At 74.6% G+C, this 54,850-nt stretch carries 45 protein-coding genes; 22 read left to right on the top strand and 23 right to left on the bottom strand.

Annotated elements, in window-relative coordinates; translation table 11 throughout:
• The 3 genes from ACFW01_RS32670 to ACFW01_RS32660 form a co-directional block, all read left to right on the top strand.
• Positions 1-2,082 (top strand): ALF repeat-containing protein (locus ACFW01_RS32670; RefSeq protein WP_384509706.1); only part of this gene is annotated, 2,082 nt, incomplete at its 5' end.
• Positions 2,083-2,149: 67 nt separating this feature from the next.
• Positions 2,150-4,093: a DNA/RNA non-specific endonuclease gene (locus ACFW01_RS32665; protein WP_384509704.1), complete on the top strand. Its 1,944-nt coding sequence runs from the start codon at positions 2,150-2,152 to the stop codon at positions 4,091-4,093.
• A gap of 30 nt (positions 4,094-4,123) precedes the next feature.
• A complete protein-coding gene (locus ACFW01_RS32660) occupies positions 4,124-5,140 on the top strand; it encodes a hypothetical protein (RefSeq protein ID WP_384509701.1) in 1,017 nt (338 codons plus the stop codon).
• A gap of 6 nt (positions 5,141-5,146) precedes the next feature.
• Here ACFW01_RS32660 and lbuL read toward each other — a convergent pair whose 3' ends face one another.
• Both lbuL and ACFW01_RS32650 read right to left on the bottom strand, forming a co-directional pair.
• The gene (gene lbuL, locus ACFW01_RS32655; protein ID WP_384509698.1) at positions 5,147-6,763 is read right to left on the bottom strand and encodes a linear/branched/unsaturated fatty acid:CoA ligase LbuL; all 1,617 of its coding nucleotides are present in this window, start codon (positions 6,761-6,763) and stop codon (positions 5,147-5,149) included.
• Positions 6,760-8,430, bottom strand: coding sequence for an AMP-binding protein (locus ACFW01_RS32650; RefSeq protein WP_384509695.1), 1,671 nt, complete (start codon positions 8,428-8,430; stop codon positions 6,760-6,762). Before ACFW01_RS32650 ends, lbuL begins: the two co-directional genes overlap by 4 nt.
• A 124-nt stretch (positions 8,431-8,554) precedes the next feature.
• On the opposite strand from ACFW01_RS32650, the gene ACFW01_RS32645 reads away from it, so the two are divergent.
• The 3 genes from ACFW01_RS32645 (at position 8,555) to ACFW01_RS32635 (ending at position 13,352) form a co-directional block, all read left to right on the top strand.
• On the top strand, positions 8,555-9,391 hold the full coding sequence (locus ACFW01_RS32645; protein WP_234960983.1) for a helix-turn-helix transcriptional regulator: 837 nt from the start codon (positions 8,555-8,557) through the stop codon (positions 9,389-9,391).
• A gap of 93 nt (positions 9,392-9,484) precedes the next feature.
• Positions 9,485-12,370, top strand: a complete 2,886-nt coding sequence (locus ACFW01_RS32640) for a LuxR family transcriptional regulator (RefSeq protein ID WP_234960982.1) — start codon at positions 9,485-9,487, stop codon at positions 12,368-12,370.
• Between the two features lie 199 nt (positions 12,371-12,569).
• Positions 12,570-13,352, top strand: coding sequence for a serine protease (locus ACFW01_RS32635; protein ID WP_234960981.1), 783 nt, complete (start codon positions 12,570-12,572; stop codon positions 13,350-13,352).
• Between the two features lie 104 nt (positions 13,353-13,456).
• On the opposite strand, the gene ACFW01_RS32630 is transcribed toward ACFW01_RS32635, so the two are convergent.
• Genes ACFW01_RS32630 through ACFW01_RS32605 form a run of 6 tightly spaced genes read right to left on the bottom strand, consistent with a single transcriptional unit; the run spans position 13,457 to position 17,868 of the window.
• The gene (locus tag ACFW01_RS32630; RefSeq protein WP_384509690.1) at positions 13,457-14,563 is read right to left on the bottom strand and encodes a winged helix DNA-binding domain-containing protein; all 1,107 of its coding nucleotides are present in this window, start codon (positions 14,561-14,563) and stop codon (positions 13,457-13,459) included.
• The gene (locus tag ACFW01_RS32625; protein ID WP_384509687.1) at positions 14,560-15,477 is read right to left on the bottom strand and encodes a YihY/virulence factor BrkB family protein; all 918 of its coding nucleotides are present in this window, start codon (positions 15,475-15,477) and stop codon (positions 14,560-14,562) included. Before ACFW01_RS32625 ends, ACFW01_RS32630 begins: the two co-directional genes overlap by 4 nt.
• Positions 15,474-16,058, bottom strand: a complete 585-nt coding sequence (locus ACFW01_RS32620) for a hypothetical protein (protein WP_384509684.1) — start codon at positions 16,056-16,058, stop codon at positions 15,474-15,476. The genes ACFW01_RS32625 and ACFW01_RS32620 overlap by 4 nt, the downstream gene beginning before the upstream one ends.
• Complete coding sequence (locus ACFW01_RS32615; protein WP_384509681.1) at positions 16,055-17,134, bottom strand: DUF6286 domain-containing Asp23/Gls24 family envelope stress response protein; 1,080 nt, start codon at positions 17,132-17,134, stop codon at positions 16,055-16,057. The genes ACFW01_RS32620 and ACFW01_RS32615 overlap by 4 nt, the downstream gene beginning before the upstream one ends.
• Positions 17,131-17,316 (bottom strand): hypothetical protein, encoded by a 186-nt coding sequence (locus ACFW01_RS32610; protein ID WP_234960976.1) that lies wholly within the window; start codon positions 17,314-17,316, stop codon positions 17,131-17,133. The genes ACFW01_RS32615 and ACFW01_RS32610 overlap by 4 nt, the downstream gene beginning before the upstream one ends.
• 45 nt (positions 17,317-17,361) lie before the next feature.
• Positions 17,362-17,868 (bottom strand): Asp23/Gls24 family envelope stress response protein, encoded by a 507-nt coding sequence (locus tag ACFW01_RS32605; RefSeq protein WP_161330275.1) that lies wholly within the window; start codon positions 17,866-17,868, stop codon positions 17,362-17,364.
• Between the two features lie 192 nt (positions 17,869-18,060).
• Here ACFW01_RS32605 and ACFW01_RS32600 point away from each other — a divergent pair, with 192 nt between their 5' ends.
• Genes ACFW01_RS32600 through ACFW01_RS32590 form a run of 3 tightly spaced genes read left to right on the top strand, consistent with a single transcriptional unit; the run spans position 18,061 to position 19,594 of the window.
• The gene (locus ACFW01_RS32600) at positions 18,061-18,603 is read left to right on the top strand and encodes an RNA polymerase sigma factor (protein WP_234960975.1); all 543 of its coding nucleotides are present in this window, start codon (positions 18,061-18,063) and stop codon (positions 18,601-18,603) included.
• On the top strand, positions 18,594-19,259 hold the full coding sequence (locus ACFW01_RS32595; RefSeq protein ID WP_234960974.1) for an Asp23/Gls24 family envelope stress response protein: 666 nt from the start codon (positions 18,594-18,596) through the stop codon (positions 19,257-19,259). Before ACFW01_RS32600 ends, ACFW01_RS32595 begins: the two co-directional genes overlap by 10 nt.
• Positions 19,256-19,594 (top strand): Asp23/Gls24 family envelope stress response protein, encoded by a 339-nt coding sequence (locus tag ACFW01_RS32590; protein WP_384509676.1) that lies wholly within the window; start codon positions 19,256-19,258, stop codon positions 19,592-19,594. Before ACFW01_RS32595 ends, ACFW01_RS32590 begins: the two co-directional genes overlap by 4 nt.
• Positions 19,595-19,610: 16 nt before the next feature.
• Here the strand turns inward: ACFW01_RS32590 and ACFW01_RS32585 are convergent, their stop codons facing one another.
• Complete coding sequence (locus ACFW01_RS32585; RefSeq protein ID WP_234960972.1) at positions 19,611-23,405, bottom strand: WD40 repeat domain-containing protein; 3,795 nt, start codon at positions 23,403-23,405, stop codon at positions 19,611-19,613.
• 372 nt (positions 23,406-23,777) lie between these two features.
• Between ACFW01_RS32585 and ACFW01_RS32580 the strand changes: the two genes are divergently transcribed.
• Both ACFW01_RS32580 and ACFW01_RS32575 read left to right on the top strand, forming a co-directional pair.
• Entirely contained in the window at positions 23,778-24,167 is a 390-nt protein-coding gene (locus tag ACFW01_RS32580) for a hypothetical protein (RefSeq protein ID WP_234960971.1), read from the top strand.
• The gene (locus ACFW01_RS32575; RefSeq protein ID WP_234960970.1) at positions 24,164-25,645 is read left to right on the top strand and encodes a tol-pal system YbgF family protein; all 1,482 of its coding nucleotides are present in this window, start codon (positions 24,164-24,166) and stop codon (positions 25,643-25,645) included. The genes ACFW01_RS32580 and ACFW01_RS32575 overlap by 4 nt, the downstream gene beginning before the upstream one ends.
• Here ACFW01_RS32575 and ACFW01_RS32570 read toward each other — a convergent pair.
• From ACFW01_RS32570 to ACFW01_RS32560, 3 genes are read right to left on the bottom strand one after another with little or no spacing between them, the layout of a single operon-like run.
• The gene (locus ACFW01_RS32570; protein WP_234960969.1) at positions 25,577-26,830 is read right to left on the bottom strand and encodes a glycosyltransferase; all 1,254 of its coding nucleotides are present in this window, start codon (positions 26,828-26,830) and stop codon (positions 25,577-25,579) included. The two genes, ACFW01_RS32575 and ACFW01_RS32570, sit on opposite strands and share 69 nt — an antisense overlap.
• Positions 26,827-27,069, bottom strand: coding sequence for a hypothetical protein (locus tag ACFW01_RS32565; RefSeq protein WP_234960968.1), 243 nt, complete (start codon positions 27,067-27,069; stop codon positions 26,827-26,829). The genes ACFW01_RS32570 and ACFW01_RS32565 overlap by 4 nt, the downstream gene beginning before the upstream one ends.
• Positions 27,066-28,100 (bottom strand): glycosyltransferase, encoded by a 1,035-nt coding sequence (locus ACFW01_RS32560; protein WP_234960967.1) that lies wholly within the window; start codon positions 28,098-28,100, stop codon positions 27,066-27,068. Before ACFW01_RS32560 ends, ACFW01_RS32565 begins: the two co-directional genes overlap by 4 nt.
• Before the next feature lie 306 nt (positions 28,101-28,406).
• On the opposite strand from ACFW01_RS32560, the gene ACFW01_RS32555 reads away from it, so the two are divergent.
• On the top strand, positions 28,407-28,847 hold the full coding sequence (locus ACFW01_RS32555; protein WP_122618773.1) for an SRPBCC family protein: 441 nt from the start codon (positions 28,407-28,409) through the stop codon (positions 28,845-28,847).
• Between the two features lie 85 nt (positions 28,848-28,932).
• The gene (locus tag ACFW01_RS32550) at positions 28,933-29,796 is read left to right on the top strand and encodes an endonuclease/exonuclease/phosphatase family protein (protein ID WP_384509669.1); all 864 of its coding nucleotides are present in this window, start codon (positions 28,933-28,935) and stop codon (positions 29,794-29,796) included.
• Between the two features lie 169 nt (positions 29,797-29,965).
• On the opposite strand, the gene ACFW01_RS32545 is transcribed toward ACFW01_RS32550, so the two are convergent.
• The 5 genes from ACFW01_RS32545 to ACFW01_RS32525 all read right to left on the bottom strand — a co-directional run bounded on the left by ACFW01_RS32545 (position 29,966) and on the right by ACFW01_RS32525 (position 36,706).
• On the bottom strand, positions 29,966-31,117 hold the full coding sequence (locus tag ACFW01_RS32545) for an XdhC/CoxI family protein (RefSeq protein WP_234960965.1): 1,152 nt from the start codon (positions 31,115-31,117) through the stop codon (positions 29,966-29,968).
• Positions 31,118-31,169: 52 nt separating this feature from the next.
• Complete coding sequence (locus ACFW01_RS32540) at positions 31,170-32,627, bottom strand: NCS2 family permease (protein ID WP_234960964.1); 1,458 nt, start codon at positions 32,625-32,627, stop codon at positions 31,170-31,172.
• 205 nt (positions 32,628-32,832) lie between these two features.
• Positions 32,833-35,217, bottom strand: a complete 2,385-nt coding sequence (locus tag ACFW01_RS32535; RefSeq protein WP_234960963.1) for a molybdopterin cofactor-binding domain-containing protein — start codon at positions 35,215-35,217, stop codon at positions 32,833-32,835.
• A gap of 2 nt (positions 35,218-35,219) precedes the next feature.
• A complete protein-coding gene (locus ACFW01_RS32530) occupies positions 35,220-35,816 on the bottom strand; it encodes a (2Fe-2S)-binding protein (protein ID WP_234960962.1) in 597 nt (198 codons plus the stop codon).
• Positions 35,816-36,706, bottom strand: coding sequence for a xanthine dehydrogenase family protein subunit M (locus tag ACFW01_RS32525; protein WP_234960961.1), 891 nt, complete (start codon positions 36,704-36,706; stop codon positions 35,816-35,818). Before ACFW01_RS32525 ends, ACFW01_RS32530 begins: the two co-directional genes overlap by 1 nt.
• A 287-nt stretch (positions 36,707-36,993) precedes the next feature.
• Here ACFW01_RS32525 and ACFW01_RS32520 point away from each other — a divergent pair, with 287 nt between their 5' ends.
• Complete coding sequence (locus ACFW01_RS32520; RefSeq protein WP_234960960.1) at positions 36,994-38,676, top strand: PucR family transcriptional regulator ligand-binding domain-containing protein; 1,683 nt, start codon at positions 36,994-36,996, stop codon at positions 38,674-38,676.
• Positions 38,677-38,838: 162 nt separating this feature from the next.
• Positions 38,839-39,627 carry a hypothetical protein gene (locus tag ACFW01_RS32515; RefSeq protein ID WP_384509662.1) on the top strand — a complete coding sequence of 263 codons (789 nt, stop codon included), beginning with the start codon at positions 38,839-38,841 and terminating at the stop codon, positions 39,625-39,627.
• A 693-nt stretch (positions 39,628-40,320) separates the two neighbouring features.
• Here the strand turns inward: ACFW01_RS32515 and ACFW01_RS32510 are convergent.
• Entirely contained in the window at positions 40,321-40,698 is a 378-nt protein-coding gene (locus ACFW01_RS32510) for an ArsR/SmtB family transcription factor (RefSeq protein ID WP_384509659.1), read from the bottom strand.
• A 112-nt stretch (positions 40,699-40,810) separates the two neighbouring features.
• Between ACFW01_RS32510 and ACFW01_RS32505 the strand changes: the two genes are divergently transcribed.
• Positions 40,811-42,073 carry an MFS transporter gene (locus ACFW01_RS32505; protein ID WP_384509656.1) on the top strand — a complete coding sequence of 421 codons (1,263 nt, stop codon included), beginning with the start codon at positions 40,811-40,813 and terminating at the stop codon, positions 42,071-42,073.
• 469 nt (positions 42,074-42,542) lie between these two features.
• Here ACFW01_RS32505 and ACFW01_RS32500 read toward each other — a convergent pair whose 3' ends face one another.
• Positions 42,543-42,875, bottom strand: coding sequence for a TraR/DksA C4-type zinc finger protein (locus ACFW01_RS32500; RefSeq protein ID WP_384509653.1), 333 nt, complete (start codon positions 42,873-42,875; stop codon positions 42,543-42,545).
• Positions 42,876-43,205: 330 nt separating this feature from the next.
• On the opposite strand from ACFW01_RS32500, the gene ACFW01_RS32495 reads away from it, so the two are divergent.
• The 4 genes from ACFW01_RS32495 to secD all read left to right on the top strand — a co-directional run bounded on the left by ACFW01_RS32495 (position 43,206) and on the right by secD (position 47,686).
• On the top strand, positions 43,206-44,159 hold the full coding sequence (locus ACFW01_RS32495; RefSeq protein WP_234960956.1) for a sensor histidine kinase: 954 nt from the start codon (positions 43,206-43,208) through the stop codon (positions 44,157-44,159).
• A gap of 2 nt (positions 44,160-44,161) precedes the next feature.
• Positions 44,162-44,818: a response regulator gene (locus ACFW01_RS32490; RefSeq protein ID WP_384509649.1), complete on the top strand. Its 657-nt coding sequence runs from the start codon at positions 44,162-44,164 to the stop codon at positions 44,816-44,818.
• A 58-nt stretch (positions 44,819-44,876) separates the two neighbouring features.
• Positions 44,877-45,263: a hypothetical protein gene (locus ACFW01_RS32485; protein WP_384509645.1), complete on the top strand. Its 387-nt coding sequence runs from the start codon at positions 44,877-44,879 to the stop codon at positions 45,261-45,263.
• A gap of 83 nt (positions 45,264-45,346) precedes the next feature.
• Positions 45,347-47,686 (top strand): protein translocase subunit SecD, encoded by a 2,340-nt coding sequence (secD, locus tag ACFW01_RS32480; protein ID WP_384509642.1) that lies wholly within the window; start codon positions 45,347-45,349, stop codon positions 47,684-47,686.
• Positions 47,687-47,719: 33 nt separating this feature from the next.
• Here the strand turns inward: secD and ACFW01_RS32475 are convergent, their stop codons facing one another.
• Complete coding sequence (locus ACFW01_RS32475; RefSeq protein WP_234960953.1) at positions 47,720-48,538, bottom strand: GntR family transcriptional regulator; 819 nt, start codon at positions 48,536-48,538, stop codon at positions 47,720-47,722.
• A 168-nt stretch (positions 48,539-48,706) separates the two neighbouring features.
• Between ACFW01_RS32475 and ACFW01_RS32470 the strand changes: the two genes are divergently transcribed.
• Positions 48,707-49,552 (top strand): (2Fe-2S)-binding protein, encoded by an 846-nt coding sequence (locus tag ACFW01_RS32470; protein ID WP_384509639.1) that lies wholly within the window; start codon positions 48,707-48,709, stop codon positions 49,550-49,552.
• A 280-nt stretch (positions 49,553-49,832) separates the two neighbouring features.
• Entirely contained in the window at positions 49,833-50,882 is a 1,050-nt protein-coding gene (locus tag ACFW01_RS32465) for a DUF2637 domain-containing protein (protein WP_234960951.1), read from the top strand.
• A 50-nt stretch (positions 50,883-50,932) separates the two neighbouring features.
• Here the strand turns inward: ACFW01_RS32465 and ACFW01_RS32460 are convergent, their stop codons facing one another.
• The 3 genes from ACFW01_RS32460 to ACFW01_RS32450 form a co-directional block, all read right to left on the bottom strand.
• Positions 50,933-51,331 carry an ATP-binding protein gene (locus ACFW01_RS32460; RefSeq protein ID WP_234960950.1) on the bottom strand — a complete coding sequence of 133 codons (399 nt, stop codon included), beginning with the start codon at positions 51,329-51,331 and terminating at the stop codon, positions 50,933-50,935.
• Positions 51,332-51,465: 134 nt separating this feature from the next.
• Positions 51,466-53,208 (bottom strand): pyruvate dehydrogenase, encoded by a 1,743-nt coding sequence (locus ACFW01_RS32455; RefSeq protein ID WP_384509635.1) that lies wholly within the window; start codon positions 53,206-53,208, stop codon positions 51,466-51,468.
• A gap of 28 nt (positions 53,209-53,236) precedes the next feature.
• Positions 53,237-54,268, bottom strand: coding sequence for a protein phosphatase 2C domain-containing protein (locus tag ACFW01_RS32450; RefSeq protein WP_384509632.1), 1,032 nt, complete (start codon positions 54,266-54,268; stop codon positions 53,237-53,239).
• Positions 54,269-54,850 lie beyond the last annotated feature (582 nt).

The following is a 54,850-nucleotide window of genomic DNA, read 5'->3' as shown; positions in this document are numbered from 1 at the left end:
GGCGCCGCCCAGTCCGAGGCGGCCGAGGCCAAGCGCCAGGCCGCCATCGCGACGACCGCCGCCAACCGCGCCACCAACGCCGCCTCCACGGCCCAGGCCCTCGCCAACACCGCGGCCGGCGCGGCCCGCAAGGCCCGGGACGCCGCCAACTCCGCCGCCGACCACGCCGAGAAGGCGGCGGCCGCCGCCGAGGAGGCGGTGAAGTTCGCCGGTCAGGCCATCGACTACGCGAACAGGTCCACCGCGCACGCGGCGGCGGCCGTGAAGGCGGCCGACACCGCCACCAAGACCGTCGAGGAAGCCATGGCGGTGGAGACGGCGGCACGGGAGGCGGAACTGGCCCGACTGGAGCAGGACCGGCTCCAGGGCATGGACGAGGCCCGTCTGCTCGCCGAGATCGAGGCGGAGGAACAGGCCGAGTACGAGGACAGGCGCAGCCAGGAGGCCCAGACCGCCGCGGCCCTCAAGGAGCTGATCGCCGCGGCCGAGAAGGCGCTGTGGGAGACCGGTGACCTGGTGCTCGCGGCCACGCTCGGACGCAAGGCGGCCACCGGGCTGCTGGAGGCGAAGGGCGCGTGGACGCGGGAGGCGGCCCAGCACGCGCTGGCCGGGACCGACGACGACCTCCTGTCCTGGGTCGACCTCGACCGGAATCTCGCCCAGAACCAGGACGACCGCGAGACCGTCCTCTACGTCGCCCAGATATCCAGTCCCGCCATCGCGGAGGCGGCGCAGGCCGCACTGGCGAGCGGCGAGGCCGCGGCGGTGGGCGACTTCCTGACCTCCGGGATGATCCGGGCCTCGCAGGACGACAACAGCGTCCAGATCGCCCGGATCATCAACGAGAAGCCGGGCAAGGCGGTCATCAAGGCCGCCAACGACGCGCTGGACAAGAACACCCCCGAGGCGCTCCAGGACTTCTTCGAGCGGACCTACCCCGAGGCGATCCGCGAGGACGACGCGGTGGAGACCGCCACCTCGGTGGCGAACGGGGGCGAGTACGTCAAGTCGTACGGCGAGGTCGCCCTCGAGGGTCCCACCTGGATGCGCCGCAACTTCGTCCAGGTCGTGCGGCACCAGGCGGCCCAGCTCGACCACGACTCGGCCACCCACGTCGCGGCGGTGCGCGGGGCGATCGCGGCCGCGGCGAAGATCGCCTACACGGCGCAGCAGAACGCCGCGCTGGCCTCCAAGGCCGCCGCCGAAGCCCGGCAGGCCGCGGCCGAGGCGAAGGAGTGGGCCGACAAGGCCCTGGACGCCGCGAGCAAGGCGGACGGCTACGCCGATCAGGCCCGGGAGAACGCCGACGCCGCGGACCGCTCGGCGGCGGACGCGCGGGCCTCCGCGAACCAGGCCAAGTCGGCGGCGTCGACCGCGCGGGGTGCCGCCAGGTCGGCGAACTACTCCGCCAACAAGGCCGTGGACGCGGCCCGTTCGGCGCTCCAGTCCTCCTACAGTGCCCAGGCGTCGGCGGCCAGTGCCCGCCAGTCCGCCCTGGAGGCCGGCCGGGACAAGGCCACGGCGGCCGCGGCGGCCAGCGAGGCCCGCAGCATCGCCGTCCAGAAGCGCCGGGCCGAGATCGCCCAGAAGGCCAAGGAGGCCGCCGAGAAGGCGGAGCGGGAGCGCGAGGAGGGCAGGGACCCGGCCGACAACGGCACCAACGACGAGGTCCACCCCAACGGCACCGGCTCCGGCTCCGGTTCCGAGGAGGACTGGTGGTCGGACGCCGGCTGGTGGGCCGACGCCGCCAACAAGGTCAGTATCGCGTCCGGATTCATCGCCGCCGGTCTGGGGCTGGCCAGCCTGGCCTTTCCGCCGCTGGCGGCCGGAGCGGCCTTCTTCGGCTACGTGTCCCTCGGGGCCGGAGCGCTCGGCGCCCTGTTCACCGGCATCGAACACGGCTTCACCAGCGGCGAGTTCGTCGGAGCCCTGGGCGGCACCGCACTGAACCTGGCCACCTTCGGCCGGGGCAAGCTCGTGACCACCGGCATCAAGAAGGTGGCCCCCGTGGTCAACAAGGTCGCCGAAGAGGGCAAGGAGCTCGTCTCCTCCATCACCAGCGGACTGTCGTCCATCTTCTGACCGCCCGCGGGCCGGGCACGCCGGCCCGCACCGGGCAGTACGTCACACTCGAAAGGGCAGTCCCACCATGAGACTCTCGTCTCGAATACCGCGCTCCCGGCGCGTGATCCTCTCCCTGCTGGCCGTCCTGGCCATGGGTGCCACCACCACGGCGATGGCCCCGGCGCAGGAGACGCCCGGGGCAGCACCGCAGGCGTCCCGCCAGGCCGACCGGGCCAACCCGGCCGACGTGTCCGTGCCCACGAAGACCAGGCCGGTCGAGGTGATCCCCGGGGAGCGCTGCGAGCCCACCGCCGCCGGCTCCCGCGAGCGCCGGGCCGGCGCCGTGCAGGCCTGCGTCAGCACGACCGCCGCACCGGTGAAGGCGGCGGGGCGGCAGAGCCTCGCCGCGCAGCCCCGGGCCTCGGCCCCCGCGGACCCGGCCACGTGCACGATCACCTCCCTCGGGACGTGGAAGTTCAACCGCTTCGGCTACTGCGTGAACGGCCTGACCGTGCTGTACGTGCTCAAGGACAGCAACGGGAAGCAGATCGGCACCGGCACGCTGAGCGTGACGACCAGTGCCCTCCTGCCCGCCGAGGGCACGTCGTGGGAAGAGCACGTGACCGTGACCATGACCGGCGCGACCGGGGCCGTCACGTCGCTGGAGGCGAGGTTCAGGTCCGCCTGCTCGGCCGGCTGCAAGGCCACCAAGACGGCCCCCTGGTACAAGGGCACCCTGATCAAGGGAGACTCCCGCACCGGCCGTGTGGCCTACTCCTCCACCCCGGCCGCCGGTACCGCGGTCGAGTTCACGACGTCGTACCAGCTGTTCGTGACCTCTCCCGGCGCCCAGATCACGGACCCGAGCGCCTCCTGGAGCAACCCGGAGCAGATCCGCTGCGACGACGACGTCCGGGACACCGCGTCCGCCGGCACGCCCGGCCCCGGCTGTGTGGTGCCGAGCATCATGCCCGTGGTCGGCATCGACGCCACCGCGGGCGCCGCGGCGGTCGGATACCAGTGGGCCCAGCAGAACGCGGGCGGATGGGGGCGCGACAAGCCACTGACCCGTGCGAAGAACGGCATCGCCGACCGCACCGGTCGCACCTGCGGGGGGTCCGAGCCCTTCCAGGCCATGCCGGACGTCGTCGCGAACGACAGCTGCGGCATGTTCCCCTTCGCGGCCACCCATGAAGGCGGAACCGACGGCGCCCTGTGTACCGAGATCGTCCTCAAGGACACCGGCGGGGGCTGGGCCGTCCAGCAAGTGGGGGACGCCGGCTCCGGCAAGTCCTGCGTGCGCGCCCACGTCCCCGCCGCGGACAAGCAGTCCGCCGAGAACCAGCTCTCCGACGGCTTCGTGAGCCAGCGGGTCGTGGAGGCGGAGCCGTTCAAGGTGGAGATCACCGGCTCGACCGCCCAGCCGCAGGGAGCCTGCCTGCGGACGCAGCCGAACGGGACGCTGCGGGCCGGCGACGGCTGGATCAGGAACACCACCGAAGCGGTCCCCCAGGTGAACAAGACCACCACCCCGAACGGGCCCGGTACCCGCGCCGCCGTGGCGCAGGCCTGCCTGGGCAAGAACCTCGACGAGGGCAGCGACGCGTCCGGTGACATCACCGGCTGGCAGGACGCGCAGCTGTACCGCGACACCCACTCGCCGAACACCGGGCTCGCCCGGTGCCACCTGATCCCCAACATCCTCGGCGGCAAGGGCCAGGTGCTGGACGGCGGACAGGACAACCTCGTGCCCTGCTGGCAGTACGGCATGAACACCGGCACACCCAGCATGCGGACCTTCGAACAGGCGGCGCAGAAGCTGGTGAAGGAGGACCCCAACTTCAAGGCGACGGACGCGCTCTTCTACCAGGTGACGCCCGAGTACAAGGACGCCACGAGCACGATCCCCGTGGGGGTCACGATGACGGCTACAGTGCAGCGGGCGGACGGAACGTCCCAGCCGCTGTTCCCCGAGGTGTACGTCACGAACACCAAGGGCAACACGGGGACGCTGAACCTCGGGAACTGAACCCGGCCGACCATGCCATCGGGAGCCAGTATGAGTCGTACCACCCCACCGCGGCCGTTCGACGTGACCGCGCTCTTCCCTCAACTGGCCCCGCTGGCCCGCACGGCGACCCGGCTGCATCCTCGGGCCGGGTCCCCGTCGCGGCACGACAGTTCGGTCGGCGGGCCGCTGCTGTGGCCCGCCGGCGAGCCGTGGCCGTACTGCGACGGCCCGCACGAGTGGGACGGGGTGAACGAGCCCACGTCACCGGAGGACGTGCGGGTGCAGCGGCGCATCAGCGAGGCCGCGGCGTCCGGGTACACGCCGGAGGAGCGGGCGGTCCTCGACCGGATCAGCGCCGGCCGCCCGTGGCCCGAGGGACCGGTCGCCATGCTGCCGGTGGCGCAGCTGTACGTGCGCGACGTCCCCCTGCTGCGCCCGCCCGGACGGGCCGACGCCGATCTGCTCCAGGTCCTGTGGTGTCCCTTCGACCACCCGTCCCACCCCAGGACCGCGCTGTACTGGCGGTCCGCGGCCGAGGTCACCGATGTCCTCGGCTCGCCTCCGGAGCCGCCCGCGGTCCAGTCCTCCGACTACGTGCCCCAGCCGTGCCTGCTCGCACCCGAGGAGGTCACCGAGTACCCCCATTTCCTGGAGCTGGACAAGGAGTCGCAGGGGCGGCTGGCAGACTGGAGCAGGTGGGAGGCGGCCACAGACGCCGTGGACAGCGCCTACTCCGTGGCGCCGCAGGAGTTCTACATCAACCAGCTGTCCGTCTCCCCCGGCTGGAAGGCCGGCGGCTGGTCCCGCTGGGGCGTCACCGAACCCGTGCCCCGGACCTGCTCCGCCTGCGGCACCGGCATGGACCCGCTGCTGACCATCGCCTCGACCGAATGGAACAAGGGCACCCGGAGCTGGGCCCCCAAGGGGGACCGGGCCCGCGACCCGCTTCCCCCCGGTGTTCCTCCGGCGAACTACACCCGGGTCGTCGTCGCCGGCGGCTACGCCCTGCAACTCCACGTCTGCCCGGTGTCCGCGGACCACCCGCACCTGGAGCTGGTCCAGTAGTCCCGCTCAGGCGGGCTTCCCGTACCGCTCCCGCAGCTCCACCTTGCGCACCTTCCCCGACACGGTCATGGGGAAGGAGTCCAGGAGCTGGAGGCGGCTGGGCACCTTGTAGTGGGCCAACTGCCCGTCGCAGTACGCGCGCAGTTCCTCCAGGGTGAGCGGGTCGGCGGCGTCGCGCGGGACGACACAGGCGAGGACCTCCTCGCCGTAGCGCTCGTGGGGTACGCCGACCACCTGGACGTCCGCGATCTTCGGGTGGGCGTAGAGGAACTCCTCGACCTCGCGCGGGTAGATGTTCTCGCCACCCCGGATGATCATGTCCTTGATGCGGCCGACGATCTCCACGTACCCGTCCTCGCGCATCACGGCGAGGTCCCCGGTGTGCATCCAGCGGCCCGCGTCGATGGCCTCGGCGGTCTTCTCGGGCTCGTCCCAGTAGCCGAGCATCACGCTGTAGCCGCGGGTGCGCAGTTCTCCGGCGTCGCCGCGCGGCACGGTCACTCCGGTCACCGGGTCGACGACCTTCACCTCGATGTGCGGAAGGACCCGGCCGACGGTGCCGGTGCGGTGTTCGAGGTCGTCGTCCATGCGGGTCTGGAGGGAGACCGGGGAGGTCTCGGTCATGCCGTAGCAGATGGAGACCTGCTCCATGTGCATCTCGGCGACCACCCGTTTCATCACCTCGACCGGGCAGGGCGAGCCCGCCATGATGCCGGTGCGCAGGGAGGTGAGGTCGTAGGAGGCGAAGTCGGGGAGGTTCAGCTCCGCGATGAACATCGTCGGGACGCCGTACAGGGACGTGCACCTCTCCCGCTGCACCGCCTCCAGCGTGGCGGCCGGTTCGAAGGACGGGCCGGGGATGACGATGCACGCGCCGTGCGAGGTGGCGCCCAGATTCCCCATTACCATGCCGAAACAGTGATAAAAGGGCACCGGCAGACAGACCCGGTCCTGCTCCGTGTAGCCGACCGTGCGGCCCACCCAGTAGCCGTTGTTGAGGATGTTGTGGTGGGAGAGGGTGGCGCCCTTGGGGAAGCCGGTGGTGCCGGAGGTGTACTGGATGTTGACCGGGTCGTCGCAGCTCAGCCCCGCGGCGATCGCGTCGAGGCGGTCCCGCGGCACCCGCGCGGCGCCCTCGCTCAGCGCGTCCCAGGAGGGGTCGCCGATGTAGACGGTCTCGCGCAGCGCGGGGCACCGGCCGCGGACCTGCTCCACGATCGCCCGGTAGTCGCTGCCCTTGTGGGCGAGGGACGCGACGAGGACGGTGATGCCCGACTGCTGGAGGACGTACTCCAGCTCGTGTGCCCGGTAGGCCGGGTTGACGTTCACCATGACGGCGCCGATGCGGGCGGTGGCGTACTGGACGAGGACCCACTCCGGGCAGTTGACCGCCCAGATGCCGACCCGGTCGCCCTGGGTGACACCCTTCGCCAGCAGTCCGCGCGCCACCTCGTCGACGGCGGCGCCGAACTCGGCGTAGGTCCACCGGCGTCCGGACGGTACGTCGACCAGGGCGTCACGGTCCGGGTGGGCGGCGACCGCCCGGTCGAGGCTGGCGCCGATGGTGTCGCCGAGCAGGGGGGTGGTGCTGGTGCCGTGGGCGTACGACAGGGGTGGGGTCACCGGAAGTCCTCCTCGCGGTACTCGTTCGCGGAACCGGCCGCGGTGGCCTCGCGCAGCTCGATGCGGCGGATCTTGCCGGAGACGGTCTTGGGCAGCTCGCCGAACTCCAGGCGGCGCAGGCGCTTGTAGGGGGCGAGGACTTCGCGGGAGTGCTCGAACAGCACCTTCGCGGTGTCCGGTCCCGGCTCCCAGCCCGCCGCCAGGACGACGTACGCCTTCGGTACGGCGAGGCGCAGCGCGTCCGGGGCGGGCACGACCGCCGCCTCGGCGACCGCCTCGTGCTCCAGCAGGGCGCTCTCCAGCTCGAACGGGGAGATCTTGTAGTCGGAGGCCTTGAAGACGTCGTCGCTGCGTCCGACGTAGGTCAGGTAACCGTCGGCGTCCCGGGAGCCGATGTCGCCGGTGCGGTAGTAGCCGCCGGCCATCGCCTCCGCCGTGCGGTCGGGGTCGCCGTGGTAGCCGGTCATCAGGCCGACGGGGTGCGCGGACAGGTCCAGGGCGATCTCGCCCTCGTCGGCGCCGGGGGCACCGGTCACCGGGTCGAGGAGTTCGACGCGGTAGCCGGGGCTGGGGCGGCCCATGGAACCCGTCTTCAGCACCTGTCCGGGGCTGTTGGAGACCTGGACGGCGGTCTCGGTCTGGCCGAAGCCGTCCCGGACGGTCACGCCCCAGGCCTCGCGGACCTGTTCGATCACCTCGGGATTGAGCGGCTCACCGGCGGCGACGACCTCGCGCGGGCGGTGGGCGAGCTGGGTGAGGTCGGCCTGGATGAGCATGCGCCACACGGTCGGCGGGGCGCAGAAGGTGGTCACCCCGGCCCGGTCCATCTCGGCCATCAGGCGGGCCGCGTCGAACCGCGTGTAGTTGTACAGGAAGACGGTCGCCTCGGCGTTCCAGGGCGCGAACAGGTTCGACCAGGCGTGCTTGGCCCAGCCGGGCGAGGAGATGTTCAGGTGGACGTCGCCGCGCCGCAGCCCGATCCAGTACATGGTCGCCAGGTGGCCGACCGGGTACGACACGTGGGTGTGCTCGACCAGCTTGGGGCGGGCGGTGGTGCCCGAGGTGAAGTACAGCATCAGCGGGTCGTCGGCGGCGGTGGGGCCGTCCGGGGTGAAACCGGCGCCGGCGGTGTGCACGTCCGCGTAGGGCAGCCAGCCGGGTGCCGTGCCGCCGACGGCGACGCGTGTGTAGTCGCCGGGCACGTCGTCGAACTTGCCGGCGTCCCCGGCGCGGACGATCACGTGCCGCACCTTGCCGCGGTCGACGCGGTCGCGCAGGTCGGCGGGGCCGAGCAGCGGGGTGGCCGGGATGACGACGGCGCGGAGCTTCATCGCGGCGAGCGCGGTCTCCCAGAGTTCGGTCTGGTTGCCGAGCATGACGAGGATGCGGTCCTCGGCACGCACCCCCCACTCCCGCAGCCGGTTGGCGACCCGGTCGGAGCGGGCGGACATCTCGGCGAAGGAGACCCGGACCTCGGAGCCGTCCTCCTCGACGATGTGCAGCGCGGTGCGCTCGTTGCCGTCGGCGATGACGTCGAACCAGTCCAGCGCCCAGTTGAAGTCCCGGGGGCGGGGCCAGGTGAAGCCCTCGTAGGCGGCGGTGTAGTCCTCGCGGTGCTCCAGCAGGAAGTCCCGCGCGCTGCGGAACAGCTCCGTGGCCGTCGTCATCTGTCCTCCTTCGTGCCGGACCTTGCCGGGCGGCTCTCTGCCATCGTGTAATCCGTGATGCAGGTCTCACTACCCCCGAACGGGGGTGGGCGCCCCGGGACGGGTGTGAGGGAGGGCGGAACGGGTGGCGGTGGAGCCGGGGGACGGAGGAGAGATCCGGGGTGCGCTGGTGCGGCTGCGGCGGGCGACCGGGCTGCCGGTCGCCTTCGGCGGGCTGGTGGAGGCGGGCCGGCGGCAGGTGCGCATCAGCGAGCTGAGCGGCACGGCGACGGCCGCGCTCAGCGCCCTCGCGGTGACCTCGGGCAACGGTCTCGGCGGCCGGGCGGTGGCGCTGTCGCGGCCCTGCGCGGTGACGGACTACTCCGTCTCCGCGCAGATCAGCCACGAGTACGACCGGCCCGTCGCGGCCGAGGGGCTGCGCTCGGTGCTGGCGGTCCCGGTGGTGGTACGGCGCCGGGTGCGCGGTGTGCTGTACGGCGCCCTGCGCACCGCTCAGCCGCTGGGCGACCGCACCCTGGGAGCGGCCGTGGCGGCGGCCCGGGACGTGGAGCAGGCGCTGGTGCTGCGGGACGAGACGGACGAGCTGCTGGCGGCGGCCCGGCCCGGCCCGGGGCACGACCCGGCGGACGCGGCGGGCTGGGAGCAGGTACGGGAGGCGCACGCGGCGCTGCGGGCGCTGGCGCCCCGGATCGCGGACCCCGCGCTGCGCGAGGAGCTGCTGCGCGCCTGCGGCCTGCTGGCGCCCGGGGGCGAGCCTGGACCGGGACCCCGGCCCGCCCCGCGCGAGGTGGACGTGCTGGCCTGCGTGGCCGCGGGCGCGACGAACGTCGAGGCCGCGGAGCGGCTCGGGCTGGGCGCGGAGACCGTGAAGAGCTACCTGCGCTCGGCGATGCGCAAGCTGGGCGCCCGCACCCGCACCGAGGCGGTCGCCCGGGCCCGCCGGACGGGATGGCTGCCGTAGGGTGCGGGGCGGCCCGGGGATGTCCCGCCGTTCTTCGATTTCCGTGCCCGCCGGTTTGTTGTCCGCCTCACCTCCTCGTCCCTCCTTCATCCGATGGCCCGTTGCCTAACATTGGCCCGGACACGACACTCGGAGGGAGCGGTCACCGTGCCACGGGACTTCGCGGAGTCTGCCGGATGCCGCTCCGACCTGGTCATCGGGCGGGAGGAGTCATTCGGCGCGGCACGTGAGCAACTGGCCCGGGGCGGCAGTGTGCTGCTGCACGGGCCCGCCGGAATCGGAAAGTCGACCGTCCTGCGCACCCTGGCCGCGGAATACGCCCGCTCCTCGCACACCGTGTTGCGCTGCTCGGCCACGGAGTCCGAATCGCATCTCCCCTTCCTCGCCCTGGCCGACCTCCTGGGTCTGGTCCTGGACGACGTGTCCCGGACGCTGCCCGCCGCGCAGCGCACCGCGCTGGAGTCGGCGCTCACCGGCCGCGGCGAATCGACGCTCCAGCGCGACGGCCTGGCGCTGCGGCTGGCGGTGCTGTCCGCCCTGCGCGCCCTCGCCGCCGCGGGCCCCGTCCTCGTCGTCGCCGACGACCTCCAGTGGCTGGATCCGGCCAGCGCGGAACTCCTCGGTTTCGCCGCCCGGCGCCTGGGCGAGACCCCGGTGCGGCTGCTGTGCGCGGTGCGGACCGAGGGGCCCGAGACGGAGGACGCCGAGTACGACCGCCATCTGCGCGCCTCCCCGCCGGACACCCGCGCGGTCCGCCTCGGCCCGCTGACCCGCGCCCAGGTCGCGACGCTGCTCGGCGAACGCGGCTACGCGGGCCTGCACCGGGCCACGGTCCGCGACATCCACCGCACCAGCGGCGGCAATCCGCTCTTCGCCCTGGAACTGGGCCGGGCGCTGGCCGAGAGCCCCGCGGCACCCCGGCCCGGCGAACCGCTGCCGGTGCCGACCTCGCTGCGCGCCCTGGTCCTCTCCCGCCTGGAGATGCTGTCGGACGAGGCCCGCCGCACCCTGCTGGTGGCCAGCGCCGGCGCCCGCCCGACGCCGGCCCTGCTGCGCGCGGCCGGCCGGGAGAACGCCGAGGCCGAGACGGCCCAGGCGGCGGCGCTGGGACTGCTGGCGACCGACCCGGAGGGTCCGACCGTACGGTTCGCGCATCCGCTGATCTCGGCCGCGCTGTACGCCGAGGCCCCGGCGCCCGAGCGGCGGGCCGCGCACGCCGCGCTGTCCACGGCCGCCTCCGACCCGATCGAGCGCGCCCGGCACCTCGCCCTGGCCACCACCGGCACCGACCCGGAGGTGGCGGCGCGGCTGGCGGAGGCGGCCTCGCTGGCCCGGGACCGCGGGGCTCCGTCGGTGGCCGCCTCGCTCGGCCTGCTCGCCGCCCGGCACACCCCGGCGGACAGCGCACCGGGACCGGACGAACGCCGGGTGGCGGCCGCCGAGGACGCGATCACGGCGGGCGAGCAGGATCTCGCCCGGGACATCGCCCGCGAGGTGCTGACCCGGGCCACCGCCCCCGCCGACCGGGTCCGCGCCTGGATGGTGGTGATCGAGGCCGCCGGGCAGGCCATCGGCGAGGTCGACGCCGTCTTCCCGCAGGCCCTGGCCGACGCGGGCGACGACCCGCGGCTGCTCGCCCAGGTCCACTACCAGCTGGCCTGGCGCTCCCTGGTGGTGCAGGGCGACTTCGCCCAGGGCCGGGAGGAGGCCGCGCACGCCGCCCGGCTGGCGGCGCGGGGCGCCGACCGGCGCACCGAACTGCTCGCGCTGGCGTTCCAGGCCCAGTGCGAGACGCTGATGGGGCATCCGGACGCCCCGGCGACCATCGGACGGGCGCTGGCCGAGCCGCAGGACCCGCGGGTGGCGTGCCACCACAATGGGGCCGGGTCGTCCCGGTTCCGGTGGCTGGTGATGAGCGACCGGCTGGCCGAGGCGCGGGCCACCGTCACCACGCTGCTGCGTGAGGTGCGCCGCCGCGGCATGGCCGAGAGCGAGGTCCACTATCTGCGCTTCCTGGCCGAGACCGAGCTGCACTCCGGGCACTGCGGCCGGGCCCTGGAACTGGCGCGGGAGAGCCTGACGCTGGCCCGGGACGCGGGCATCGGCGAGGGTGCCGGCGCGATGCAGGCCGCGCTCGCCGAGGCCGCGGGCGGCGACCCGGACCGGGCCCTGGAGCTGGCGCGGGAGGCGGTGCGGCGGGCGGAGGAGGACGGCGACGCCGTGTACCTGTCGCGGGCGCTGGCCGCGCTCGGCCACGCGAACCTGGTGGCGGGCGACGCGGGGGCGGCCGTGCGGGCCCTGCGCCGGGTGCGGGAGCTGGAGGCCGGGGCGGGCATCACCGACCCGGCGCGCGGACGGTGGCAGGGCGATCTGGCGGAGGCTCTGGTGCGGACCGGCGAGCCGGCCGAGGCGATGGACGTCATCGAGGTCAGCCGCGCGCACGCGCTGCGGCTCGGGCGGGGCGGCGTGCTCGCCGTGCTGGACCGGGCGGAGGCCCTGGTGCGCGCGGGCCGGGGCGAACACCGGGCGGCCGTCGCGCGGTTGACGTCGGCGCGGGAGCGGCTGGCCGGTCTTGGGTACGGCCTGGAGGAGGCGCGGACGGCCTTCGCGCTGGCCGGACTGCACGCCGGACGGCCGGGCCGGGCGCCGGGGGCGGCGTCGTACGACGAAGCGACGCGGCTGTTCCGGCGCTGCCGGGCGCTGCCCTGGCTGGAGCGGGTGGAGGCGGCCGCCGCGGCGCGGTCGGCGGGACCGTCCCCGGCACCGGCCGCCACACCGGACGGTCTCGCGGGGCTGGCCGCGATGGAGCGTCAGGTGGCCGCGCTGGTCATGGAGGGCGCGACGAACCGGGAGATCGCCGCCCGGCTCTTCGTCAGCGTCAAGACCGTCGAGGCGACCCTGACCCGGGTCTACCGCAAGCTCGGGATCCGGTCCCGGGTCGACCTCGTCCGGCTGGCGGCGGGCGGGCGAACGGACTGAGAACGGCGGGGGTTTACCGGCCGCGCACCGAGGGTTTTCCCTGCCCGCCTCCCCTAGGGGGTTCCCTCATTGGGGTGCCCCGACCGCCGGTTCTAGCGTGAACACGTGCCGCTCGCCCGGGCATACGGGGGTCTGTCCCGAGACCCCCGTGCACCCCCCAAGCCCGTGCGACCCCCCACCGGCAACCTTGAGGAGACTCATGTTCGGGCTCATCCGCGCCAGATCGGCAGCCGCCGTCCTGGCCACCGCAGGCGCAGCCGCGCTGCTCGCCGCCCCCTCCGCCGTCGCCGCGCCGCAGCCGATCGTCGGCGGCACCACCACCACGACGGGCGCGTATCCGTTCGTCATGCAGGTCACCGACGCCTCCGAGAACCAGTTCTGCGGCGGCACCCTCGTCTCACCCACCAAGGTCGTCACCGCCGCGCACTGCATGGCCGGCGAGAGCGCGCGCAGCGTCCGCGTGGTCGGCGGACGCACGTACCTCAACGGCTCGAACGGCACGGTCGCCCGGGTCAGCCGGATCTGGGTGCACCCGGACTACACCGACGCCACCAACGGCGACGACGTGGCGGTGCTGACGCTGGCTTCGTCGATGCCGTACAAGCCGGCGAAGTACGTCTCCTCCTCGGACACCTCGGTCTACGCGGCCGGCAACGAGGCCCGGGTGCTCGGCTGGGGCACCACCCGGGAGAACGGCAGTTCCTCCAACCAGCTGCGGACCGCGACCGTGCCGGTCGTCTCCGACTCGGACTGCGGCGGCTCGTACGGCTCCGACTTCGTCGCGAGCGACATGGTGTGCGCCGGGCTGCCGTCCGGCGGCGTGGACACCTGCCAGGGCGACAGCGGCGGACCCCTGGTCATCGGGGGCGTCCTGGCAGGGGTCACCTCCTGGGGCGAGGGCTGCGCGAGGGCCGGCTATCCGGGGGTCTACTCCCGGCTGACCACGTTCTCGGACCAGGTGACCGCGCAGGTCACCTCGTAGCCCCGCCCCGGCAGGTCTCCTGATCTCCTGAGTACTCCTCAGGTGCAAGCCAGGGGGCGTTGCGAGCCTCCACGAGCGGCCCGCAGCGCCCCCTCTCCAGTGCGTCAGCCGCGTACCGTCCCGAAGCGGACGCCGTACGCGGCTTCCGGCCGCATGACGGCCAGCATCCGCTCCCCCTCGGCCACGACCTCGGCCCGGCGTTCCCCGGGCAGGCGGTCGAAGGGTTCGACGACCAGGGCGTCGTCCGCCGGCTTCCACAGTCCGGCCACGAAGCCGTCGACGAGGAGGACGCGGTGGGCCTGGTTCCCCGTCCAGGTACGGCCCTTGTGGGCGGGCGGGACGACGCGGGTGCGGTCGGCGTGGGAGAGCAGCAGGTTGTCGAACTCGGGCAGGAAGCGCGGCGGGGCCGGGGTGTCCGGGTCGGGGCGCGGCGCGTCCGGGAGGTCGAAGAGTTCGGTGCCGTCCGGGGCGCGGAAGGTGACCAGCCGGGGGCGGAGCCGTTCGAAGGCGTCCCGCAGCCGGGTCAGGCCCGCCCACGTCTGCATGTCCTTCACGGAGGCGGGTCCGAAGGCGCCCAGGTAGCGCAGGACCGTGTCGTCCGGTGCGGGCGCGGGCCGGGCGGGGCGGCCCAGCCAGTGCTCGGCGGTGGTGAGCGTGACCTGGCCGCTCCTGCCCCAGAGTCCGCGCGGGGTGACCTGGACGAGGGGGAGGCGGCAGCGGGCGGCGACGGCCAGGGACCGCGGGTCGGCGTCGGGCCACTCGGCGAGCAGGGCCTCGCGCAACTGGGCCATGGTGCGCGGCTCGGCCTCGACCAGGTCGCGGGCGTGGTCGGCGAGCCGGTCCAGGTCGACGCCCGCCAGGCCCTTGCGGAAGGCGTGCAGCTCCCGGTCCCGGGCGGCCTGCACCAGGGGGCGCAGGGTGAGGCAGTCGTCGGCGGTGTGGGTGTGGATGGTCGAGCGCAGGGTGACGAGGCGGGCGACCCGTCGGCCGGCCATCGCCTCCGACAGGTCCTCGGGCGTGAAGCCGTCGAGGCGGGCGGCGAGCGCGTAGTACGGGGGCGTGACGTTCTGGGCCTGGAGTCCGACGAGATGCTCGACGGCGTCCTCGGCGGACAGGGCCGCGCGGCGCAGCAGCAACTGCCGGGCGAGGGTGGCGCGGTTGAGGGCGCGGATGCCGAGGACGGGGGCGCTCGTGCCTGCCTTGGTCGTCATGGCTGCACGGTAGCGGGGCTCGCGGACGGGTTCTGTCCGCGACGGACCCGGCTCAGCTCCACGACGAAACGGGCACCGGCCAGCAGGGACAGGTTCGAGACCCACAGCCACACCAGGAAGACCACGACCCCGGCCAGGGAGCCGTACAGGCGGCCGTAGGTGCCGATGCCGGAGGCGTAGAGGGAGAAGGCCGCGGAGGAGGCCATCCAGAGCAGCGCCGCCAGGGCGCCGCCGGGCACCGCCTCCCGGCTGCGGCGGGCCGGGGCGGGGCCGGTCCGGAAGAGCACGAGGACCAGCAGCGCGACCAGGCACAGCAGCAGCGGCCAGCGGAGCAGGGACCAGGCGGCGGTCGCCGTCGTGCCGATGCCGGCCAGCCGGCCCAGCGCCCGGGCCAGGGGTCCGGTCAGCAGCAGGACAAGGGCGCCGGCGACGAGCAGTCCGAGCAGGCCGAGCGCGGTGAGGACGATGCGGTGCAGCCGGTGCCACAGGGGGCGCCGGTCGGGCAGGCCGTGCATCTCGTGCAGGGCGCGCCGGAAGACCGCGAGGTAGCTGGAGGCGGACCAGAGCGCGCCCACGCAGCCGCCCACCGCCACGGTCAGCGCGGCGGAGCGCTCCCCCGCCATCTCCCGCAGGGTGCGCTGCAGTTCGGCACCGGACTGGGCGGGCGCCCAGGACGTCACATCGTCGATCAGACGGTCCGTCAGGTCGGGTGCGACCAGGCCGATGACGGAGGCGGTGACGACGAGGGCGGGCACCAGGGCGAGAACGGCGTAGTAGGTGAGGGCCGCCGCCCAGTCCGAGTCGTTGTCGTCCCACATCGCGCGCGGCACGCGGCGCAGCGCGCCGGTCCAGGGCACGGCGCGCTTCCGGAGCCGGGTCAGCCTGTTCTCCAGGTAGGTCGCCGTCGTGGTCATCGGGTGCGCCGCTCGCGACGGGACCGTACGCCCATGCGGACGTGGGTGTGCAGCGGGTGCGGCGCCAGGGAGGCGCGGGCCTCGTCGAGCGGGCCGTGGGTGAGCTGTTCGAGGACGCGGCCGGGGGCGGTGCCGGGTTCGAGCAGCAGCCGTACGCGGGCCCGTGAGCGTTTCCGGCCGGCGGGCAGCCGTACGCGGGCGCGGGCGACGCCCGGGGTGGCCTCGGCGCGGTGGGCGACCGCGTCGGCCAGCGCGCGGGAGCGCAGGGTGAGGGGCGGGCCGGCCAGCGGCAGCCGCCGGTCACCGTCCCGGCGCGGCTGGGCGAGGAGCCAGGTGAGGAACAGCAGCAGCGCGGCGGCCGTACCGGCGACGACCACGGGGGTCCACCAGTCCTCACCGCGCAGCCCGGCGAGACCGGCCCGGTCCAGCAGCACGGCGCCGTCCTCGGGCCGGGGCCACCATCCGGGCAGCCGGTCGGCGACCGCGCCGCCGCTGAGCCCGAGCCATCCGCCGCCGGTCAGCAGGGCCGCCCCGGTCAGCGCGAGCAGCGTCCGGTTGACGGCGTTGCGCGAGGGGTTCACGAATCGGTCTCCTTCGGGGGCGGCGGCTTCGGGGAGCGTCCCGGGTCGACGGGGTCGGCGACGGGAGCGGGCCGTTCGTCGCCGGCTCGCGGCCGGGGCGGGGCGCCGTCACCGGGCCGCGACTCGGGCCCCTCCCCCGCCGGAGAGCCGGGCTGTGCCGGCGGTGTCGCCTCGGGCTTGCGCCAGTGGGGCTCCGGGCGCAGGGTGACGCGGGGTTTGAGGGGGCGGGTCAGGCCCAGGCCGTCGAGGGCCGTGGCGGTGGCGTCGCGAACAGCGGTGTGGGTGGCGGTGCGGTCGCCGAAGCCGAGGCGGGCGCGGACGCGGACACGCCGTCTTCCGCAGCGCACGCGGACGTCCGTCACCCCGGGTACGGCGGTGACGGCGTCCCGGAGGAGTTCGGCCACCGCCGGCCGTTCCAGTACCGCCCGCTGCGGGCCGCTGGCGGGCACCGGGGCCATCGGGAGCACCCCGCGCAGGCCCGGGGTGAGCGCCAGCCACAGCAGCCAGACGCCCAGGACGGCCGCGACGGCGCCGCCCGCGACGACCGGGGTGTCCCCCGGGCCGTGCGTGGCGAGCCAGTCGACGGCATCGGTGCGCCAGGCGGCCGGGCCGCGGTCGGCGGCGTGCACGGCCAGGACGTCGTACAGCAGGAGCGCGCACACTCCGGTCCCGACGAGGGCCGCCAGCGCGGCCGGGACCCGGCGCGCCGACCAGGGCCGCCGGGCCCGGCGCGAGGGACCGGCACCGTCGGCCGGGGGCGGCGGCGGGGCCGTCCGGTCCGCGGCCAGCGACTGGACGCGGACCGTCGCCGCACGCACCGTCAGGCCGCTCAGCTCGGCGACCCGGTCGGCCATCCGGCTCCGGACCCGCTCCCCCGTCTCGCCGAGCGCCGCCGGATACGGCAGCCGTACGTCCACGCGGACGTCGGCGTGGCGCCCGTGGACGGCCGCCGTGCCGTGCGTCACCCGGGCGCGCCGCCCGCCGAGGTCGGCCTCGGTGGCGGCGCGTTCGGCGATGCGGCGCACGGCCCGGTCGGCGACGACGGTCCTGCCGCGTTCGGCCGGTGCCGCCGTCACCTGATCCTCCGGTCCCGGGGGGCCAGGAACTCACGCCAGTCGGTGCCGTCGTCGATCAGGCGCCCCACCACGGCGCCGACCGCGCCCAGCGCGGCCACCAGCAGGAACGCCCCGAACCCGCCGAAATACCCGGCGAAGGCCAGCGCCATGCCCACCAGCATGCCGATCACCGCTCTGCTCATCACTCACCTCCGCCTCGCACCTGCTCATGCTCCGGAAACCGCTCCTCACTCCACGCGCGCCTCCACCGGCCGCTCCGGGTCCTCGTCGTCGGGCAGGTGGACGTCGTTGACCGTGATGTTGACCTCGACGACCTCCAGGCCGGAGATGCGCTCGACGGCGTCGATCACGTTCTCCCGTACGTCCCGGGCGAGGTCCGCGATCGGGACGCCGTACTCCACGACCAGGTCCAGGTCGATCGCGGTCTGCCGCTCGCCGACCTCGACCTTCACGCCGCGGCCCACGTTGGGCCGGCCGCCGGGCACCCGGTCGCGGACCGCGCCGATGGTGCGGGACAGGCCGCCGCCCATGTCGTACACGCCGGGGATCTCGCGCGCCGCCATGCCCGCGATCTTGACGACCACGACGTCGGCGATGGACGTACGGCCCCGCGTGCCGGCCGGTTCGGTGGCGCCGGTGGAGCCGCCGCTCACGGTGGTCGCGCCGCCCTGCGCGCCGATGCCCGTGCCGCCGCTCTTCTTCTCGGTCGTGGCCGTCTGCGGTGTCGTCGTCATGGTGTCCTCCGTCAACGGTGGTCGTTTGGTGTTGCTGGACGTTGGACACCGGTCGCGATGCGGCGTTACGCGGGTCCGGGAGATTTCTTCCTCCCGCGGCTTCACCTCTTCGCGTAACGCCGGGAGCGGGCGGCGTGTCCAACCGGGGAACCCGCCCACGGGAACCGTGGGGAACGACGGAAGGGAGCGCACGTGCCGGGCGACGACGGACTGCTCGCGGTACGGGCCGCCGAGGGCGACGAGGACGCCTTCGAGGCGCTCGTGCGCCGGCACGCGCCGGGGCTGCTGCGGCTGGCGGCGAGCGTGCTGGGCAGTCCCTCCGAGGCGGAGGACGCGGTACAGGACGCGTTCGTCAGCGCGTGGCGCAGGCTCCCGGAGTTCCGGGGGCAGTCGGCCTTCGGCACCTGGATGCACCGCATCGTCGTCAACCGGTGCCTGAACATGCTGCGTTCCAGACGCCCCGTCACGGACCTCGACAGCGTGCCCGAGCCGCAGGCGCCGGACCACGCGGTCTCCCCCGCACGGGCCGCCGAGTCGCACGCCGCCGCGGTGGCGCTGGGCAGGTCACTGTCCGAGCTCTCCCCCGAGCAGCGGGTCTGCTGGGTGCTCAGAGAGCTGGAGGGCCAGTCGTACGAGACGATCGCGGAGACGGTCGGGATCAGCCCCGAGGCTGCCCGCGGCCGGGTGTTCCGCGCACGACGCTGCCTGACGGAGGCGATGACCGCATGGCGATGAACACCGGCGCCGAGCTGCCCGGGCCCGGCACCGGGCCCGGCGGTGCCCACGGGTCCGGCGACGACGAACGGCTGGAATGCGGGCGGCTGCTGTCCGCGGTGTGGGAGTCCTGGGAGGACGCCGCGGACGACCCGCACCTGCGGGACTGCCCGCACTGCTCGGCCGCCGTCCGGCAACTGGACCTGCTCGGGGCCGCGGTGCGCGAGGCGGGGAGCGGGCGTGAGCCGCAGTGGGACGCCGGGGCGCTGACCGAGCGGGTCATGGACGTCGTCCGGCTGGAGCTGCGGCCCGGCCCGCCGCTGCCTCTCGGGGAGCGCGCGGAGGACCTGTGGGTGCGGGAGGCGATGGCGGCCAAGGCGCTGCGGGCCGCCGCCGAGACCGTGCCGGGCGTACGCGCGGGCTCCTGCCGGATCCGGCCCGCCGAGTCCGGCACCGGGCCCTCGCGCGGGCCGGTCCGGGTACGGCTGGAGGTCGTCGTACCGCTCACGGCGCACCTGCGCGGCCTGGCGGAGGAGATCCGGCGGCGGGTGCACGGGGCGGCCGACGACTCCCTGGGACTGCCGGTGGACCACGTGGACGTGCACATCACCGACGTGACCGAGCCGGCCGGCGCGGAGCCGGGACCGGCCGGCAGGGAAGAAGGGACCCGACCGTGACCGCTGCCGCCACCGGCCGTGACGCACTCGCCGCAGCCGTCGCGCGGGTGACCGCCGAGGTGCCGGGCGTCGCCTTCCTGCGCCCGGGACTCGCGGACCTGGTCCGCGGCTCCGCCCGCACCGGACCGCCGCGCGCGGCCGGGCGGGCGCCCGCGGGCGTGCGGGTGACCCGGGCCTCCGGGGCGGGGCCGTGGGAGGTCGACGTCCAGATCGTCGTCCGCCGCGGCCACCGTGCCCTGACCGTCGCCCGCGCGGTGCGCGACGCGGTGACCGCCGCGCTCGCGGAGAAGGCGCCCGGCGCTCAGGTGACGGTGACCGTGACCAACGCGCTGTGAGCCGCTCTCCGCCCGGCTACCGGCAGGTGGGCCGGTAGGCGAGTTGCGGCAGCAGTTCGTGCCAGCGGGCGGGGGTGAGGTCGCCGCCGGTGCGGGCGCAGACGTGCCGGACGGCCCGGTCCGTGTCCAGGGTCCAGATCCTGGCCGTCAGGTCGTTGCCCGCGGAGGCCAGGGTGTCGCCGCCGGGCGCGAACGCGACCGAGGTGACCGTGTCCAGGTGGCCGGTCAGGGGGCCGCCGAACGCCTCGGCGCGGGCGGGGTCGGCCACGTTCCACAGGCGTACGGCGTGGTCCTCGCCGCCGCTGGCGAGGGTGCGCCCGTCGGGGGCGAAGGACACGGAGGTGACGCCGCCGCGGTGCCCGGTCAGCTCCTCGCCCAGGGGCCGGACCCGGCCGGGGTCCGTGACGTCCCACAGCCGTACGGTGCGGTCCCGGCCGCCGGTGGCGAGGACGTGCTCCTTGGGGGCGAAGGCCACGGAGTTGACCCAGTCGCCGTGGGCGGTCAGGGGTTCGCCCAGCGGCCGGGCCCGGCCGCGGTCGCGGACATCCCACAGCCGGGCCGTCTTGTCCTGGCTGCCGGTGGCGAGGGTGTGCCCGTCCGGGGAGAAGGCGACGGAGCCGACCCAGTCGGTGTGGGCGGACAGCGGCGCCCCGACAGGACGTACGTCGTCGCGGTCGCGGACGTCCCACAGCCGGGCCCGCTCGTCCGCGCCGCCGGTCGCGAGGGTCCGGCCGTCCGGGGAGAAGGCGACGGTGAGGGCGCCGCCCGGGTGTGCGTCGGGGAGGGTGGCGGCGGGGGCGGGACGGGCCGGGTCGGAGACGTCCCACAGCCGTACGGTGCCGTCCTCGTCGCCGGAGGCGACCGTGCGGCCGTCCGGGGAGAAGGCGACGGTGAGGACGGCTGCCTCGTGGCCGGTGAGGGCTCGCGGCAGCCTGCGCGGGTGTTCCGGCCGGCCGACGTCCCAGAGCCGGACCAGGGCGTCGTCGGTGCTGGCGGCGGCGAACAGCCGGTCGCCGGGGGCGTAGGCGACGGCGGTGAGCGGGTTGGTGAAGTCGGTGAGGACGTTCTCCGGCAGGTGCCACAGGCGGACGCCCCGGTCGGCACCGGTGGTGGCGAGGGTGCGGCCGTCCGGCGCGAACGCCAGGTCCCAGAGGCCCTCGGTGTGGCCGGTCAGCGGTTCGCCGATCTGCTGCGGGTAGGCGGGGTTGGCGACGTTCCAGAGGATCACGGTGTCGTCCTGCGCGGCGCTGGCCAGGGTGTGTCCGTCCGGGCCGAAGGCCACGGACCACACGGCGGCGGAGTGCCCGGTGAGCGGTTCGCCCAAGGGGCGCGGGGCGTCGCCGCCGGAGACGTCCCACAGCCGCACCGTGTCGTCGTAGCCGGCGGTGGCCAGGGTGTCGCCGTCCGGGGAGTACGCGAGGGACCAGACCGCCTCGTCGTGCGCGCGCCGCCGCTCGCCGAGCGGGGCGGGCCCGTCGGCGACGTCGGCCCGCCAGAGCCGTACGGTCCCGGTGTGTCCGGCGGTGGCGAGGGTGCGGCCGTCCGGCGCGAAGGCGACGTCCCGGACGCTGCGGGTGTCGGCGCGGGCCGGCTCGCCGAGCGGCGTGGGCCGGGCCGGGTCCCGGACGTCCCACAGGCGGAGGGTGCCGTCGTCGCCCGCGGTGGCGAGGGTGCGGCCGTCGGCGGCGAAGGCCACGGAGGTGACGGACTTCTCCGCGTGGCTCACCAGGGGCCGGCCCAGCGGCCGGGGCCGCGCGCGGTCGCGTACGTCCCACAGGCGGATGCCGCCGCCCTGGCCGGCCGCGACGAGCAGCGTGCCGTCGGGCGAGTAGGCCAGCGCGCCGACGTCGCCGCCGGTGATGCGCAGCGGCTCGCCGAGCGGTGCGCGCGGGTCGGCTCCCGAGGTGTCCCACAGCCGTATGGTGCCGTCGTGGCCGCCGCTCGCGAGGGTCCGCCCGTCGGGGGCGAAGACCACGGCGCTGCCGATGTCCCGGTGTCCGGGCAGCCGGGTGGACAGCACCCGGCCCGCGTCCGTGGTGAGCGCCGTCCTGAGTTCGGGGGTGGTGCGCATGCCGAGCGCGGCGACGTCGAGCCGGGCGGACAGGGGGGTGCTGGTGGGGCGCAGCCGGTCGGCCTCGGCGGTGATCCGGCCGAAGACGGCGTCGTCCCGCTCCGCCTGTGCGGTCTCCCGCAGCCTGAGGGCGACGACGGCGGTGGCGGAGGCGACCAGCACCAGCAGGGCGAGGGCGGCCGACAGCCCGCGCCGGAGCCACAGCGCGCGCCGCCGCCGGCCGGTCGACGCGGCGAGGAACTCGCGTTCCGTCGGCGTGAGTTCGGCGCGGTGGCCGGGTGGGAAGGCGTCGTGGGCGGCGGCCAGGCGGGAGCCCGCGTAGAGCGCGGCGTTCTCCCGGCCGAGGCCGGTCCAGGTGCGGGCGGCCTCGGAGAGGGCGCGGTGGACGCGCAGCCGGTCGCGTTCGGCGTCGATCCAGCCGCGCAGCCTCGGCCAGGCGGTGATCAGGGCTTCGTGGGCGAGTTCGACGGTGCCGTCGTCGAGGGTGAGCAGCCGGGCGCGGACCAGCCGGTCCAGGACGGCGCGGGTGCCGTCGGGGTCGCCGAGGTCGAGTTCGGCGTGTTCGGCGGGCCGCCGGGTGTCGGGGGTGCCGTCGCCGGGCGCGACGAGCCGCAGCAGGACGCGGCGGGCCAGTTCGGCTTGGGGCGGGGTGAGTTCGCCGTACACCTCCTCGGCGGTGCGCACGACGGCGCCGCGCAGGCCACCGGCCCTCTCGTAGGCGGTCTCGGTGAGGGTCCGGCCGGTGCGGTGCCGCCAGGTCTCCAGCAGCGCGTGCGACATCAGCGGCAGTCCGCCCGGGGCGTCCTCGACCTCGTCGAGCAGCCGTGCCGTCAGGGCGCGTTCGACGACCAGCCCCTCGGCTGCGGCCGGCCGGACCACGGCCTCCCGCAGCTCCTCGCGGCTCATCGGACCGGCGAGCAGGGTCGCGTCCTGCAACGCCGCCGTGAGGGCGGGGTGTTCGGCGCAGCGTCCCAGGAAGTCGGCGCGTACGGCGATCACCACACGCAGGGAGCCGCCCGGCGCGGCGGCGGCGAGCAGCCGGTCGACGAAGGCGTTGCGTTCGGCGGGGTCGGCGCAGAGGGTGTACAGCTCCTCGAACTGGTCGACGATGAGCCAGGTGTCCGCGCCCGGGGCCGCGCCGGGAGCGGGGTCCAGGCGGTCCGCGTGGGTGCGCAGCGGATCGGCGCCGGGGGTGAGGACGCGGACGGCCGCGGGGGCGCAGGGCGCGTCCGGACCGGTCTCCGGGGTGCGCAGGCGCGGGATGAGCCCGGCCCGCAGCAGGGAGGACTTGCCGCTGCCGGAGGGCCCGAAGACGGCGGTGAAGCGGTGCCGGCGGGTCAGCGCGGTCAGCCGGTCCACGAGCCGGTCGCGGCCGAAGAACAGCGCCGCGTCGTCCGGTTCGTAGCGTGTCAGGCCCCGGTAGGGCGGGCGGGATTCCTCATCGGCGGCGGCGAGGGCGGCGGCCTCCGCGCTCGCCGCCCGCCAGCGCCGCTCCCACTCCTCGGGGTCGCCGCCGCAGACGTCGACGTAGGCGAGGGTCACGGCGAGCGTGGGGAGCTGCCGTCCGGCCGCGGCCTGGGACAGGGCGGTCACCGAGAACGGCACCTTGTCCGCCATCGTCCGGTACGTCGGCCGCCCCACCGACTCGCGCAGGGCGCGGAGTTCCGCGGCGAACCGCTGCACCGGTCCGGCTCCCGGGTCGAGCCGTCGCTCCCGGCGTCCCACTCCGCGTCCGCTCACGTATCCCCGCCCCGCCGTAGCTCTCGGTCCCCGTCCGGGCGCCCACGGTAGGCACGCGCGGGAGGGGCGGCAAGCACGGGGGCGGGCATCTGCCGTTGGCGCACGCGGAGTTCACGGTCTCTTCACTCCGGTTCCGCACGGTCGGGTGCCGCCCGGCCCGCCGTGCGCCGGTTCCGCATTGTTCAGGTCGGCGGCCGGGCTGCTGAACAACACCGCCGCGGGGTGGACTCGGTACTCGGGGGAGTTGCGGGGTGGCGCGCGGGCCGTACCGCTCACGGCCGCGCCACCCCGCAGGCACCCCGCGTACGCCGTGAGTCATCGGCGTACGCCGGGCTCAGGGACGGACGGATGAGGGATGAGGGAAGTGATCCGATGACCGCCGAGACGACCCGTAGGCCGCGAAGCGTGACGGCGGCGGTGGTGCTGGTGATGCTCGGAACCCTGGTCACGACGACGGCGGCGACCGGTCCGGGGGAGGCCTCGGTTCTGGCTCTCCTGCTCATGGCGGTCTCCTTCTGGTTCGCGGTCCGGGCCGGCCGGGGAAAGCGCACCGCCCGGACCGCGGTGACCTGTCTGACGGCGGTGGTCTTCGTGCTCGGGGCGACGTTCGCGTTCGAGGACGCGCTGTACGGCGGCTTCACGCTGCTGCTGGGCGCGTTCCTCGCGGTCCCGGGTCTCGTCCTGCTGTACCGGCCGGCCGCCGAGGAGTACGTCCGGGCCCGCGAGAGGCACCTCCGCACCGGCGAGGAGCTGGACGCGTGACCCGGCCGCCGTACGAGAATCCGGAGCACCCCGAGGGCGAGCCCCCGGGGCCGGACCAGCCCGGGTACTGGGACCCGGGCTGGGAACCCCGGCCTCCCGCGGGGCCCCGGCCGCCGCGTGAGCCCGATCCGCTCGCCGTCGCCGTCGGCAACGCCTCGCTGCTCGGGGCGGGTTATCTCATGCTGGGGCGCCGGTGGCTGTTCTGGGCGTGCGCGGTGGTCACGGTCGCGCTGCTGCGGCTGACGTACTCCACGGCCGAGACGTGGTGCGAGGTACTCCTGCTGCTGTGGTGGGCGGCGATGGTCGCGCACGGCCTGTGGCTGGCGCGGCGGCATCCCGCGGCGGGCCCCCGGGCCGGTCAGCGGGTGCTCGCCCTCGGCCTCGCCCTGCCGGTGCTGGCGGCCGCCGGGTGGGTGCGGTACGACACCCACGGCATCGAGGACGCCGTGGCGGCGGCCCACGCGCGGGGGTACTGCGGGGAGGCAGTGGACGCCCAGGAGGGGGTGGGGTTCCGCCACCGGCTCGCCGCGGCGCCGGTGGCCGCCCGGGGTGACGGTGTGGTCGCCACGTGCGAGCGCCTGGACACGGCCGCCGGCTATCTGAGCACCGGGCTGACCGGCGACCTGGACGCGCTGGAGACCGGCTTCGGACGGCTCCGCGCGGTCCTCGGCGAGCCCGGCAACGAGCGGGTGGCCGGGGCGACGCTGACGGACTTCCTCAAGGGGCTGCCGACCGAGGACGGCTGTCGGACCATGGACATCGCGGACTGGCTGCGGGAGCGGGAGTCCGGGCCGAAGGCCCTCGACGGCCCCTCCTCGGCCACCGCGGCCCGGATAGCGCCGGGGGCGCTCCGGGAGTGCGGTGACGCCCTCCTGGCCGACGGGCAGTGGGTGAACGCGCGGGACATGTACCAGCGGCTGCTCGACGAGCATCCCGGCGACGACCGCGCCGACGACGCGCGCGGCGGCATCAGGAAGGCGGGCCTGGCGATCCAGCTGAGCGAGGTCAGGTCGCTGGTGACGGAAACGAAGAGCATGAGCACCGGATACTGCCGGAAACCGGCGAAGTACGCCGGGGCCCCCGAGTACCGCAAGGGAAAGAGCCGGGCCCTGTTCGTCGGCCATACCGAGGCCACCGAGTACACGGACCAGCTGCCCGAGGCCTGGAAGGCCGGCGACGCGGCCGACGCCGCGCTGGTGGTGTGCGCGGACGAGACGGAGGCGGGGGACGTCGTCGAGACGTGCCAGTACCGGGACCACAACGGCCGCATCGGCAGTGTCAGGTTCAACAAGCTGGCGGTCCGGGTGAAGGCGTACGCGCTGCGGACCGGGAAGCTCGTGACCGACCGCAAGGTGCAGATGGGCGGCGAGAGCTGTCCGGGCCTCCTCAGGTACTTCGACAGTCTGCCGTCACGGATGGCCGTCACGCCCTCCGGCGCCGATGTGCGCGAGGCCTTCGAGCCGGTCGTCGGGCGCTGACATGCCGGTCGCCGGGGGCGGTTCGGGCAGGGCCAGGCGGTAGACCTGTTCCACCGAGTCGGCGACCCGGGCCCAGGTGTGATGCCGCAGGACCCGTTCGCGGCCGTTCCTGCCGTACTGCCGGCGCAGCCGTTCCTCGGCGAGGAGTGCGCGGACGGCGTCCGCGAGGGCGCCGGGGTCCTCGGGCGCGACCAGGCGGCCGGTGCTGCCGTCCGCCACGCAGTCGCGGTGGGCGCCGACGTCGGTGGCGAGGACGGGCACCGCGCACGCCATCGCCTCCAGCGGGACGAAGCCGAACGCTTCGTGGACGGGGGTGCACACCACCAGGTCGGCGCTGCGGAGCAGGGCGGGCATGTCGTCCGGGGGGACCGCGCCGAGCAGCCGGACCCGGTCGGCGACACCGGTGCGGCGGGCCAGCGCGGTCAGGCGCCGGGCCTCCGGGTCGGCCGCCACGGCACCGGCCGACGGGCCGCCCGCGACGAGGAGTTCGGCGTCGGGGATCTCGGCGAGGGCGCGGACGGCCTGGTCGTAGCCCTTGCCGGGCATCAGCCGTCCGCAGGCGAGCAGCCGGTGCCGTTGGCGGCGTTCGGGGGTGCGGCCGGTGTCGGCGGCGGGGTGGAAGTGCTCGGCGTCCACTCCGCAGGGCACCACCGACACCCGGCGGGCGGGTATGCCCAGGGTGCCGAGGGCGTCGGCCTCGTCGGTGCTGACGGCCAGGGCGCGTCGGCAGGTACGGCCGAGCAGCCGTTCGGCGCCGACGCGTTCGGGCGGGCCGCCGGTGCCGGTGCCGAGGGTGTGGAAGGTCTGCACAAGGGGGATGCCGTGCGGCCCTGCGCCGGTCCGCGCGGCCAGGCCGGACAGCCAGAAGTGGGCGTGCACCACGTCGGGCCCCTCCCGCGCCCAGGCCCGGGCCAGGTGTGCGCCGAAGCCGCCCATGTGCGGCAGGAGCCCGTCCACGGGCAGCGCCCGAGGCGGGCCGGCCGGCACGTGCTCGACGACCACGCCGCCGGGCAGCGCGACCCGGGCGGGCAGGTCGTCGGCGTCGCGGCGGGTGTGCACCGTGACGTCGTGGCCGCGCGCCGCCAGCTCCTCGGCGAGGCGGGCCACGTAGACGTTCAGCCCGCCGGCGTCACCGCCGGGTTCGCTGAGGGGGCTCGCGTGCCCGGACACCATGGCGATCCTCATGGGGTCACCTCCTTGGGGGCCGTTCCCCGGCCGTAGCCGTCCGGCGGTTCGGGGCGGCTGTTGCGGGAAGCGGCCGGGGGGCCGGTGAGGGAGCGGTTGCCGACGCGGGTTCGCGTACCGGCGAGGGTGACGTCGCGAGCGCCGGCGGGGACGGAGGCCGGGCCGGCGCGGAACTCGACGCCCGGCCGCGCGGGGGCGCCGGAGCGGGGCCCGGACCCGGCGGCCGCGGGCGGGCTCATGCGGGCGTCTCCCGCCAGGCGGGGGCGTTGCGGTGGCGCCACAGGCCGCTGAGCCGGTGCCAGGTCGCGACGGGCGGGATGAGCGCGCTGGTGACCAGCACGGTCGTGACCTCGTGCCGGGTGCGCGGGCCGGGCGCGATGCGGGCCCAGGCGAACTCGGCGGTGCCGGCCGCCCAGCCGAGCCCGGTGACGGCCGCGGCGCGGGGCCGCCCGGCGACGGTGAGGGCCAGGGTCGCGGCGCCCGCGGCGGTGATCGCCGCGTGGCGCCGGATCCGGCCCCGGGGCGCCACCGCCTTGGCCCACCAGTCGGGGCCGTGCAGGCGTCGCATGAGGGCGTCGTCGGCGTTGGCCCGCTGCTGCCCCAGGGACACCCAGCGGGCGGCGGGCGGCACGGGGTGCCGGGTGGTGCGGCGGCCCCGCCGGATGCGCCACCCGGCGTCGAGGACGCGCAGCGCGAGGTCGGCGTCCTCCCGGAAGGCGCGGGTGAAGCGTTCGTCGAAGCCGCCGACCTGCCGGAGCACGAGGGTGCGGTACGCCATGTCGGCGTTGGTCCAGCGGGCCCGGGCGAGCCCCGCGGTGTCGCGCTCCCAGTCGGTGGGGCGGCGCTCGCCGGGCAGCGGGACGGCGATCACGCCCTGCACGGCACCGGTGTCGGGGGCCGCCTCGGCGAGGTCCTGGATCAGGTCCCCGCACCAGTGCGGGCCGACCTGGACGTCGTCGTCGAGGAACGCGGTCCAGGGCGCGGTGACCGCGCGGAGCCCGGTGTTGCGGGCGGCGGCGGGGCCGCGTCCGCCGCTGCGCAGGACCACCGTGCGCTCGCGCAGGTCGCCGAGGACGGTCAGCGGGTGCTCCAGCGCGCCGGGGTCGGCGCGGGGGCCGGGCCGGTCGTCGACCAGGACGATCTCGTCGGGTCCTGGACCGGTCGCGGCGGCCAGCGCGGCCAGGCAGTCGGCCAGCGAGTCGCGGACGAGGGTGGGGACGACGACGGCGTAGCCGTTCCCGGGGCCCGCGCCGCCGTGTCCGGCGCTCATGCGGCCGCCCTCCCCCGGCGCGCCGCGGTGCCGGGGCGCCGCGGGGGGTGGCGCGGGTCGTGGGAGGTGGCGTCGGTACCGAGGGTGCGCATGAGGGGTGCTCCGAGCGGCGAGGTGTCGCGGGGGTCCGTCTCGGGTCGCGGGTGCCGCGGCGTGGTCGCCTCAAACACTCGTGGACGCACTCCGTATCCGGACATACGTCCACATGTCACCGAGCGTGAGGGCTGCGGATGGACTGCCGGTGGGGGCGGCACCGTCCGGACCGGCCGTCGGCGCCCCGGGGCCCGCGTTCCCTACGATCGTCGCGTGGTCACCTTCTCGCTGGAACGCACCGCCCCACTCCCCCTCGACGAGGCGTGGCGGCGCCTCACCACCTGGTCCCGCCACGGCGACGCCGTGCCGCTGACCCGGGTCACCGTCGAGACGCCCGGGCCCACGCGCCGGGGCACGGTGATCGTGGCCCGCACCGGCGGCGGTCCGTTCGCCTTCGACGACCGGATGGAGGTCACCGTCTGGCAGCCGCCCGGGGACGACACGCCGGGCCGGTGCCGGCTGGAGAAGCGCGGCCGGCTGGTGCGGGGGTGGGCCGAGATCGAGGTGCGTCCGGGTCCCGGCGGCCGGACCCGGGTGCTGTGGCGCGAGGAACTGGACGTCCGGCTGCTGCCGTCCGCCTTCGACCGCGCGCTCGGCGGGTCGGGGCGCTACGTCTTCGGCCGCGCGGTCAACCACCTGCTGCGGCGCCCGTGAACCGGGGGTGGCGGACGAGGTACGGGCCGGCGACGAGTTCGCGCGGCGCGGCTCACGGCGCCCGATTCCCGCGTACCGTGCCGTCATGTCTGCCAGAGCGCGCACCTTCGTCCAACTGTCCGTCGCCGGAGCCCTGTTGACGCTGGCCGTGGCGGCACCGCCCGCCTCCGCCGGCCAGGGCCACACCGTCCCGCTGCGCATCGCCACCTACAACATCCACGCCGGCACGGGCTCGGACGGCGTCTTCGACCTCGACCGGCAGGCCGCCGCGCTGCGCGCCCTCGACGCGGACGTGATCGGCCTGCAGGAGGTCGACGTGCACTGGGGAGACCGCAGTCACGGGCTCGACGTGGCCGGGGAGTTGGCGCGGCGGCTCGGGATGCGGGTGTCGTTCGCGCCGATCTACAGCCTCGACCCCGTGACGGCGGGCGGTCCCCGGCGCGAGTACGGCGTGGCGGTGCTGTCCCGCTTCCCGATCAGGTCCGAGGCGAACCACGAGATCACGCGTCTGTCCACGCAGGACGAGAATCCGGTGCCGGCTCCCGCGCCCGGGTTCGGCGAGGTGACGCTCAAGGTGCGCGGGGTGCCGGTGCAGGTGTTCGTGACCCACCTCGACTACCGGGCCGACCCGGCCGTGCGGGTCGCGCAGGTCGCCGACACGCGGCGGATCATGGCCCGGGAGCGGGCGGCCCGGCCCGGGGCACGCCAGGTGCTGCTCGGCGACTTCAACGCCGAGCCGGCGGCCCCCGAGCTGGCGCCGCTGTGGCGGGAGCTGCGCGACGCCGGGTCGGGCACCGGCGGCACGTTCCCGGCCGCGGCGCCCGTGAAGCGGATCGACTACGTGACCGTGGGCAAGGGCGTGCGGGTACGCGGCGCCGCCGTACCGGAGGAGGCGGTCGCCTCGGACCACCGGCCGGTGGTGGCGGACGTGTCGCTGACGCGCCGCTGAGCCGTGCCGGGGCGGGTGGCCCGGCACGGGGTGGGCACCCCGGGGGCACGGCGTCCTTGCCGTGCCCGACCCGCAGGGCCCGAGCGGCGCCGCATCCGTGCCGCCCCGGGCCCGCGCGGGCCGAGCGGCACGCGCTGCCCTGGGCCCGCCCCACCTGGGCCGCGGGCTTCTAGGCCACCGACCCGATCCGCCCCGCCGGCGCTGTCGGGCCGTCGTGGTGGATCGGGGTGTGGGCGCCGGTCAGGGAGGCGCCGGTGCCGCCGCGGCGGGTGGCGACGATCTCGGCGGCGATGGAGAGGGCCGTCTCCTCGGGGGTGCGGGCGCCGAGGTCGAGGCCGATGGGCGACCTGAGGCGGGTCAGCTCCAGGTCGCTCACACCGACCTCGCGCAGCCGCGCGTTGCGGTCCAGGTGGGTGCGGCGCGAGCCCATCGCGCCGACGTACGCCACCGGCAGCCGCAGCGCCAGCTTGATCAGCGGGATGTCGAACTTGGCGTCGTGGGTCAGGACGCACAGCACCGTGCGCGCGTCGACCTCCGTGCGCCGCAGGTACTCGTGCGGCCACTCGACGACGATCTCGTCGGCGTCCGGGAAGCGGAGCCGGGTCGCGAAGACGGGGCGGGCGTCGCACACCGTCACGTGGTAGCCGAGGAACTTTCCGGCGCGGACCAGCGCGGAGGCGAAGTCGATCGCGCCGAAGACGATCATGCGGGGGGCGGGCACCGAGGACTCGATCAGCAGCGTGAGCGGCGCCCCGCAGCGCGAGCCCTGCTCACCGATCTCCAGCGTGGAGGTGCGGCCGGCGTCCAGGAAGGCGCCCGTCTCGGCGGCCACCGTCCGGTCGAGTTCGGGGTGGGCGCCGAAACCGCCGGCGCGGGAGCCGTCCGGGTGGACGAGGAGCGCGCGGCCCATCAGCTCCGCCGGACCGCTCACGACCCGCGCCACCGCCGCCGCCTCCCCCCGTGCGGAGGCGGCGAGCGCGGCGGCCAGCACCGGGCGGGCGGGGTCGTCCGCCCGTACCGGTGTCACGAGGATGTCGATGACCCCGCCGCAGGTCAGACCCACGGCGAAGGCGTCCTCGTCGCTGTAGCCGAAGCGCTCCAGGACGGTCTCGCCGTCCTCCAGCGACTGCCGGCACAGCTCGTACACGGCCCCTTCCACGCAGCCACCGGAGACCGAGCCGATCGCCGTGCCGTCGGCGTCCACCGCGAGGGCGGCGCCGGGCTGGCGGGGGGCGCTGCCGCCGACGGCCACCACGGTGGCCACGGCGAAGTCGCGTCCCTGCTCGACCCACCGGTTCAGCTCGTCGGCGATGTCCAGCATCTGTCGGTCCTCCTGAGACAAGGGGTACGTGAAAGGGTTCCCGTCGTGGCGGCTAGTGCACGCCCAGCCAGCTCTCGATCGGGTTGAGGGCGAAGTAGACGACGAAGATCACCGTCAGGGCCCACATGAACGCGCCGATCTCCCGGGCCTTGCCCTGGGCGACCTTGATGGCGACGTAGGAGATCACTCCGGCGGCGACACCCGCCGTGATGGAGTACGTGAACGGCATCAGGACGACGGTCAGGAAGACCGGGATCGCGGTGGCCCGGTCGGCCCAGTCCACGTGCCGGGCGTTCATCATCATCATCGCTCCGATGACGACCAGGGCGGCGGAGGCCACCTCCTGCGGCACGATCGCGGTGATCGGCGTGAAGAAGAGGCAGGCCGCGAAGAACGCGCCGGTGACGACCGAGGCGAGCCCGGTGCGGGCGCCCTCGCCGACGCCGGTCGCGGACTCCACGAAGACGGTCTGGCCGGAGCCGCCCGCCACACCGCCGATGGCGCCGCCGGCGCCGTCGATGAACAGCGCCTTCGACAGGCCCGGCATGCGGCCCTTGTCGTCGGCGAGCTTGGCCTCGGTGCCGACGCCGATGATGGTGGCCATCGCGTCGAAGAACCCGGCCAGCACCAGCGTGAAGACGATCATGCCGACGGTCATCGCGCCGACCTGGCCCCAGCCGCCGAACTCCAGCGTGCCGAAGAGCGAGAAGTCCGGCATGGAGACCGCGCTGCCGTGCAGTTCCGGAGCGCCGTTCGCCCACTGCTTGGGGTCGATGACCCCGGCGGCGTTCAGCACCGCGGCGACGATGGTGCCGGTGACGATGCCGATCAGGATGGCGCCCGGGGTGTTGCGCGCCTGGAGCATGAAGATCAGGAGCAGCGTGCCCGCGAAGAGCAGCACGGGCCAGCCGGCGAGTTCACCGGCGGGGCCGAGGGTGAGCGGGGTCGCCTCGCCGGCGTGCACGAAGCCGCCCTTCACCAGGCCGATGATGGCGATGAAGAGGCCGATGCCCATCGTGATGCCGTGCTTGAGGGCGAGCGGGATCGCGTTCATGATCATCTCGCGCAGCCCGGTGACCACGAGCAGCATGATGACCACGCCGTACATCACGCACATGGCGAAGGCCTGTCCCCAGGTCATCTGGGGGACGACCTGGCCGGCGATGACGCCCGACACCGAGAGTCCGGCGGCCAGGGCCAGCGGCACCTTGCCGATGAAGCCCATGAGGAGCGTGGTGACCGCCGCGGCGAGCGCCGTCGCGGTGATCAGGGCCTTCTGGCTGAGGGTGTCGCCCGCGACGTCCTTGCCGCCGAGGAGGACCGGGTTGAGCAGGACGATGTACGCCATCGCCATGAAGGTGGTGATGCCGCCGCGCACCTCACGCGCGACCGTGGATCCTCTGTGCGATATGTGAAAGTACCGGTCGAGCCAAGACCGGCCGGAGGGGACGCGGGAACCCGCGCCCGCGTCCTCGGCGGTGGTCTTGGGCTCCACTGACTGCTGGGTCATGGGGCCGTCTCCCAAGGTTCAAAGGGGCACCCGCGCGTGCCGCTGGGGCGGCTGCGGGGATTTGGGATGTGCACGACCCGGGGGACGGCCCGAGACGAACGCATGTGGGTTGGTACTTCGAGGCCCGCGAGCGGGACGGGACCCGGTCGGTGCTCCGGGCGGCGCGGAGTGTGTGACGTTCCAGTACGCCGCCCGGAGGTTCAACTCACGCCGTGCCGGTGAGGTGTTCCGGCCGTACCGGCGTGCGGTCGAGCGCCAGCCCCGTCGCGTTCCGGATGGCCGCGAGGACCGCCGGGGTGGACGACAGGGTGGGGGCCTCGCCGATGCCGCGCAGCCCGTACGGCGCGTGGTCGTCGGCGAGTTCGAGCACGTCGACCGGGATCGTCGGCGTGTCGAGGATGGTGGGGAGCAGGTAGTCCGTGAAGGAGGGGTTCCTGACCTTCGCCGTCTTGGGGTCGACGACGATCTCCTCCATGATGGCGATGCCCAGCCCCTGGGTGGTGCCGCCCTGGATCTGACCGATGACGGACAGCGGGTTGAGCGCCTTGCCGACGTCCTGCGCGCAGGCCAGTTCGATGACCTTCACCAGGCCTAGCTCGGTGTCGACCTCGACGACGGCGCGGTGCGCGGCGAAGGAGTACTGGACGTGGCCGTTGCCCTGACCGGTGCGCAGGTCGAACGCCTCGGTGGGCCGGTGCCGCCACTCCTCCTCGACCTCGACGGTCTCCCCCTCCAGGACGTCGACCAGGTTGCCGAGGACCTCGCCGCCGTCGGTGACGACCTTGCCGCCCTCCAGCAGGAGTTCGGCGGTGGCCCAGGCGGGGTGGTAGGAGCCGAACTTGCGGCGCCCGATCTCCAGGACCTTCTCGCGCACCAGCTCGCAGGCGTTCTTCACGGCGCCGCCGGTGACGTACGTCTGCCGGGAGGCCGAGGTGGAGCCGGCCGAGCCGACCTGGGTGTCGGCCGGGTGGATGGTGACCTGGGTGACGCCCAGCTCGGTGCGGGCGATCTGCGCGTGGACGGTGACGCCGCCCTGGCCGACCTCCGCCATGGCGGTGTGCACGGTGGCCACCGGCTCGCCGCCGATGACCTCCATGCGGACCTTGGCGGTGGAGTAGTCGTCGAAGCCCTCGGAGAAGCCGACGTTCTTGATGCCGACCGCGTAGCCGACGCCGCGGACGACGCCCTCGCCGTGCGTGGTGTTGGACAGACCGCCGGGCAGCTGCCGTACGTCGGAGCCCTCGCTGGACTCCCACTGGCGCTCCGGCGGCATCGGCATCGCCTTGACGCGGCGCAGCAGTTCGGCGACCGGCGCCGGGGAGTCGACCGGCTGGCCGGTGGGCATGATGGTGCCCTGCTCCATGGCGTTGATCCGGCGGAACTCCACCGGGTCCATGCCGAGTTCCTTGGCGACCTTGTCCATCTGCGCCTCGTAGGCGAAGCACGCCTGGACCGCGCCGAAGCCGCGCATGGCGCCGCAGGGCGGGTTGTTGGAGTAGAGGGCGATGGCCTCGATGTCCACGTCGTCGATCACGTAGGGCCCGACGGCGAGCGAGGAGGCGTTGCCGACGACCGCCGGGGAGGCGGAGGCGTAGGCGCCGCCGTCCAGGACGATCCGGCACTTGAGGTGGGTGAGCTTGCCGTCCTTGGTGGCGCCGTGCTCGTAGAAGAGGCGGGCCGGGTGGCGGTGCACGTGGCCGAAGAAGGACTCGAAGCGGTTGTAGACGATCTTGACCGGCTTGCCGGTGCGCATCGCCAGCAGGCAGGCGTGGATCTGCATCGACAGGTCCTCGCGCCCGCCGAAGGCGCCGCCGACGCCGGACAGCGTCATGCGGACCTTGTCCTCGGGCAGGCCGAGCACCGGGGCGATCTGCTTGAGGTCGGAGTGCAGCCACTGGGTGGCGACGTACAGCTCGACGCCGCCGTCCTCGGACGGCACCGCGAGGCCGGACTCGGGGCCGAGGAAGGCCTGGTCCTGCATGCCGAAGTAGTACTCGCCCTTGACGATCACGTCGGCGCGCGCGGCGGCCGCGTCGGCGTCGCCGCGGACGATCGGCTGGCGGTGCACGATGTTGGGGTGCGGGACGTGGCCGATGTGGTGGTCGTCGCGGCCCTCGTGGACGAGGATCGCGTCGGGCGCCGTCGCGGAGGCCTCGTCGGTGATGACGGGCAGTTCCCGGTACTCCACCTTGATCTTGGCGGCGGCGCGGCGCGCGGTCTCCGGGTGGTCGGCGGCGACGATGGCGACCGGCTCGCCGTGGTGGCGGACCTTGCCGTGGGCGAGGACGGGGGTGTCCTGGATCTCCAGGCCGTAGTTGCGTACCTCGGTGGGCAGGTCGTCGTACGTCATGACGGCGTAGACGCCGGCCATCGCGAGGGCCTCGCCGGTGTCGATGGAGACGATCTCGGCGTGCGCGACGGTGGAGCGCAGGATCTGGCCCCAGAGCATGTCCTCGTGCCACATGTCGGACGAGTACGCGAACTCGCCGGTGACCTTGAGGGTGCCGTCCGGGCGGAGCGTGGACTCGCCGATGCCGCCCTTGGTCTGGGAACCCTGGGTGATTTTGGTGGGTGCGCCGGTGGCAGCCATGTTCAGACCCCCTCGGACTGACGGGCCGCGGCCAGGCGGACCGCGTCCATGATCTTCTCGTAGCCCGTGCAGCGGCACAGGTTGCCCGACAGCGCCTCACGGATGTCCGCGTCGGACGGGTTCGGGTTGCGCTCCAGCATCTCGTCGGCGGCGACCAGCAGTCCGGGCGTGCAGAAGCCGCACTGGACGGCGCCGGCGTCGATGAACGCCTGCTGGATCGGGGCCAGTTCGGTGCCCTCGCCGGTCTGGGAGTCGGTGCCGCCGGCCTGCCAGCGCTTGGCCTGGTCGAGGGTGGTCCCCTTGCCGGCCTCGCTTCCGCAGGCGCCGGTGGCGCAGCCCTCGGCGCGGTCCTTGGCGAACTCCGCGAGGCCCTCGACGGTGACGATCTCGCGGCCCTGCGCCTGTCCGGCCGCGACCAGGCAGGAGCAGACCGGCACGCCGTCCAGGCGGACCGTGCAGGAGCCGCACTCGCCCTGCTCGCAGGCGTTCTTGGAGCCGGGCAGGCCCATCCGCTCGCGCAGCACGTACAGCAGGGACTCGCCCTCCCACACGTCGTCGGCTTCCTGCGGACGTCCGTTGACAGTGAAGTTGACGCGCATTACGCAGCTCCCTCCGTGGCGGTGCGGGTGCCGCGGTACGACTCCCAGGTCCAGGTCAGCGTCCGGCGGGCCATGACGCCGACGGCGTGGCGGCGGTAGTTCGCGGTGCCGCGGACGTCGTCGATCGGGTTGCAGGCGCCGGAGCACAGCTCGGCGAACTGCTTGGCGACCGACGGGGTGATGATCTTTCCGCTGTCCCAGAAGCCGCCCTCTTCGAGCGCCGCGTTCAGGAACTCCTCGGCCGCCTTGGCCCGCACGGGGGTGGGGGCGGCCGAGCCGATGCCGGTGCGCACGGTGCGGGTCTCGGGGTGCAGGGCGAGGCCGAAGGCGCACACGGCGATGACCATGGCGTTGCGGGTGCCGACCTTCGAGAACTGCTGGGGTCCGTCGGCCTTCTTCACGTGCACGGCACGGATCAGCTCGTCGGGCTCCAGGGCGTTGCGCTTGACGCCCGTGTAGAACTGGTCGATCGGGATCAGGCGCCTGCCGCGCACCGACTCGGCCTCGACCTCGGCGCCGGCGGCGAGCAGCGCCGGGTGGGCGTCGCCGGCCGGGGAGGCGGTGCCGAGGTTCCCGCCCACGCCGCCGCGGTTACGGATCTGCGGGGAGGCGACCGTGTGCGAGGCGAGGGCGAGACCCGGCAGCTCGGCGCGCAGGTCCTCCATGATCCTGGTGTAGGGCACGGAGGCGCCGAGCCGTACGGAGTCCTCGCCGACCTCCCACTCGAAGAGGTCGCCGATGCGGTTGAGGTCCATGAGGTACTCGGGCCGGCGGTGGTCGAAGTTGATCTCGACCATCACGTCGGTGCCACCCGCGATCGGCACAGCGGTGGGGTGCTCGGCCTTGGCGGCGAGCGCCTCCTCCCAGCTGGCGGGGCGAAGGAAGTCCATGACCGGCTCTCTTCTTCGTCTACTTGTGGGGCGTACAGATTGAGCCAATCCGTGTGCGGCGGGCCCGGCTCGTTCATGTGCTGTTCACGTGGATTGGGCTCAGTACACCGCCCTGTGCTCCACCGGGGTCAGTCGCAGAAACCATGAAGGAGTTGGCTGGCCAGGGCAGGCATCTTGTAGATTCGTATGAAAGGAGGTCCTCAGTAACCTCCTCGTTTTCCTCCGGAAACGCGCGCCACAGCCGCGTGACCTGGAACACTTCGAGACAAAGATCGGCGGCGACGAGAATGCGGCTGCGCGCACTGCTGGACACCGACGCGCTGGGCCTCAAGCTGCTCGGCGGCGAGGACGAGCTGGACCGATCGGTCCGCGGCGTGATGACCACCGACCTGCGGGACCCCAGCCGCTACCTCTCGGGCGGTGAACTGGTGCTCACCGGCCTGGCCTGGCGACGGGACGCCGACGATTCCGAGCCGTTCGTGCGTCTCCTGGTGCAGTCCGGCGTGAGCGCCCTGGCCGCCGGTGAGGCGGAGCTGGGGAGCGTGCCGGAGGACCTGGTGCTGGCCTGCGTGCGGCACCGGCTGCCGCTGTTCGCGGTGCACGAGTCGGTGGCCTTCGCGACCATCACCGAGCACGTCGTCCGGCAGGTGTCGGGCGAGCGGGCCGGCGACCTCGCGGCCGTGGTGGACCGGCACCGCCGGATGATGACCTCGGGACCCGCGGGCGGCGGCCCCGACGTGGTCCTCGACCTGCTCGGCTCCGACCTGGACCTGCGGGCCTGGGTGCTGTCGCCGACCGGGCGGCCGGTCGCGGGCTCGAAGGCGGCGGGCCCCGCGCTGCCCGCCGAGGTGTGCGCGCGGCTGGCCGCGGAGCACCTGGCGGCCACCCGCGCGGGGCGGCGCGCACCGCACCGGGTGCCGGTGGCGGGCAGCACGTACAGCGTCTTCCCGGTGCGGGCCGGCGCCCGCGCCCCGCAGGCGGTGGGGGTCTCCCGGGAGGTACGGGAGACGGTGCTGTCGGAGTGGCTCCTCGTGGTGGAGGCGGACGCCGGGGACTGGGCCGAGGAGCGGCTCGACCTGCTGTACGGGGTCACGCAGCTGATCGCGGTCGAGCGGGACCGCCGGGACGCGGCCCGCACGGTGCGGCGGCGGCTGGCGCAGGAGGTCCTGGAACTGGTGCAGACGGGCGCCGCGCCCGCCGAGATCGCGGCCCGGCTGCGGGTGGCGGCGCCGGTGCTGCTGCCCGGACTCGGCGCCGCCCCGCACTGGCAGGTCGTGGTGGCCCGCGTCGAGTGGGAGGACGGCGCGGCGGAGACCGGCCCGGTCGCCCAGTCACTGCTGGAGGAGATCCTCGTCGACCCGCACGCCACGGGCCCCGAGCACTCCGACCGCATCGCCGTGGCGCACACCGGTGACGAGGCCGTGGCCCTCGTACCGCTCCCGGCGGTCTCCACCGAGCACGACGGCTCCGAGACCGGCGTCCTCGCGGACGCGCTGCTGGAGTCCGTACGGGAACCGCTGTCCGCGGGGCTGGACGGGGACGGGCGGGTCACGCTCGGCGTCAGCGCGGCCGTGCACTCGGCGGAGGGGCTGCGCGGGGCGCTGGAGGAGGCCCGGCACGCGCGGCGGGTGGCCGCGGCGCGGCCCGGCCGGGTCTGCGCGGCGGGCCACCAGGAACTGGCCTCGCACGTGCTGCTGCTCCCCTTCGTCCCCGACGACGTCCGGCGCGCCTTCACCGCGCGGCTGCTCGACCCGCTGCGCGACTACGACCGCCGCCACCGCGCCGAGCTGATCCCGACGCTGGAGGCCTTCCTCGACAGCGACGGCTCCTGGACACGCTGCGCGAACCGGCTCCACCTGCACGTCAACACGCTGCGCTACCGCGTCGGCCGGATCGAGCAGTTGACGGGGCGTGACCTGTCGCGCCTGGAGGACAAGCTGGATTTCTTCCTCGCACTGCGGATGAGCTGAGGCGGCGGGCGCTTTCCGGCCCGCGACATCCCCAAACCTCGGGCGCGGGAAGTCCCACGACTTTGTGAAATCTTTCACCCATCCCCTTGGCCGGGCCGCCGGATCCATGCTGAGATGCGGCCACCACTCGAGAGCTCGATGGCGTGCTAAGGGGAGGGCGACGTGGCGCATTCCGCCATGGCTGGTTCTGGTTGGGGAACGACCGAGGGTGACGATCCGCTCCAGACCGCGGTGTGGCGGTTGCGCTCGCGCGCCTGCTGGGCCGACGCGGCGGCCCTGCTGGAGCCGGTCACCGCGGCCACCGCCCTGCAGCGGACCGCGCTGCTGGTGGAGCGGTGCCTGTACACCGAGCAGGGCTGGGCGGAGGCCGAGGACGCGCTGCGCACCGCGGAGGCGCTGGCCCACAGCGACGACGAGCGCGGGGCCGCCGCCTGTGAACGCGGGCAACTCGCCTACGCGGCCACCGTGCACCAGGTGCGCGACCGGGCCGACGAGGCGCGGGCCGCGCTGGGCCGGGCGGCGGCGCTGATCGCGCCGGGGGCCGGCGGGCGGGCGCTGCTGGACTTCCGGCGCGGACTGGTCGCGGAGAACCTGAGCCGCTCACCGCAGTCCGCCCGCGCGGCGTACCGGCGCGCGCACGCCGGGGCGACCGCGCACGGGCAACCGCTGCTGCTCTCCTTCACCTGGCGGCATCTGGCCGGACTCGCCCTGCGGGAGGGCGAGTTGGCCGAGGCGCGGCACGGCTTCGCCGAGTCCCTGCGGATCCGCGAGGAACTGGGGTACCTCGTCGGCACCGCGCCCGCGCTGGCGTCCCTCGCGGACGCGGAGACGGAACCGGAGGCGTCCCGGCTGCGGGACGAGGCCCGACGGCTGTTCCGACTGCTGGGCGGCGTACCGACCTGGCTGGCCCAGCACCTCACCCCGCCGGCCCCGGACGCGGCGACGGCCTGACGCCGGCGCGGGCGCCACGGGCGCCGGACCGCCCCCTCACCCGTCCGGGCACCCGTGCGCGGGCGGGGGCCCTCGCCACGGTCGGCGGGCATCCGGCCGCGCGGACGCCGGCCGCGCGGGCGGGGGCCCTCGCCACGATCGGCGGGCATCCGGCCGGGCGGACGCCGGCTCGGACGGATCGACGGGCATCCGGCCACGGGGACGCCGGCTCGGACGGATCGACGGGCATCCGGCCACGGGGACGCCGGCTCGGACGGATCGACGGGCATCCGGCCACGGGGACGCCGGTTCGACCGACTACGGCCGCGGCCGCCCGTGCGAACGTCGGCTCGGACGGATCGACGGGCATCCGGCCGCGCAGACGCCGGCTCAGACGGATCGACGGGCATCCGGCCACGGGGACGCCGGTTCGACCGACTACGGCCGCGGCCGCCCGTGCGAACGTCGGCTCGGACGGATCGACGGGTATCCGGCCGCGCGGACGCCGGCTCGGACGGCTACGGCCGCGGCCGCCCGTCCGGCGGCGTGCAGGCGCCCGCACAGCCCGCGCTCCCCACAGGTCGCGCTCCGCACAGCCGCCACGGACCCGCCACCTCGGACCCGCCATCTCCGGCCGCACCCGCGCGCCACGCCCGTCGGATCCGCCCGGACAGCCGACCCCGGACAGCCCACCCGGCCGCGCCGTCCGCTCCGTCAGTCCCGCGGACGCCAGGCCACGACCAGGTCGAGGAGTCCGGGAAAGCGGGCATTGAGGTCGGCGACGCGTACGTGGCTGCGGCGTTCCAGGCCGTACTGGCGCTGGCGGGTGACCCCGGCCTCGCGGAGCGCCTTGAAGTGGTGGGTCAGCGACGACTTCGGCCGGTCGAAGCCGAACCAGCCGCAGGTGTGGTCGAACTCCTCGGACTCGAGCAGAAGTCTGCGGACGATCGTCAGACGCAAGGGGTCACTGAGAGCACCGAGGACGATCTCCAGGCGCAGTTCCTCCACGGGCGGCTCCGGGAGAGGTGCGGGCAGGCCGGGCGGCTCGGGAAGCACTCTGACAGCCGGCGCGGGGGCCGTGGGCTCGGGCATAGGCAGGTCCTCATCACGCGATTCCTATGTACGACTTCAATCGTACTGCCTGCTAAGTTCGATTGAAGTCGTACTGCTGGTGAGCCGGCAGCAATGATCGGGAGGAACTGCCATGCCCAAGGCCCGAAGCACGTCCGTCCACGTCGCCGAGGGGAGGCGGGACGCAGACGGCGGGCAAGCCGGCGCGCGGCCCGGCGTGCCCCTGTGGTGGGTGTGGCTGGCCGCCTGGCCGGTCACCGCCGTCTTCGTCCTCTCCAACGCGGCGACTCCGCTGTACGTGCTGTGGCAGCGGGACATCGGGTTCTCCAAGGGCACCCTGACCGTGGTGTTCGCGTTCTACATCGTCGGGCTCATCGGCTCGCTGCTCGTCTCCGGTGTGGTGTCCGACCGGCTCGGCCGCAAGCCCGTCCTGCTGCCCGCGCTCGGGCTCGCCCTCGCCGCCTGCCTGGTCTTCGCGACCGCCGGCAGCGTGACCGCGCTGATCGTGGCCCGGCTGTTCACCGGCATCGCGGTGGGTGCCGTCGTCTCGGCGGGGATGGCCGCGGTCACCGATGTCGCCGGACCCGAGCGCAAGCGGATCGCCGCGCTGCTCGCGTCCTGCGCGATGGTCTTCGGTGCCGGCCTGGGCCCACTGGTCGCCGGAGTGCTCTCCGAGGTGGCACCCGCCCCGACCGTGACCGTCTTCGTCGTCGAGGCCGCACTCCTCGCCACGGCGGTGCTCGCGGTGCTGCGCATGCCGGTGCCCCGTCCCGAGGCGCGGGCCGGGGGCACCTGGGTGCGAGTTCCCGGCGTGCCGCGCGGCAACGGGCGTCAGCTCGCCCTGGGTATCGCGGTGTTCGCCCCCGGCATCACCGCCACGTCCTTCGTTCTCTCCCTCGGCCCCTCGCTCCTGTCCGGGCTGCTCGGCACCACCAGCCGGATCGTCGCCGGCGCCATGGCGTTCGTGATGTTCCTCGCGGCGACCGGCGTGCAGTTCGCCGTGCGGCGGCTGAGCCGGCGCACCATCCTCACGGCCGGCGTGGTGAGCACCACACTGAGCATGATCACGCTGATCGTGGCCGTGCAGAGTTCGACGGTGACCGTCCTCGTCCTGTCCGCGCTGCTGGCCGGTGCGGGACAGGGCATGGGCCAGCTCGGCGGCCTGTCGCTGCTCAACTCCAGCGTGCCGCCGCGGCGTCTGGCCGAGGCCAACGCCGCGCTCAACGTGGGCGGCTACATCCCCGCCGGCGCCCTGCCCGTCTCGGCCGGCTACCTCAGCGACGCGGTGGGACTGACGGACGGTGCCACGATCTTCGGTGTCGTCCTGCTGAGCCTCGCGGTCATCGGCGGCCTGGTCGTGCGCATGACCCGGCGCGAGGTGACCGACCCTGCCTGAGGGGCGTACCCGACTTCACTCATCTGCACACGGACCACACCGGCCTGGGGTCCTTTCCGGAACGGCGGAGTGGAGGTGGGAGCACCGTCGTGGGACGGATTCATGGTGCCGGTGTCGCGGGTCCCGGAATGGCCGTCCGGACCCGACGTGGATGTCGACGGCGTGATCAACGCCCGTATGACGCTGCTCGCGGAGCTGCGCGCTCCACGAACCTACTGCTTCGCCTTCCACTTCGGGGACCGGGCGTTCGGCCGGCTCACTCGTCACCGTCACGGCGGGCGCGGCCGGCGCCCGGTACCGGCGAGCGTCCTGCTGCCGCCTCCGGTCAGTTGCCCGGAGCGGCCCCACCTCCCGTCCTCGGCAAACCCATGACCACTACGGCCTCCATCGGGCGGGACACCCGACGGACCCGCGACCGACGGAACCCCCGGATCACCACGGTCGGAAACGGGCTTCCGGACGAGTACCGTCACCCGGCCCCTGCGGTTCGGCGCTGGCAGGCGACGCAGTACCGGGTGTACGGCAGGATCTCCAGGCGCTCCCCCGGGACGGGCTTGCCGCAGCCCCGGCAGGCGCCGTAGGTGCCCTCCTCGACCCGGGCGAAGGCTTCGTCGATCTCCTTGAGCACCCGCTCGATCGCGGCCTGCTGCGCGGCCATCAGCTGGTCGTCCGCCTGCCCGCTCTCGTCGAGGGCCCGGAGCTGGGTCATCCGGGTGGCGCGGGCGTGTTCGAGGCGCAGGCGCGCCTCGTCGGCGGTCGGCCGCTCGGGGCGGGGTTCGGTGCGGGGGGCGTCGAGCGACACGGTGCGTCCTTCTTTCTCGGAGTCTCCGAAGTCTTCGGAGCGTTCGGAGCTCTCGAAGTCTTCGGAGTGCGGGTACGGCGAGCGCCGGGCCGTTCGGACCCGGTCCGCCCCCACCATGGCCGGACCGCGGGGGGAAACCCATCGGGCGCGGAGCCCATTCCGGTGGGGACGCGGGGCCCACTCGGCGGCGTGCGCGGGCGGCCGGATGGGTGAGCGGCCGCCGGGAAATGAGGGTCGGACCCCATCGACCCGGGGACGGCGGACGGGGGAAGCTGGTCGCTTGCTCTGTCGCGGCCTGGGCCGCGGCGTCCCGGAAGGAGGCGTACCCCGGTGTCCCTGTTCTGGCGGATCTTCGGGCTCAACGCGGTGGTGCTGGGCTTCGCCACGGCACTGCTGCTGTGGGCCCCGGTGACCGTCTCCGTCCCGGTCCTGCTGACCGAGGCCGTCATCCTGGTGGGCGGCCTGGCCGTGATGCTGGTGGCCAACGGCGCCCTGCTGCGCTGGGGCCTGGCCCCGCTGGACCGGCTGACGAAGCTGATGACCACGGTGGACCTGCTCCGCCCCGGGCAGCGGCTGCCGGTCTCCGGCGGCGGCGAGGTGCCCGAGCTGATCCGCACCTTCAACGCGATGCTCGACCGGCTGGAGCACGAGCGGGCCACGAGCACCGCCCGGGTGCTGCTCGCCCAGGAGGCGGAGCGGCGGCGCATCGCCCAGGAGCTGCACGACGAGGTCGGGCAGAGCATGACCGCGATCCTGCTGGTCCTGGGGCGCGCGGCGGGCGACGCCCACGAGCCCCTGCGCGAGGAGCTGCGGCAGGCTCAGGAGATCACCCGGGAGAGCCTCGACGAGGTACGGCGCCTGGTGCGCCGGCTGCGGCCCGGCGTGCTGGACGACCTGGGCCTGATCAGCGCACTGTCCTCGCTGACGCACGACTTCGCCGCCCACACCGGTCTGCGGGTCGTGCGGCGCTTCGACGCGGATCTGCCCGCCCTGGACCCGGAGACCGAGCTGGTCCTCTACCGCGTGGCGCAGGAGAGCATGACCAACACCGCCCGGCACGCGGACGCCGGGCGGCTGGAGGTGGGCCTCTCCCCCGCCGACGGCGCGGTGACCCTCACCGTCGCCGACGACGGCCGCGGCATGGAGGCGGCGTGCGAGGGCGCCGGCATCCGCGGCATGCGCGAACGGGCCCTGCTGATCGGGGCCGACCTCGACATCACCTCGGCTCCGGAGGCCGGCACCCGGATCCGGCTCACCGCACCCGTCCCCAGGAAGCAGCCCTGACCATGTCCGACCCGAAGATCCGCATCCTGCTCGCCGACGACCACGCGCTGGTACGCCGCGGTGTGCGCCTCATCCTCGACCGGGAGCCGGACCTGGAGGTGGTCGCCGAGGCCGGGGACGGCGCGGAGGCCGTCGACATGGCGCGCGCCCACGACGCCGACCTCGCGGTCCTGGACATCGCGATGCCCCGCCTCACCGGCCTCCAGGCCGCCCGCGAGCTGTCCACGCTCCGGCCGGAGCTGCGCATCCTGATGCTCACGATGCACGACAACGAGCAGTACCTGTTCCAGGCGCTGAAGTCGGGGGCCTGCGGATACGTGCTCAAGTCGGTCGCCGACCGCGACCTGGTCGCCGCCTGCCGCGCCGCGATGCGCGACGAGCCCTTCCTGTACCCGGGCGCCGTGACCGCCCTGATCCGCAACTACCTGGACCGGGTCCGGCACGGCGAGGAGAGCGCCGACCACGTCGTCACCCCGCGCGAGGAGGAGGTCCTCAAGCTCGTCGCCGAGGGCCACTCCTCGAAGGAGATCGCCGAGATCCTCTTCATCAGCGTCAAGACCGTCCAGCGGCACCGGGCCAACCTGCTGCACAAGCTGGGCCTGCGCGACCGCCTGGACCTGACCCGGTACGCCATCCGCGCCGGTCTCATCGAACCCTGACCGGCCCCGGAGCCCGGGCTCCCCAGGCCCATCCACCCACAGCGAAAGAGGACGGTGCATGCGCCGGCGGCTCGCGACAGTGCTGACCGTCCTGCTCGGTGTCCTGCTGCCGCTGGTCCCCGCCTGGTCCACCGTCGGCGTCCACGTCGGTCCCGGTGGTCCGCTCGCGGCGGCCGCCGCCACGGCACTGCCGCACCCCGCCCCGGACCTGCACGCGGACGACGGGTGTACACCGGCCTGCGCCGTCCAGCCCCGGGCCCGGCACGACCTTCCGGGCGAGGGCCCGACGGCACCGGACCACCAGGCGACCGCCACCGCGGACGGCTCGGGCGCCGCCCCCGGAACACACACGCGGACCGTGGCAGCGCCGGGTCCGGTGCCGGTCTCCCCCGGCCGCAGGAGCCATGACAGCGGTCGGGCACCGCCTCTCTCCTCCGGCACATGAGGCACCTCGACCCCCGACCTTTTCCCTTCTTCCGCCGCGGCCGCGCTCGGCCGCCGCCGCGGCGTGCCCGCCGGAGGCCCGTGTTGAAACGCTCCCGTCCCCCTTCCCGCCCTCGTACGCGCGCGCGGTCCCGCTCCCTGAACGTCCGCGCGCTCGCCGCACTCGCCGTGCCGGCCGTGTCCGTGGCCATCGCCCTGACCCTGCCGGTCCGCCTCGGGCTCGACCTGCGCGGCGGCACCCAGATCGTGCTGGAGACCAAGTCCACCGAGACCACCGAGGCCGACCGGGAGGCCACCGACCGCACCGTGGAGGTGCTGCGCGGCCGCATCGACGCCCTCGGTGTCGCCGAGCCGGCCATCGTCCGCTCCGGCGAGAACCGCGTCGTCGTCGAGCTGCCGGGCGTCCAGGACCCGAAGCAGGCCGCCGGCGTGCTGGGCCGCACCGCACAGCTGACCGTCCACCCGGTGCTCGGCGCGGCGGAGAAGGCCGCGGAGGCCGGGGACGGCGAGCGGGTGGTGCCGGACGAGTCCGGGCAGTACCTGCGGCTGAAGGACGCCGCACTGACCGGGCAGGACGTCAAGGGCGCCGACGCCCGCTTCGACCAGCAGAGCGGAGCGGGCTGGCACGTCACCGTCGACTTCAAGGACGACGGCGGCGCCCGCTGGGCCCGGGTGACCGGCGAGGCGGCCTGCCACCCGGCCGGCGACGCGCAGCGCCGGGTCGCCATCGTGCTCGACAACAAGATCATCTCCTCACCGCAGGTCGACCCCTCCGTGGCCTGCGGGGCGGGCATCACCGGCGGCTCCACGCAGATCACCGGCTCCTTCGACGACGCGGAGGCCCGCGAACTGGCCCTGCTCGTCGAGGGCGGCGCCCTGCCCGTACCGGTCGAGACCGTCGAGCAGCGCACCATCGGCGCGACCCTGGGCGACGAGGCCATCTCGGCCGGCGCCCGGGCCGCCGTCATCGGAACCGCGCTGACCGCGCTGTTCGTCATCGTCGTCTACCGGCTCATGGGCGCCCTGGCGACCGTGGCCCTGCTCTGCTACGGCCTGATCTCCTACGCCGCCCTGGCCGCGGTCGGCGCGACCCTCACCCTGCCCGGCCTGGCCGGCTTCGTCCTGTCGATCGGCATGGCGGTGGACGCCAACGTCCTCGTCTTCGAACGGGCCCGCGAGGAACAGGCCGCCCGTGCCCGTCCGAGCACGCGGTCGGCGCTGACCGCCGGCTTCCGCGGCGCCTTCAGCGCGATCGCCGACTCCAACATCACCACGCTGATCGCCGCCGCCCTGCTGTTCTTCCTGGCCTCCGGCCCGGTGAAGGGCTTCGGCGTCACCCTCGGGATCGGTGTGCTGGCCTCCATGGTCAGCGCCCTGGTGATCACCCGCGTGCTGGCCGAGTTCGCCTCGGGCCGCCCGGCCGTCCTCCGCCACCCGCGCGTCACCGGCATCTCCTCCACCGGTCCGGTCCGCGACGTCCTGCTGCGCCGCGCCCCGTTCCTCATGCGCCGCCCGCGCCGCTGGCTGGCGGCCTCCCTGGTCGTCCTCGTGGCGGCGGGCTCCGGCATCCTGGTGCGCGGCCTGGACTTCGGCATCGAGTTCACCGGCGGCCGGCTCATCGAGTACTCCACCACCACCCCGGTCGATCCCGACCGGGCCCGGAGCGCCCTCGCCGACGCGGGCTTCCCACGCGCCGTCGTCCAGTCCTCCGGCGACGGCGACCTCACGGTGCGCACGGAGGAACTGACCGACGCCGAGACGGCGACCGTCACCCGGACCGTCGCCGATCTGGGCGGCGGGGCGGAGACGGTCCGTGACGAGCTGATCGGCCCGAGCCTCGGCGAGGAGCTGCGCCGGGACGCCCTGATCGCCCTCGGCCTGGCCCTGACCGCCCAGCTGGCCTACCTCGCGGCCCGGTTCCGCCTGCTGTTCGGCACGGCGGCGGTCGGCGCGCTCGCCCACGACGTGGTCGTCCTGGTGGGTGTGTTCGCCTGGCTGGGCAAGCCGGTGGACGGGGTGTTCCTGGCCGCACTGCTGACCGTGATCGGCTACTCGGTCAACGACTCGGTGGTCCTCTTCGACCGCGTCCGGGAACTGCTGGGCCGGGAGCGGAAGACACCGTTCGACCGGCTGACCAGCGACGCGATCCTGCAGACCCTCCCGCGCACGGTCAACACGGGCCTGGGCGCGGTCCTCGTCCTCGCCCCGCTGGCGGTCCTCGCCGACGGCTCGCTCACCGACTTCGCGCTCGCGCTGCTGATCGGCGTGGCGGTCGGCACGTACTCCTCGGTCTTCACCGCCTCTCCGCTCGCCATCGAGCTGCACGGCCGCGACGCGGGGTCCCGCTCCGGAAGGCCCGGCACAGCGCGGAAGAACGGCGGGCGCGTACCGGCCGGCCGCACGGAACGGCAGGAGGTCCCGTAACGGGCGGGGGAGTTCTCCCCCGGGGCGCCTCGCTCAGCGGGTCCCGGTGAAGTGCTCCCCCACCAGGGTCCGCACCAGCTCCTGGTCGTCGGCGATCAGCGCGTCCAGCAGGGCCGTGTGCTCGTGCGCGTCGGCGATCAGGTCGGCCCGGCCGCGGGCCGCGCGGATGCCGGCCGGCGGCCACTGGGCGCGGCGGTGCAGGTCGCCGGCGATGTGCACGAGCTGGTCGTTGCCGGCCAGCGCGAGCACCGCGCGGTGGAAGGCCCGGTCGGCCTCGGCGTAGGTGGCCGGGCAGCCGGCGGACGCGGCCCGGACGGCGGCCTCGGCGAGGGGGCGCAGCTGAGCCCAGCGCTCGGCGGGCACCGTGCGGGCCAGGCGCAGCCAGACCGGGACCTCGATCAGCGCCCGGACCTCGGCCAGCTCGGCCAGTTCGCGGTCGCCGCGCTCGACGACGCGGAAGCCCCGGTTGGGGACGACCTCGACGGCGCCCTCCAGGGCGAGCTGCTGCATGGCCTCCCGTACGGGGGTGGCCGAGACTCCGAACCGTTCGCCGAGCGCGGGCCCCGAGTAGACCTCGCCGGGCCGCAGCTCGCCGGTGACCAGCGCGGTGCGCAGGGCGTCGAGGATCTGCCCGCGTACGGAGGAGCGCTGGACGAGGGGGCGCGGGCGGGGCGGCGGGGGTTCGCCGTGGGTGTGCTCGCCGCGCGCGGTGGCGACCGGTTCCCCGGCGCCGCGCGTCCTGGCCCGGTCCACGTTCCCCGCCCGGTCCACGTCCGCGGACCGTGGCTGGGCCGGCACCCGCACCTGGGCGGCGGCCTCCGCCTCAGGGGCACCCTGCGCGCTGGGCCTCACGGGTCCTCCTGTGGGACGTGTCGGTACTTGGGGTCATTACGGCGGGTTGTCACCTGTCCGTCAAGCACCATAGGGGCAGGGGCCGTCAGTTCAAATCCCGAACATGTTGGGTAAGGTAAGGCTTACCTTTAAGCAGCCCGTTCTTCCGGTTCGGATCGGTGGTCCCGCATGCCTGTCGCCCGCACGGCCCTCACGGACGCCTACGCGCGCCTGTCGGCGGTCCTTCCGGGACTGGGCGTCACCGAGCTGGACGCCGGCGGCGAGGTCCCGCGGGGCGGCGGCTGGGTCGGCGGCGACGCGCTCGCCGCGGGCGGGGCGGAGCTGGCGGACTTCCTCGCCTGGGACGAGGCGCAGGTGCTGCGGGACTACGGGCAGCGGGCCCGCCCGGACGTGATCGCGAGCTTCGGACTGCACCGGTACGCGTGGCCCGCCTGTCTGCTGATCACCGTGCCGTGGTTCCTGCACCGCAGGGTGCCCCGCTACCCCGCGGCCCACGTCGCCTACGACCGCACCGCCGAGGGTCTCCCGCTGGGCCGCATGGCGGTGCGCGGCGCCGGCTTCGCCTGCCTGCCCGGGGACCCGGCCGCCGTACTGCCCGGCGCCCGGGTGGTCGCCGACGAGGAGGCGCTGCGCGCCGAGGTGCGGGCCTCGGTCGCCGAGCACCTGGAGCCGGTCCTGGCCGGATTCGGCCCCCGCATGCGGCGGCGCGGACGCGCCCTGTGGGGCATGGCGACCGACGAGGTCGTGGAGGGCCTCTGGTACGTCGCCCACCTGCTGGGCGAGCAGGAGCGGGCGCGGCACGAGCTGGAGCTGCTGCTGCCGGGCGCGACCAAGCCGTACGTCGGTGACGCGGCCTTCCGCGAGCTGAAGGGGCCGGACGGCGAACCGCTGCACACCCGGGACCGGGCGAGCTGCTGCATGTTCTACACCCTGCGCCCCGAGGACACCTGCGCCACCTGCCCGCGCACCTGCGACGCGGACCGGGTGAACAAGCTGCTCGCCACGGCGAGTTGAGCGGTACCCCGCGCCCTCCTCTCCAAGATCGTCGGCTAGGATCCCCGACGTCGATTCACAACTCCCCCACGCGTCGCGGCAGGTTTCCGCCGAACCACTCGTACGGGTAGTCTTATTCGAACTCAACTCCCGCCCCTCATGCGGCAGTTCGAGCAGAACGCCGCCCTGGGCACCCCCTCGCACTCCCTTGGCGGCCTCTTGCCCCGAAACCCTCTGAGGGCCGCTGGGTTTGGGCCACCATGGCGGGCGTTACGCCCTATCCCACTGCAAGGGACCCCAGATGAGATTGACCGACATATCGCTGAACTGGCTGCTTCCGGGCGCCGTGCTGCTCCTGGGCATGCTGGCGGCGGTGGCGGTGCTCGCGCGCGGCAAGCGTTCCCCGGGGAAGGACGCGGGCGCGGACGACTCGTGGGAGCGGATGGAGGAGCGGCGCAGGCGCAAGGAGGCCCTGTACGGCACCGTCTCCTACGTCCTGCTCTTCTGCTGTGCCGCGGTCGCCGCGGCGCTCTCCTTCCACGGTCTGGTCGGCTTCGGCGAGCAGAACCTCGGCCTGAGCGGCGGCTGGCAGTACCTGGTCCCGTTCGGCCTCGACGGGGCGGCGATGTTCTGCTCCGTACTCGCGGTGCGCGAGGCCAGCCACGGTGACGCGGCACTCGGCTCGCGCATACTCGTGTGGACCTTCGCTTTCGCCGCGGCCTGGTTCAACTGGGTGCACGCGCCCCGCGGCCTCGGCCACGCGGGGGCCCCGCACTTCTTCGCGGGCATGTCCCTGTCGGCGGCCGTGCTGTTCGACCGGGCCCTCAAGCAGACCCGCCGGGCCGCGCTGCGCGAGCAGGGCCTGGTGCCGCGTCCGCTGCCGCAGATCCGCATGGTGCGCTGGCTGCGGGCGCCCCGGGAGACGTACCGCGCCTGGTCGCTGATGCTCCTCGAGGGCGTGCGCAGCCTCGACGAGGCGGTCGAGGAGGTGCGCGACGACCGGCGCCAGAAGGAGGAGGCCAAGCAGCGGCGGCGCGAGCAGGAGCGCCTGGAGCGCGCCCGGCTCAAGGCGATCAGCCGGGGCCACGGCCACCGGGGCTTCCCCGGCCGCGGCGGCCGTCAGGTCGAGGTCGAGGTGCAGCAGGTGGAGCGGGGCACCGAGCGCGCCACCGCGGAGCCTGCGATATCGGCTCCGGAGCTGCCGGTGCGCCAGCGCCCCTCCCTCCAGCCGGTGCGGGGCGGGACCGAGCAGGTCACCGTCGACCTCACCGCGGAGGACGACACCCAGGCCCTGCCGCGCCTGGACTCCCTGGAGCGCAAGCTCAAGGACCTGGAGCAGCAGTTCGGCTGACGGACCGCACACCGACGTGAGGCCGCCTGGGGCGCCGGTTCGCCGGCGCCTCAGGCGGCTTCGGCGTCCAGTTCGAACCAGACCGACTTGCCCACCTCGCAGGGCCGTACGCCCCAGTCGTCGGCCAGGGACCGCACCAGGACCAGGCCTCTGCCGTTGGTGCTCTCCTCCGGGTCCGGGGTGCGCGGCCGAGGCGGCCGGCCGACGTAGTCCCGCACCTCGACCCGCAGCGCGCGCGGGCCGACCGTGGCGGTCAGGACGGCGCCCTCGCCGGTGTGGACCAGCGCGTTGGTGACCAGCTCGCTGGTGAGCAGTTCGGCGATCTCCGACTGGCCGGGCCCGCCCCAGTGCCGCAGCAGCTCGCGCAGGGCCCGCCGGGCCTCGGGCACCGCCCGCAGGTCCGCCCGGCCGAGCCGTCGCCTGAGGTCCGGCGCCGCCCGCTTCCTCATGTCCCCCGTCGGCGTGCTGATGTCGTCTCCCCCTTCTGGTCGAGCATGTTCACGGTCGAACATCTTCACGGGGGAAGCCTTGCCCGTTCGGGCGCCCGGCAGTCATACCGATTGACGGCGGCCGCCACGTCCGGTCACGGCCGCGGTACGTTGCGCAGGTTCGAGCGGGCCATCTGGAGCATGCGCCCGACCCCGCCGTCCAGGACGATCTTGGAGGCGGACAGGGCGAAGCCGGTGACCATGTCGGCGCTGATCTTCGGCGGGATGGACAGCGCGTTGGGGTCGGTGACGACGTCGACGAGGGCCGGGCCCTTGTGCTTGAACGCGGCCTTCAGCGCCCCCGCCAGATCCTTGGGCTTCTCCACCCGCGCCCCGAAGGCGCCGCACGCCTCGGCGACCGCGGCGAAGTCCGGGTTCCGGTTCGCCACGCCGTGCGAGGGCAGGCCCGCGACCAGCATCTCCAACTCCACCATGCCGAGCGAGGAGTTGTCGAAGAGGACGACCTTCACCGGCAGATCGTGCTGGACGAGGGTGAGGAAGTCGCCCATGAGCATGGTGAACCCGCCGTCGCCGGACATCGAGACGACCTGCCGGCGCCGGTCGGTGAACTGGGCGCCGATCGCCATCGGCAGCGCGTTCGCCATCGAGCCGTGCGAGAACGAACCGATGATGCGGCGCCGCCCGTTGGGCGAGATGTAGCGGGCGGCCCAGACGTTGCACATCCCGGTGTCCACCGTGAAGACCGCGTCGTCGTCGGCCAGGTCGTCCAGCACGGCGGCCACGTACTCGGGGTGGATCGGGACGTGTTTGTCGACCTTGCGGGTGTACGCCTTGACGACGCCCTCCAGCGCGTCCGCGTGCTTCTTGAGCATCCGGTCGAGGAAGCGCCGGTCGTGCTTCTCCCGCACCCGCGGGATCAGACAGCGCAGGGTCTCCCGGGCGTCGCCCCACACCGCGAGGTCCAGCTTGGAACGCCGGCCCAGGTGCTCGGGCCGCACGTCGATCTGCGCGATCCGCACGTCGTCGGGCAGGAAGGCGTTGTACGGGAAGTCGGTGCCGACGAGGATCAGCAGGTCGCACTCGTGGGTGGCCTCGTAGGCCGCGCCGTAGCCGAGCAGTCCGCTCATGCCGACGTCGTACGGGTTGTCGTACTGGATCCACTCCTTGCCGCGCAGGGCGTGCCCCACCGGCGACTTGATCTTCTCTGCGAACTCCATCACCTCGGCGTGCGCGCCCGCCGTGCCGCTGCCGCAGAACAGGGTGACCCTGTCGGCGTCGTCGATCATCCGCGCCAGGCGGTCGATCTCCTCGTCGCCGGGGCGGACGGTGGGCCGGGAGGTGACCAGGGCGCTCTCGGCGGCCTCCTTGGGGGCGGGCTCGTCCGCGATGTCGCCGGGCAGCGAGACGACGCTGACGCCGCCCTGGCCGACGGCGTGCTGGATGGCGGTCTGCAGCAGCCTCGGCATCTGCTTCGGGCTGGAGATCAGCTCGCTGTAGTGGCTGCACTCGCGGAACAGCTGGTCGGGGTGGGTCTCCTGGAAGAAGCCCAGGCCGATCTCGCTGGACGGGATCTGCGAGGCCAGGGCGAGAACGGGCGCCATGGAGCGGTGGGCGTCGTAGAGCCCGTTGATGAGGTGGAGGTTGCCGGGGCCGCAGGAACCGGCGCACGCGGCCAGCTTCCCGGTGATCTGGGCCTCCGCGCCGGCGGCGAAGGCGGCGGTCTCCTCGTGCCGGACGTGCACCCAGTCGATGCCCTTGTGCCGGCGCACGGCGTCCACGACCGGGTTCAGGCTGTCGCCGACGACTCCGTAGAGGCGTTCGACCCCGGCGCGGGTCAGGATGTCGACGAACTGTTCCGCGACGTTCTGTTTGGCCATGGCTCTACGTATGGCACAGCGAGCGGCCTCACGCCTCCCAAACGGCGGCCGCCGTACGGTCGTCCGCGTACCCCTTGACCCGCACTCCGGTGTCGGCGAGGAACTCCCCGAGTCCGGGCGGGGTGCGGCCCGTCCACCGCCGGGCGAGGAGCCCGCCCAGCTCGGGCTCGGTCAGCATGGGCTCGGCCAGGCCCGTGGTACACATCAGCAGCACATCACCCGGGCGGGCTACGGAGGCCCGGAAGCGGAACGGCCGGCGGGGCGGTTCGTCGGGGTGCGGCACGCCGTACGGGCCCGGGGGCGCGGTGACGCCGAGGTCCATGGTGAGCCGGTCGCCGTCGGGCGTCTCGCTCGGCCGGTCGGCGGGCGTGCCCCTGGGCAGCGAGCCGAAGCCGAGGACGGGCTCACCGGTGACGTCGCCCGCGGTCGGCTCCATGTCCCGCCAGGTGCCGTCGCGCAGCCTCAGCAGTCCGCCGGGGCCGACGCCGAAGAACACCCTGGTGCGGCAGGCGGGGTCGGCGGGGAGTATCAGGCAGCGCAGGGAGGCGGCGTACTCCTGCGGGGACAGGCCCTGTTCGGCGGCGCCCGCGCGGAGCCGGCCGAGGCTGCGGTCGGTGAGGCGGTGCAGGCCGGACTTGAGGTCGCCGCGCCGGGCGGCCCGCAGGTCCTCTGCGAGCCGGGCGTGGCTGCGGCCCACGGCGGCTCCGATCCACCGGCAGACCTCGGCCGCCGCGCGGTGCGCCCCGGCGGTCGCACGGGTGCCGGTGGCCATCGCCACCAGGACCAGCGCGTGCTCGCCCGCGCCGAACCGGGCGACGAGCAGCGCGTCGCGCCGCGGCTCGCCCCGGTACCGGGCGGAGTCGCCGCGCACCGAGGCGGCCCGCAGGGTGCATGTCCCGTACCGGGCACCGTCCAGCACGGTGTCCGGCACCAGGTCGTCGAGCCCGTCGGGGTCGGCGGCCGGCAGGGCGGTGGGCTCGGGGTCGTAGGTGGGCGGCCCGGACCCGACGAAGTCCCGCGCGGGTCCGGCGCCCGGTTCCGGCAGCGGCCTCGGCGCCACCGAGGGAAGGAACGGCGGCGGCAACGGCGGCAGCCCCACCTCCGGCGGCTCCCGGAGATCCGCGGGCCCACTCCCGGAGGCGGTACGCCCACGCGGCTGCGCGGGCGCCGCGCCGGGTGCCGAGGGTGGCGATGGGGGCGGGGACGGCTCGGGCTGCGCGGGCGCCCCGCCGGGTGGCGATGGGGGCGGGGACGGCTCGGGCTGCGGGGACGACGGAGCCGGGGACTGCCGGGGCGGCTCGGGCTGCGGGGAGGCGGAGGGCAGGGGCTGCCAGGGCGGTGCGGGTTGCGGGCGCGCGGGGGACGACGTGTCGGGGCGCGGTGGGGCCGGGGGCCGCGAGTCGCCCGGGGGCGGCGCCGATCGTGGTGGGGCCGGGGGCCGCGAATCCCCCGGGGGCGGCGCCGATCGTGGTGGGGCCGGGAGCCGCGAATCCCCCGGGGGCGGCGCCGATCGTGGTGGGGCCGGGAGCCGCGAATCCCCCGAAGACGGCGCCGATCGTGGTGGGGCCGGGAGCCGCGAATCCCCCGAAGACGGCGCCGATCGTGGTGGGGCCGGGAGCCGCGAATCCCCCGAAGACGGCGC

Source organism: Streptomyces sp. NPDC058985, assembly GCF_042740985.1.
Lineage (GTDB): Bacteria > Actinomycetota > Actinomycetes > Streptomycetales > Streptomycetaceae > Streptomyces.
The sequence above is the reverse complement of the archived record's forward strand: the minus strand, read 5'-3'. Positions and strand labels throughout refer to the sequence as shown.

What these genes read in the sequence shown, in the direction of transcription:
- ACFW01_RS32510 (WP_384509659.1), bottom strand. Translation starts at nt 40,698, where the DNA reads ATGCCCGAGCCCACGGCCCCCGCGCCGGCTGTCAGAGTGCTTCCCGAG.
- ACFW01_RS32560 (WP_234960967.1), bottom strand. Translation starts at nt 28,100, where the DNA reads ATGAGCGCCGGACACGGCGGCGCGGGCCCCGGGAACGGCTACGCCGTC.
- ACFW01_RS32525 (WP_234960961.1), bottom strand. Translation starts at nt 36,706, where the DNA reads ATGGACTTCCTTCGCCCCGCCAGCTGGGAGGAGGCGCTCGCCGCCAAG.
- ACFW01_RS32535 (WP_234960963.1), bottom strand. Translation starts at nt 35,217, where the DNA reads ATGGCTGCCACCGGCGCACCCACCAAAATCACCCAGGGTTCCCAGACC.
- ACFW01_RS32605 (WP_161330275.1), bottom strand. Translation starts at nt 17,868, where the DNA reads ATGACGACGACACCGCAGACGGCCACGACCGAGAAGAAGAGCGGCGGC.
- ACFW01_RS32460 (WP_234960950.1), bottom strand. Translation starts at nt 51,331, where the DNA reads ATGAGGAAGCGGGCGGCGCCGGACCTCAGGCGACGGCTCGGCCGGGCG.
- ACFW01_RS32570 (WP_234960969.1), bottom strand. Translation starts at nt 26,830, where the DNA reads ATGAGGATCGCCATGGTGTCCGGGCACGCGAGCCCCCTCAGCGAACCC.
- ACFW01_RS32540 (WP_234960964.1), bottom strand. Translation starts at nt 32,627, where the DNA reads ATGACCCAGCAGTCAGTGGAGCCCAAGACCACCGCCGAGGACGCGGGC.
- ACFW01_RS32545 (WP_234960965.1), bottom strand. Translation starts at nt 31,117, where the DNA reads ATGCTGGACATCGCCGACGAGCTGAACCGGTGGGTCGAGCAGGGACGC.
- ACFW01_RS32565 (WP_234960968.1), bottom strand. Translation starts at nt 27,069, where the DNA reads ATGAGCCCGCCCGCGGCCGCCGGGTCCGGGCCCCGCTCCGGCGCCCCC.
- ACFW01_RS32640 (WP_234960982.1), top strand. Translation starts at nt 9,485, where the DNA reads ATGGCCCGTTGCCTAACATTGGCCCGGACACGACACTCGGAGGGAGCG.
- ACFW01_RS32505 (WP_384509656.1), top strand. Translation starts at nt 40,811, where the DNA reads ATGCCCAAGGCCCGAAGCACGTCCGTCCACGTCGCCGAGGGGAGGCGG.
- ACFW01_RS32630 (WP_384509690.1), bottom strand. Translation starts at nt 14,563, where the DNA reads ATGACGACCAAGGCAGGCACGAGCGCCCCCGTCCTCGGCATCCGCGCC.
- ACFW01_RS32625 (WP_384509687.1), bottom strand. Translation starts at nt 15,477, where the DNA reads ATGACCACGACGGCGACCTACCTGGAGAACAGGCTGACCCGGCTCCGG.
- ACFW01_RS32580 (WP_234960971.1), top strand. Translation starts at nt 23,778, where the DNA reads ATGACCGCCGAGACGACCCGTAGGCCGCGAAGCGTGACGGCGGCGGTG.
- ACFW01_RS32470 (WP_384509639.1), top strand. Translation starts at nt 48,707, where the DNA reads ATGCCTGTCGCCCGCACGGCCCTCACGGACGCCTACGCGCGCCTGTCG.
- ACFW01_RS32455 (WP_384509635.1), bottom strand. Translation starts at nt 53,208, where the DNA reads ATGGCCAAACAGAACGTCGCGGAACAGTTCGTCGACATCCTGACCCGC.
- ACFW01_RS32530 (WP_234960962.1), bottom strand. Translation starts at nt 35,816, where the DNA reads ATGCGCGTCAACTTCACTGTCAACGGACGTCCGCAGGAAGCCGACGAC.
- ACFW01_RS32650 (WP_384509695.1), bottom strand. Translation starts at nt 8,430, where the DNA reads ATGACGACGGCCACGGAGCTGTTCCGCAGCGCGCGGGACTTCCTGCTG.
- ACFW01_RS32465 (WP_234960951.1), top strand. Translation starts at nt 49,833, where the DNA reads ATGAGATTGACCGACATATCGCTGAACTGGCTGCTTCCGGGCGCCGTG.
- ACFW01_RS32520 (WP_234960960.1), top strand. Translation starts at nt 36,994, where the DNA reads ATGCGGCTGCGCGCACTGCTGGACACCGACGCGCTGGGCCTCAAGCTG.
- ACFW01_RS32490 (WP_384509649.1), top strand. Translation starts at nt 44,162, where the DNA reads ATGTCCGACCCGAAGATCCGCATCCTGCTCGCCGACGACCACGCGCTG.
- ACFW01_RS32610 (WP_234960976.1), bottom strand. Translation starts at nt 17,316, where the DNA reads ATGAGCAGAGCGGTGATCGGCATGCTGGTGGGCATGGCGCTGGCCTTC.
- ACFW01_RS32550 (WP_384509669.1), top strand. Translation starts at nt 28,933, where the DNA reads ATGTCTGCCAGAGCGCGCACCTTCGTCCAACTGTCCGTCGCCGGAGCC.
- ACFW01_RS32665 (WP_384509704.1), top strand. Translation starts at nt 2,150, where the DNA reads ATGAGACTCTCGTCTCGAATACCGCGCTCCCGGCGCGTGATCCTCTCC.
- ACFW01_RS32485 (WP_384509645.1), top strand. Translation starts at nt 44,877, where the DNA reads ATGCGCCGGCGGCTCGCGACAGTGCTGACCGTCCTGCTCGGTGTCCTG.
- ACFW01_RS32595 (WP_234960974.1), top strand. Translation starts at nt 18,594, where the DNA reads ATGGCGATGAACACCGGCGCCGAGCTGCCCGGGCCCGGCACCGGGCCC.
- ACFW01_RS32660 (WP_384509701.1), top strand. Translation starts at nt 4,124, where the DNA reads ATGAGTCGTACCACCCCACCGCGGCCGTTCGACGTGACCGCGCTCTTC.
- ACFW01_RS32635 (WP_234960981.1), top strand. Translation starts at nt 12,570, where the DNA reads ATGTTCGGGCTCATCCGCGCCAGATCGGCAGCCGCCGTCCTGGCCACC.